55 protein-coding genes and 1 rRNA gene (1 of these 56 running past the window's edge) are annotated in these 56,669 nt (G+C 73.7%); 43 read left to right on the top strand and 13 right to left on the bottom strand.

All coding sequences use genetic code 11. The features are described 5' to 3' along the window. The 16 genes from ribD to pheT all read left to right on the top strand — a co-directional run. Positions 1–901: the 3' portion of a bifunctional diaminohydroxyphosphoribosylaminopyrimidine deaminase/5-amino-6-(5-phosphoribosylamino)uracil reductase RibD gene (gene ribD, locus SM450_RS29190; protein ID WP_474622995.1), read on the top strand. The gene continues 161 nt to the left of window position 1, outside the view; the window shows 901 of its 1,062 coding nt (coding positions 162–1,062); the start codon falls outside the window, past its left edge; it ends in the stop codon at positions 899–901. A 2-nt stretch (positions 902–903) separates the two neighbouring features. Continuing rightward, on the top strand, positions 904–1,500 hold the full coding sequence (locus SM450_RS29185) for a riboflavin synthase (protein ID WP_474622994.1): 597 nt from the start codon (positions 904–906) through the stop codon (positions 1,498–1,500). Then, positions 1,497–2,189: a nicotinamide riboside transporter PnuC gene (pnuC, locus tag SM450_RS29180; RefSeq protein WP_474622993.1), complete on the top strand. Its 693-nt coding sequence runs from the start codon at positions 1,497–1,499 to the stop codon at positions 2,187–2,189. Before SM450_RS29185 ends, pnuC begins: the two co-directional genes overlap by 4 nt. Then, on the top strand, positions 2,186–3,460 hold the full coding sequence (locus SM450_RS29175) for a bifunctional 3,4-dihydroxy-2-butanone-4-phosphate synthase/GTP cyclohydrolase II (RefSeq protein WP_474622992.1): 1,275 nt from the start codon (positions 2,186–2,188) through the stop codon (positions 3,458–3,460). The genes pnuC and SM450_RS29175 overlap by 4 nt, the downstream gene beginning before the upstream one ends. Before the next feature lie 4 nt (positions 3,461–3,464). Further along, positions 3,465–3,962 (top strand): 6,7-dimethyl-8-ribityllumazine synthase, encoded by a 498-nt coding sequence (ribH, locus tag SM450_RS29170; protein ID WP_474622991.1) that lies wholly within the window; start codon positions 3,465–3,467, stop codon positions 3,960–3,962. A gap of 339 nt (positions 3,963–4,301) precedes the next feature. Then, the gene (locus tag SM450_RS29165) at positions 4,302–5,006 is read left to right on the top strand and encodes an alpha/beta fold hydrolase (protein ID WP_474622990.1); all 705 of its coding nucleotides are present in this window, start codon (positions 4,302–4,304) and stop codon (positions 5,004–5,006) included. A gap of 64 nt (positions 5,007–5,070) precedes the next feature. Continuing rightward, a complete protein-coding gene (locus SM450_RS29160) occupies positions 5,071–5,334 on the top strand; it encodes a phosphoribosyl-ATP diphosphatase (RefSeq protein ID WP_281583702.1) in 264 nt (87 codons plus the stop codon). A 43-nt stretch (positions 5,335–5,377) separates the two neighbouring features. Beyond that, on the top strand, positions 5,378–6,223 hold the full coding sequence (hisG, locus tag SM450_RS29155) for an ATP phosphoribosyltransferase (RefSeq protein ID WP_474622989.1): 846 nt from the start codon (positions 5,378–5,380) through the stop codon (positions 6,221–6,223). Next, positions 6,220–7,182 carry a DMT family transporter gene (locus SM450_RS29150; protein WP_474622988.1) on the top strand — a complete coding sequence of 321 codons (963 nt, stop codon included), beginning with the start codon at positions 6,220–6,222 and terminating at the stop codon, positions 7,180–7,182. The genes hisG and SM450_RS29150 overlap by 4 nt, the downstream gene beginning before the upstream one ends. Next, positions 7,179–7,652, top strand: coding sequence for a PH domain-containing protein (locus SM450_RS29145; protein ID WP_474622987.1), 474 nt, complete (start codon positions 7,179–7,181; stop codon positions 7,650–7,652). The genes SM450_RS29150 and SM450_RS29145 overlap by 4 nt, the downstream gene beginning before the upstream one ends. A gap of 324 nt (positions 7,653–7,976) precedes the next feature. Further along, positions 7,977–8,627, top strand: coding sequence for a translation initiation factor IF-3 (gene infC / locus SM450_RS29140; protein ID WP_474622986.1), 651 nt, complete (start codon positions 7,977–7,979; stop codon positions 8,625–8,627). Positions 8,628–8,645: 18 nt separating this feature from the next. Further along, positions 8,646–8,840 carry a 50S ribosomal protein L35 gene (gene rpmI, locus SM450_RS29135; protein ID WP_281583697.1) on the top strand — a complete coding sequence of 65 codons (195 nt, stop codon included), beginning with the start codon at positions 8,646–8,648 and terminating at the stop codon, positions 8,838–8,840. 32 nt (positions 8,841–8,872) lie between these two features. After that, positions 8,873–9,265: a 50S ribosomal protein L20 gene (rplT, locus tag SM450_RS29130; protein WP_281583696.1), complete on the top strand. Its 393-nt coding sequence runs from the start codon at positions 8,873–8,875 to the stop codon at positions 9,263–9,265. 31 nt (positions 9,266–9,296) lie between these two features. After that, complete coding sequence (locus SM450_RS29125) at positions 9,297–10,196, top strand: TrmH family RNA methyltransferase (RefSeq protein ID WP_474622985.1); 900 nt, start codon at positions 9,297–9,299, stop codon at positions 10,194–10,196. Between the two features lie 174 nt (positions 10,197–10,370). Further along, positions 10,371–11,432 (top strand): phenylalanine--tRNA ligase subunit alpha, encoded by a 1,062-nt coding sequence (gene pheS / locus SM450_RS29120; RefSeq protein ID WP_474622984.1) that lies wholly within the window; start codon positions 10,371–10,373, stop codon positions 11,430–11,432. 26 nt (positions 11,433–11,458) lie between these two features. Then, positions 11,459–14,008 carry a phenylalanine--tRNA ligase subunit beta gene (gene pheT / locus SM450_RS29115; protein ID WP_474622983.1) on the top strand — a complete coding sequence of 850 codons (2,550 nt, stop codon included), beginning with the start codon at positions 11,459–11,461 and terminating at the stop codon, positions 14,006–14,008. Positions 14,009–14,069: 61 nt separating this feature from the next. Here the strand turns inward: pheT and SM450_RS29110 are convergent, their stop codons facing one another. Further along, positions 14,070–15,041 (bottom strand): helix-turn-helix domain-containing protein, encoded by a 972-nt coding sequence (locus SM450_RS29110; protein WP_474622982.1) that lies wholly within the window; start codon positions 15,039–15,041, stop codon positions 14,070–14,072. Positions 15,042–15,392: 351 nt separating this feature from the next. Between SM450_RS29110 and SM450_RS29105 the strand changes: the two genes are divergently transcribed. The 11 genes from SM450_RS29105 to SM450_RS29055 are packed head-to-tail and all read left to right on the top strand — an operon-like array spanning position 15,393 to position 31,794. After that, positions 15,393–15,653, top strand: coding sequence for a hypothetical protein (locus SM450_RS29105; protein WP_474622981.1), 261 nt, complete (start codon positions 15,393–15,395; stop codon positions 15,651–15,653). A 33-nt stretch (positions 15,654–15,686) separates the two neighbouring features. Continuing rightward, positions 15,687–17,453, top strand: coding sequence for an AfsR/SARP family transcriptional regulator (locus SM450_RS29100; protein ID WP_474622980.1), 1,767 nt, complete (start codon positions 15,687–15,689; stop codon positions 17,451–17,453). Then, entirely contained in the window at positions 17,450–19,615 is a 2,166-nt protein-coding gene (locus tag SM450_RS29095) for a TOMM precursor leader peptide-binding protein (RefSeq protein WP_474622979.1), read from the top strand. Before SM450_RS29100 ends, SM450_RS29095 begins: the two co-directional genes overlap by 4 nt. Continuing rightward, positions 19,612–21,489: a TOMM precursor leader peptide-binding protein gene (locus tag SM450_RS29090; protein WP_474622978.1), complete on the top strand. Its 1,878-nt coding sequence runs from the start codon at positions 19,612–19,614 to the stop codon at positions 21,487–21,489. The genes SM450_RS29095 and SM450_RS29090 overlap by 4 nt, the downstream gene beginning before the upstream one ends. Positions 21,490–21,498: 9 nt before the next feature. Then, positions 21,499–23,157 carry a nitroreductase family protein gene (locus SM450_RS29085; RefSeq protein ID WP_474622977.1) on the top strand — a complete coding sequence of 553 codons (1,659 nt, stop codon included), beginning with the start codon at positions 21,499–21,501 and terminating at the stop codon, positions 23,155–23,157. Next, positions 23,154–25,952, top strand: a complete 2,799-nt coding sequence (locus tag SM450_RS29080; RefSeq protein WP_474622976.1) for a lantibiotic dehydratase — start codon at positions 23,154–23,156, stop codon at positions 25,950–25,952. The genes SM450_RS29085 and SM450_RS29080 overlap by 4 nt, the downstream gene beginning before the upstream one ends. Then, positions 25,949–27,019 (top strand): lantibiotic dehydratase C-terminal domain-containing protein, encoded by a 1,071-nt coding sequence (locus SM450_RS29075; RefSeq protein WP_474622975.1) that lies wholly within the window; start codon positions 25,949–25,951, stop codon positions 27,017–27,019. Before SM450_RS29080 ends, SM450_RS29075 begins: the two co-directional genes overlap by 4 nt. Then, positions 27,016–28,200 carry a metalloprotease gene (locus SM450_RS29070; protein WP_474622974.1) on the top strand — a complete coding sequence of 395 codons (1,185 nt, stop codon included), beginning with the start codon at positions 27,016–27,018 and terminating at the stop codon, positions 28,198–28,200. The genes SM450_RS29075 and SM450_RS29070 overlap by 4 nt, the downstream gene beginning before the upstream one ends. A 2-nt stretch (positions 28,201–28,202) precedes the next feature. Next, entirely contained in the window at positions 28,203–29,114 is a 912-nt protein-coding gene (locus SM450_RS29065; RefSeq protein ID WP_474622973.1) for an ABC transporter ATP-binding protein, read from the top strand. After that, the gene (locus tag SM450_RS29060; protein WP_474622972.1) at positions 29,111–29,866 is read left to right on the top strand and encodes an ABC transporter permease; all 756 of its coding nucleotides are present in this window, start codon (positions 29,111–29,113) and stop codon (positions 29,864–29,866) included. Before SM450_RS29065 ends, SM450_RS29060 begins: the two co-directional genes overlap by 4 nt. Then, on the top strand, positions 29,863–31,794 hold the full coding sequence (locus SM450_RS29055; protein ID WP_474622971.1) for a TOMM precursor leader peptide-binding protein: 1,932 nt from the start codon (positions 29,863–29,865) through the stop codon (positions 31,792–31,794). Before SM450_RS29060 ends, SM450_RS29055 begins: the two co-directional genes overlap by 4 nt. 78 nt (positions 31,795–31,872) lie before the next feature. On the opposite strand, the gene SM450_RS29050 is transcribed toward SM450_RS29055, so the two are convergent. Then, positions 31,873–32,049 (bottom strand): thiazolylpeptide-type bacteriocin, encoded by a 177-nt coding sequence (locus SM450_RS29050; protein ID WP_073827725.1) that lies wholly within the window; start codon positions 32,047–32,049, stop codon positions 31,873–31,875. A 148-nt stretch (positions 32,050–32,197) separates the two neighbouring features. Here SM450_RS29050 and SM450_RS29045 point away from each other — a divergent pair, with 148 nt between their 5' ends. The 9 genes from SM450_RS29045 to SM450_RS29005 all read left to right on the top strand — a co-directional run bounded on the left by SM450_RS29045 (position 32,198) and on the right by SM450_RS29005 (position 41,584). Next, the gene (locus SM450_RS29045; RefSeq protein ID WP_474622970.1) at positions 32,198–33,481 is read left to right on the top strand and encodes an amidohydrolase; all 1,284 of its coding nucleotides are present in this window, start codon (positions 32,198–32,200) and stop codon (positions 33,479–33,481) included. A gap of 90 nt (positions 33,482–33,571) precedes the next feature. Then, the gene (gene argC, locus SM450_RS29040) at positions 33,572–34,573 is read left to right on the top strand and encodes an N-acetyl-gamma-glutamyl-phosphate reductase (protein WP_474622969.1); all 1,002 of its coding nucleotides are present in this window, start codon (positions 33,572–33,574) and stop codon (positions 34,571–34,573) included. Next, positions 34,570–35,742: a bifunctional glutamate N-acetyltransferase/amino-acid acetyltransferase ArgJ gene (gene argJ / locus SM450_RS29035; RefSeq protein ID WP_474622968.1), complete on the top strand. Its 1,173-nt coding sequence runs from the start codon at positions 34,570–34,572 to the stop codon at positions 35,740–35,742. Before argC ends, argJ begins: the two co-directional genes overlap by 4 nt. Then, positions 35,739–36,623 carry an acetylglutamate kinase gene (argB, locus tag SM450_RS29030; RefSeq protein WP_474622967.1) on the top strand — a complete coding sequence of 295 codons (885 nt, stop codon included), beginning with the start codon at positions 35,739–35,741 and terminating at the stop codon, positions 36,621–36,623. The genes argJ and argB overlap by 4 nt, the downstream gene beginning before the upstream one ends. After that, positions 36,620–37,819: an acetylornithine transaminase gene (locus SM450_RS29025; RefSeq protein WP_474622966.1), complete on the top strand. Its 1,200-nt coding sequence runs from the start codon at positions 36,620–36,622 to the stop codon at positions 37,817–37,819. Before argB ends, SM450_RS29025 begins: the two co-directional genes overlap by 4 nt. Further along, positions 37,816–38,742: an ornithine carbamoyltransferase gene (gene argF, locus SM450_RS29020; protein ID WP_474622965.1), complete on the top strand. Its 927-nt coding sequence runs from the start codon at positions 37,816–37,818 to the stop codon at positions 38,740–38,742. The genes SM450_RS29025 and argF overlap by 4 nt, the downstream gene beginning before the upstream one ends. Next, a complete protein-coding gene (locus SM450_RS29015) occupies positions 38,739–39,254 on the top strand; it encodes an arginine repressor (RefSeq protein ID WP_474622964.1) in 516 nt (171 codons plus the stop codon). The genes argF and SM450_RS29015 overlap by 4 nt, the downstream gene beginning before the upstream one ends. Positions 39,255–39,309: 55 nt before the next feature. Next, positions 39,310–40,773 (top strand): argininosuccinate lyase, encoded by a 1,464-nt coding sequence (gene argH, locus SM450_RS29010; RefSeq protein WP_281590362.1) that lies wholly within the window; start codon positions 39,310–39,312, stop codon positions 40,771–40,773. A 580-nt stretch (positions 40,774–41,353) separates the two neighbouring features. Next, positions 41,354–41,584: a GntR family transcriptional regulator gene (locus SM450_RS29005; protein WP_474622963.1), complete on the top strand. Its 231-nt coding sequence runs from the start codon at positions 41,354–41,356 to the stop codon at positions 41,582–41,584. An 88-nt stretch (positions 41,585–41,672) separates the two neighbouring features. Here the strand turns inward: SM450_RS29005 and SM450_RS29000 are convergent, their stop codons facing one another. The 3 genes from SM450_RS29000 to SM450_RS28990 form a co-directional block, all read right to left on the bottom strand. After that, positions 41,673–42,026 (bottom strand): MmcQ/YjbR family DNA-binding protein, encoded by a 354-nt coding sequence (locus SM450_RS29000; protein WP_282281567.1) that lies wholly within the window; start codon positions 42,024–42,026, stop codon positions 41,673–41,675. Between the two features lie 64 nt (positions 42,027–42,090). After that, positions 42,091–42,516 (bottom strand): DNA-binding protein, encoded by a 426-nt coding sequence (locus tag SM450_RS28995; RefSeq protein ID WP_474622962.1) that lies wholly within the window; start codon positions 42,514–42,516, stop codon positions 42,091–42,093. 363 nt (positions 42,517–42,879) lie between these two features. Further along, a complete protein-coding gene (locus tag SM450_RS28990) occupies positions 42,880–43,500 on the bottom strand; it encodes a DNA-3-methyladenine glycosylase (protein ID WP_474622961.1) in 621 nt (206 codons plus the stop codon). 217 nt (positions 43,501–43,717) lie between these two features. Between SM450_RS28990 and SM450_RS28985 the strand changes: the two genes are divergently transcribed. Beyond that, positions 43,718–44,839 carry an LLM class flavin-dependent oxidoreductase gene (locus SM450_RS28985; RefSeq protein WP_474622960.1) on the top strand — a complete coding sequence of 374 codons (1,122 nt, stop codon included), beginning with the start codon at positions 43,718–43,720 and terminating at the stop codon, positions 44,837–44,839. Continuing rightward, positions 44,836–45,462, top strand: a complete 627-nt coding sequence (locus tag SM450_RS28980; protein WP_474622959.1) for a CE1759 family FMN reductase — start codon at positions 44,836–44,838, stop codon at positions 45,460–45,462. The genes SM450_RS28985 and SM450_RS28980 overlap by 4 nt, the downstream gene beginning before the upstream one ends. 33 nt (positions 45,463–45,495) lie before the next feature. On the opposite strand, the gene SM450_RS28975 is transcribed toward SM450_RS28980, so the two are convergent. Then, a complete protein-coding gene (locus tag SM450_RS28975) occupies positions 45,496–46,380 on the bottom strand; it encodes a universal stress protein (protein ID WP_474622958.1) in 885 nt (294 codons plus the stop codon). Between the two features lie 49 nt (positions 46,381–46,429). Beyond that, positions 46,430–46,597, bottom strand: coding sequence for a hypothetical protein (locus tag SM450_RS28970; protein WP_474622957.1), 168 nt, complete (start codon positions 46,595–46,597; stop codon positions 46,430–46,432). A gap of 445 nt (positions 46,598–47,042) precedes the next feature. Between SM450_RS28970 and SM450_RS28965 the strand changes: the two genes are divergently transcribed. Next, the gene (locus tag SM450_RS28965; protein WP_474622956.1) at positions 47,043–47,546 is read left to right on the top strand and encodes a GNAT family N-acetyltransferase; all 504 of its coding nucleotides are present in this window, start codon (positions 47,043–47,045) and stop codon (positions 47,544–47,546) included. Positions 47,547–47,556: 10 nt separating this feature from the next. Next, positions 47,557–48,183, top strand: coding sequence for a hypothetical protein (locus SM450_RS28960; RefSeq protein ID WP_474622955.1), 627 nt, complete (start codon positions 47,557–47,559; stop codon positions 48,181–48,183). Positions 48,184–48,334: 151 nt separating this feature from the next. On the opposite strand, the gene SM450_RS28955 is transcribed toward SM450_RS28960, so the two are convergent. Beyond that, positions 48,335–49,870 (bottom strand): FAD-dependent monooxygenase, encoded by a 1,536-nt coding sequence (locus SM450_RS28955; RefSeq protein WP_474622954.1) that lies wholly within the window; start codon positions 49,868–49,870, stop codon positions 48,335–48,337. Positions 49,871–49,944: 74 nt separating this feature from the next. Next, entirely contained in the window at positions 49,945–50,559 is a 615-nt protein-coding gene (locus SM450_RS28950) for a TetR/AcrR family transcriptional regulator (RefSeq protein WP_474622953.1), read from the bottom strand. A gap of 186 nt (positions 50,560–50,745) precedes the next feature. Here SM450_RS28950 and SM450_RS28945 point away from each other — a divergent pair, with 186 nt between their 5' ends. Further along, a complete protein-coding gene (locus SM450_RS28945) occupies positions 50,746–52,113 on the top strand; it encodes a hemolysin family protein (RefSeq protein WP_474622952.1) in 1,368 nt (455 codons plus the stop codon). Positions 52,114–52,206: 93 nt separating this feature from the next. Here the strand turns inward: SM450_RS28945 and SM450_RS28940 are convergent, their stop codons facing one another. From SM450_RS28940 to SM450_RS28925, 4 genes are all read right to left on the bottom strand, one after another. Further along, positions 52,207–52,524 carry a PRC-barrel domain containing protein gene (locus SM450_RS28940; RefSeq protein ID WP_474622951.1) on the bottom strand — a complete coding sequence of 106 codons (318 nt, stop codon included), beginning with the start codon at positions 52,522–52,524 and terminating at the stop codon, positions 52,207–52,209. Next, complete coding sequence (locus tag SM450_RS28935; RefSeq protein ID WP_474622950.1) at positions 52,511–52,891, bottom strand: hypothetical protein; 381 nt, start codon at positions 52,889–52,891, stop codon at positions 52,511–52,513. Before SM450_RS28935 ends, SM450_RS28940 begins: the two co-directional genes overlap by 14 nt. Then, entirely contained in the window at positions 52,888–54,114 is a 1,227-nt protein-coding gene (locus SM450_RS28930; protein WP_474622949.1) for an NRAMP family divalent metal transporter, read from the bottom strand. The genes SM450_RS28935 and SM450_RS28930 overlap by 4 nt, the downstream gene beginning before the upstream one ends. Positions 54,115–54,185: 71 nt before the next feature. Next, positions 54,186–54,569: a PaaI family thioesterase gene (locus tag SM450_RS28925; protein WP_474623001.1), complete on the bottom strand. Its 384-nt coding sequence runs from the start codon at positions 54,567–54,569 to the stop codon at positions 54,186–54,188. Positions 54,570–54,677: 108 nt separating this feature from the next. Here SM450_RS28925 and tyrS point away from each other — a divergent pair, with 108 nt between their 5' ends. Further along, on the top strand, positions 54,678–55,961 hold the full coding sequence (tyrS, locus tag SM450_RS28920) for a tyrosine--tRNA ligase (RefSeq protein ID WP_474623000.1): 1,284 nt from the start codon (positions 54,678–54,680) through the stop codon (positions 55,959–55,961). Positions 55,962–56,574: 613 nt separating this feature from the next. Next, positions 56,575–56,669 (top strand): 16S ribosomal RNA (locus SM450_RS28915); the annotation flags it as partial.

Below are 56,669 nucleotides of genomic sequence, written 5' to 3'. Positions count from 1 at the left end.
CGCCGAGATCGTCGCGCTGGCGCAGGCCGGCACGCGCGCCCGCGGCGGCACCGCGGTGGTCACGCTTGAACCCTGTGACCACACCGGTCGCACCGGCCCGTGCAGCCACGCGCTCATCGCCGCCGGTGTCGCCCGCGTGGTGATCGCCGTGCCCGACCCCAACCCGGTGGCCTCCGGCGGCGCGGCCACGCTGCGCGCCGCCGGGATCCAGGTCACCCTCGGGGTACGCGCCGAGGAGGCCGGGGCCGGCAACGTCGCCTGGCTCACCTCGATGCGCCGCGGCTGGCCGTACGTCATCTGGAAGTACGCGGCCACGCTCGACGGGCGCTCCGCCGCCGCCGACGGCACCAGCATGTGGATCACCTCGGAGGCGGCCCGCACCGACGTGCATGCGCTACGCGGCACCGTCGACGCGGTGCTGGCCGGGGTGGGCACCGTGCTCGCCGACGATCCCCGGCTCACCGCGCGCAACCTGCGCGACGGCACGCTCGCCATCCGGCAGCCGCTGCGGGTCGTGGTGGACAGCTCGGGGCGTACCCCGGCCGACGCCCGGGTCCGCGACGGCGCCGCGCGCACCTGGGTGGCGACCGCCGCGGAGGTCGGCGCCGGCCCGGACGGCCGGGTCGACCTGGCGGCGCTCCTCGCCGAGCTGCACCACCGCGGCGTGCGGGCCGCGCTGCTGGAGGGCGGCCCCACGCTTGCCGGCGCGTTCCTCGCCGCCGGCCTGGTCGACCGGATCGTCGGCTACGTCGCGCCGAAGCTGCTCGGCGCCGGCCCCACCGCGCTCGCGGACGCGGGCGTGACGACAATCGCCGATGCCATCGACCTGGAGATCACCGACGTTACGCCCGTCGGTCCCGACCTGCGGATCACCGCGCTGCCCCGGAAGAGGGAGGCCTGAACATGTTCACCGGCATCGTCGAGGAGCTGGGCGAGATCGTCCGGAGCACCGAGACCGGGGACGACTCGGCGCTCGTCGCCATCCGCGGCCCGCTCGTCACCTCCGACGCCAGGCACGGCGACTCCATCGCGGTCAACGGGGTGTGCCTGACCGTGGTCGACGTCGACGCGGGCGTCTTCACCGCCGACGTGATGGGCGAGACGCTGCGCCGCACCGCGCTCGGGGCGCTGCGCCCCGGCGACCCGGTCAACCTGGAACGGGCCGCCGCGCTGAACAGCCGGCTCGGCGGGCACCTGGTGCAGGGGCACGTCGACGGCGTCGGCGAGGTGACCGCCCGGGAACCGGCCGCGCAGTGGGAGACGGTCCGGTTCCGGCTGCCGGCCGGGCTGGCCCGCTACGTGGTGGAGAAGGGCTCGATCACCGTCGACGGCGTGTCGCTCACCGTCGCGGAGGTGGGCGACGACTGGTTCACCGTCGGGTTGATCCCGACCACCCTGAAACTCACCACGCTCGGCGCCAAAGCGCCCGGCGACCCGGTCAACCTGGAGGTGGACGTGCTGGCCAAGTACGTCGAGCGGCTGATGGGGGGTGCCAGGTGACAGGCCCGATCGCCTGGCTGCTGGACGCCCAGGTGCACGTGGCCGGTTCGCCGGTGCTGGTCCGGGAGGTCGTGGGCAACGTGTTCGGGCTGGTCTCGGCGCTGCTCGGGCTGCGCCGGGTGGTGTGGGCCTGGCCGGTCGGCATGATCGGCAACGGGCTGCTGTTCACCGTGTTCCTCGGCGGCGCCTTCGCCACCCCGCAGGCGCACGACCTCTACGGTCAGGCCGGCCGCCAGGTCTTCTTCTTCGCGGTGAGCGTCTACGGCTGGTGGCGCTGGTCGCGGAACCGCCGGGCCGGAAGCGGCGCGGAACCGGCCGTGGTGCCCCGCTGGGCCACCTGGCGGGAGCGGCTCGGCCTGCTCGTCGCCGCGGCCGTCGGCACCGCCGCCGCGTACCCGGTGCTTGCCGCGCTCGGCTCGTGGGGGCCGCTGCCGGACGCCTGGATCCTGGTCGGCAGCCTGCTTGCCACCTACGGCATGGCCCGCGGCTGGGTGGAGTTCTGGCTGGTCTGGATCGCCGTCGACGCGGTAGGCGTGCCGCTGCTGCTGCGCGGCGGTTTCTACCCGTCGGCGGCCATGTACCTGGTCTACGGCGCGTTCTGCGCGGCCGGCTTCCACACCTGGTGGCGTACCTCGCGGACCGTCGTGCGCACCCCGATCCCGGCGACGTACTCGGAGGTCGTGGCGTGACAAGCTTCGGTTCGATCGAACAGGCGGTGGCGGACATCGCCGCCGGCCGGCCCGTGGTCGTGGTCGACGACGAGAGCCGGGAGAACGAGGGCGACCTGATCTTCGCGGCCGAGCTGGCCACGCCCGAACTGCTCGCGTTCATGGTCCGCCACACCTCCGGCTACGTCTGTGTGCCGCTTACCGAGTCCGAGTGCGACCGGCTGGACCTGCCGCCGATGCACCACACCAACCAGGACCGGCGCGGCACCGCGTACACGGTGACCGTGGACGCCCGGGAGGGGGTCAGCACCGGCATCTCGGCCGCCGACCGGTCGCACACCATCCGGCTGCTCGCCGACGCCGGCACCGACCCGACCAACCTGGCCCGTCCGGGGCACGTGGTGCCGCTGCGGGCCCGGGCGGGCGGGGTGCTGCGCCGCCCCGGGCACACCGAGGCGGCGGTGGACCTGACCCGGCTGGCCGGGCTGCGCCCGGCCGGGGTGCTCTGCGAGCTGGTCAACGACGACGGCACCATGATGCGCCTGCCGGACCTGGAGAAGTTCTGCGCCGAGCACGGGCTGACGCTCGTCACCATCGCCGACCTGATCGCGCACCGGCGGCGCACCGAGAAGCAGGTCGAGCTGGCCGCCGAGGCGCGGATGCCCACCCCGTACGGCGTGTTCCGGGCGCTCGGCTACCGCGCCGAGCACGACCCGTCCGAGCACGTCGCGCTTGTCTTCGGCGACCTCGGCGACGGCCGGGACGTGCTGGTCCGGGTGCACTCCGAGTGCCTCACCGGGGACGTGTTCGGCTCGCTGCGCTGCGACTGCGGGCCACAGTTGCAGGCCGCACTGGCCCGGGTCGCCCAGGAGGGGCGCGGGGTGGTGCTCTACATGCGCGGGCACGAGGGCCGCGGCATCGGCCTGCTGCACAAGCTCCAGGCGTACCAGTTGCAGGACCAGGGACGTGACACCGTGGACGCGAACCTCGACCTGGGGCTGCCGGCCGACGCGCGGGACTACGGCACCGGCGCGCAGATCCTGTACGACCTCGGCGTCCGCTCGATGCGGCTGCTGACGAACAACCCGGCCAAGCGGGCCGGCCTGGAGGGGTACGGCCTCACCGTCACCGGCCGGGAGGGGCTGCCGGTGCGGTCCAACCCGGAGAACGTGCGCTACCTGCGCACCAAGCGGGACCGGATGGGCCACCTGCTGGACGGGTTGGACGAGGTGGGCGAGGTGACCGAGGCACCGATGGGGCGTCCGGTCGCCGGTGACGAGAGGGGAGCGTAGGACGATGGCGGGTTTCGGGGAGCCGGGCGTGACCGAGGTGGACGCCGCCGGGATGACCGTCGGCGTGGTGGCCGCGCGCTGGCACGGTGAGCTGACCGACCACATGGCCGACCGGGCGGTGGCCGCCGCGCAGGCGTGCGGCGCGCGGGCCGTGGTGGCCCGGGTGGCCGGTTCGGTGGAGCTGCCGGTGGTGGCCCAGGCGATGGCCCGGCGCTTCGACGTGGTGGTCGCGCTCGGCGTCGTGGTGCGCGGCGCGACCGCCCACTTCGACTACGTCTGCCAGTCGGTCACCGAGGGGCTGACCCGGGTGGCGCTCGACGAGGGCAAGCCGGTGGCGCACGGCGTGCTCACGGTGGACACCATCGAGCAGGCCCGGGACCGGGCCGGGCTGCCCGGCTCGGCCGAGGACAAGGGCTGGGCGGCCACCGTAGCCGCCCTGGACGCCGCCCTCGCCGTCCGCGCCCTCGACGCCGCAACCGCCCACCGCGTCGGCTTCGCCTAACTGTCCCACCCCCCACCCGCCGCCGCCGCGGTGATCATGAAGTTGGCGGCGACAAAACGGACGCGGGCTGACGTCAACTTCATGATCACCCGCTTGGCCTCCGCAGGGGCGGGTTGGGTTCGTCGATCTTGGGCTTGTGGTGCCAGGGTATGTCGGTTCTGGGCTGGTATCGGAGGTGCCGCAAGTCCAAGATCGACGTCATTGCGCGAGGTCTTGGCGGGCGATGGACTCGGGGGAGGGGCTTTCCTTCGAGATCCGGCTCAGGGGTGTGCGGGAGGGATGTCCGTTAGGTGGTCCGGGGCGTTTCGCGGCGCGGGGCGGGCGTGGTTGACTGCCCCGGTGGCCGAGATCGCGTACGCGGAGCTGCGGGGGCTGCGGGTGGGCTATCGGAGGTGGGGTCCGGGCAGCGGCCGGCCGCTTGTCGCGCTGCACGGCGGCGCCGGTTCGGGAGAGAGCTGGGCCGCGCTGGCCGCCGCGCTCGGCGACACCACCCGCACGTACGCGCCCGACCTGCGCGGCTACGGCGCGACCGGGCCCGCTGAGGCGTACTCGCTGGAGCTGGTCCGGGACGACGTGCTGGGGCTGCTCGACGCGCTGGCGCTGCCCCGGGTCGCCCTGCTGGGCCACTCCTCGGGCGCGGTCGCGGCCCACCTGGTCGCCCGGGCCCACCCGGACCGGGTGGCGGCGCTGGTGCTCGTCGAACCGCCCCCGCCGGTGCCGCTCGGCCTGCGGCTGCCGCCCCGGCCGGACGGGCCGCTGCCCTACGACTGGGCCGCCCGGCAGGCGGTGGTCGCCGAACTCAACGCCCCGCCTCCCACGTGGTGGGCGGGGTTGGCGGAGATCACCGCGCCGACCCTGGTGGTGGCCGGCGGCCCGACGAGTCACCTCCCGCAGCGCGAGCTGGCCCGGATGGCCGCCCGGATCCCCGCCGCGCGCCTGGTCACCGTCGACGCCGGCCACGCGGTGCCCACCGCGCGCCCGGCCGAGTTCGCCGCCGCCGTCCGCTCCTTCCTCGCCGGACTGCCCGGCGGGCCGCAGTGGTGAGGTGGGCGACGCGGGTGGACCCGGTGGACGCGCTCGTCCGGGCCGGCTGGAAGAATCGGCTTCCGTGAAGACGTTCGAGGAGTTGTTCGCCGAGCTGCAGGCCAAGGCCGCCGCCGGCACCCCGGGCTCGGGCACGGTCGACGCGCTCGCCAAGGGCGTGCACTTCATCGGCAAGAAGGTCGTCGAGGAGGCGGCCGAGTCGTGGATGGCGGCCGAGCACGAGGGCCCGGAACGGACCGCGGAGGAGATCTCCCAGCTGCTCTACCAGGCGCAGGTGCTGATGCTTGCGACAGGTCTGGAGCTGAAGGACGTCTACCGACATCTCTGAGTGCCCGTCCGCTGATCATCCGATCGAACGAAGGAGCACTCCCATGCTGCGTGTCGCCGTACCCAACAAGGGCGCCCTGGCCGAGAAGTCCGCCCAGATGCTGCGCGAGGCGGGCTACCGCCAGCGCACCGACCCGAAGGACCTGGTCTGCCGGGACGAGCCAAACGACATCGAGTTCTTCTACCTGCGCCCCAAGGACATCGCCACCTACGTCGGCTCCGGTGACCTGGACGTCGGCATCACCGGCCGGGACCTGCTGATCGACTCCGGCGCGCCGGCCGAGGAGGTGGTGGACCTCGCCTTCGGCCGGGCCACCTTCCGGTTCGCCGCCCGCCCGCAGGACGTGGACGACGTACGGGAGCTGGGCGGCCACCGGATCGCCACCGCGTACCCGGGTCTGGTCGAGCGGCACCTGGCCGAGCTGGACGTCAAGGCCGAGGTGATCCGGCTCGACGGCGCGGTGGAGAACGCCATCCGCCTCGGCGTGGCCGACGTGGTCGCCGACGTGGTGGAGACCGGCGCCACCCTGCGCCAGGCCGGGCTTGTGGTCTTCGGCGAGCCGCTGCTGCGCTCCTCGGCGGTGCTTGTCCGCCGGGCCGGCGCGCCCGGCGCCGCCCAGCAGGAGCAACTGGAACGCCGGCTGCACGGGGTGCTCGTCGCCCGCCGTTACGTGATGCTCGCCTACGACGTGCCGGCCGGGCTGCTCGACCGGGCCAGCGCGCTCACCCCCGGCATCGAGTCGCCCACGGTCTCGCCGCTGCACCGGGAGGGCTGGGTCGCGGTGCAGGCGATGGTGCTCCGCGACGACGTGCACCGGATCATGGACGAGCTGTACGAGCTGGGCGCCCGGGCGATCCTGGTCACCAACATCCACGCCTGTCGGCTGTGAGGCCGCTGCCGCTCCCGGCCGCGCTGACCGTCGTCGTCCTGGGTGGCATGGCGTCCGCCGCCCAGGGCGTGATCAACGCCGAGTTGGGGGAGCGGGCCGGTGACCCGGTGCTCGGCGCCGTGGTCAACAACGTGGGCGGCTGCCTGATCGTGCTTGTCGGGCTGGCCGTGGTGCCGTCGATGCGGACCGGGCTGGCCGGGCTGCGCCGGGCCCGCCTGCCCTGGTGGTCCTACCTCGGCGGGGTCGGCGGCGCGGTGATCGTGCTGACCGCGCCGGTGGTGGTGCCGGTGCTCGGGGTGGCGGTGTTCACGATCGCCCAGGTGGCCGGCGGGAGCCTCGGCGGCCTGACCGTCGACCGGGCCGGGCTGGCCGCCGTCGGGCGGCTGCCGTTCACCGTGCCCCGGGTGGCCGGGGCGGCGCTCGGCGTCGGCGCGGTGGCGCTCGCGCAGCTCGGCCGGCCGGTCGGCGACCTGGCGGTCGGGATGGTGCTGCTCTCGGTCGTCGGCGGGCTGGCGGTGTCGCTCCAGTCCGCGCTCAACGGCCGGGTCGCGGCCGGGATCGGGCCGGCCGCCGGGCTGGCGGTGAACTTCGTGGTCAGCTCGTCGCTGATCGGCGCGGTGGCGGTGCTGGCCGGCGCGTTCGGCGACCACGCGGCCTGGCCGACGCAGTGGTGGCTCTACGTCGGCGGCGTGTTCGGCGTCGGCATCGTGCTCGCCCTGCTTGTCGGCGTCCGCGCCGCGGGGGTGCTGCGGACCGGGCTGGCGCTTGTGGCGGGGCAGCTCGGCGGCGCGCTGCTGCTGGATCTGGCGCTGCCCGGCGGGCCTGGCGTCCGGCTCCCGGTGCTCGCCGGCGCCGTGCTCACGCTGCTGGCGGTGCTGGTGGCAGGCGTCCGGCGGCGGGTGCCGGCCCGTGTGGCGGCCGAACGCGAGCGCGAGCCGGATGGCAGACTGGTCGGGTGAGCGATTCCGTGGTGACCGTGCGGCCCCGCCGCGTCCGGGTGGTCTGCTGGGCGGCGGCGATCACGCTGCTCGTGGTGTTCAGCCTGGTCGCGACCTCGCTTACCGGCGCCACCGGCGACGGCTACGGCTCGTTCCAGCGCGGCGACCAGTTCGCCATGGTCGGGCTTGGCGTCTTCGGCGCGCTCGGGTTCCTGCTGTTCACCCGCCCCCGCGTGGTGGCGGACGCGAACGGCGTGCGGGTGCGCAACGTGATCGGCTCGTACGAGCTGCCCTGGGAGGTGATCCGCGGGGTCCGGTTCGACCGGGGCGCCCCGTGGGCCAGCCTGGAGCTGCACGACGACGACCTGCTGCCGATGGTCGCGTTGCAGGCCGCCGACAAGGAGAGCGCGGTCGAGGCGGTCCGCGCGTTGCGTCGCCTGCACCAGGCGCACCTGGCCGGGCTCGCCGCCGGCCACTCGGCACCCCGCTGACCTGCGGCCCGGTTTGGGTGCGCCTGGGTCGGGGGTGTAGTGTTGCGGAGTCGACCAGACTGCCCCCGTCCCTGACGAGCGGGCGGTCGCGAAGCGGAGCGCCCGCTCCCACCCGAGTCGCCGCCCAGGCGTCCGGGTCCGGTCCCCGGTTTCGGGCACGTCCCGATCCCGGATGCGCGATCCTGTGATCGTGCCGACCGGTCGAGTGGGCCCTGGCATACGCCGGGGCCTTCTGCTTTCCGGGTCGGCTCCCGCCCGGGAGCCCGCGGAGTCGGCACCGTAGGACACTCGACTCGAGGAGGCCCCATCAGCGTCGAACCACGCGTGAACGAGCAGATCCGGGCACGTGAGGTCCGACTGGTCGGTCCTGAGGGTGAGCAGGTGGGCATCGTCCCGCTGGAGCGCGCCCTGCAGCTGGCCGCGGACGTCGACCTGGACCTGGTCGAGGTTGCGCCGATGGCGCGCCCGCCGGTGTGCAAGCTCATGGACTTCGGCAAGTTCAAATACGAGAGCGCACTCAAGGCGCGCGAAGCGCGGCGTAACCAGCAGCAGACCGTCATCAAGGAGATGAAGCTCCGGCCGAAGATCGACCCGCACGACTACGAGACCAAGAAGGGTCACGTGGTGCGGTTCCTCAAGGCGGGCGACAAGGTCAAGGTGACGATCATGTTCCGCGGTCGCGAGCAGAGCCGCCCGGAGCTGGGTTACCGGCTCCTGCGCCGGCTCGAGTCCGAGATCACGGACCTGGGATACGTCGAGGCCGCTCCGAAGCAGGACGGTCGAAACATGATCATGGTGCTCGCTCCGCACCGGGCCGTGAAGGCCTCCGCGGTCGCCGCCACGGCGTCCCGCGGCGGACCTCGGGACCGTGCCGTGGAGGAGTCCGTAGCCCCGGCAGGTGGCGAGGCCCCGACGGCCGGCGACACCGCCGCAGCCGGCGAGACCGGCCCGACCGCTGACACCAGCGGCCAGTAACAGGGAGAGACGTTCCACATGCCGAAGATGAAGAGCCACACGGGTATGGGCAAGCGGGTCAAGGTGACCGGCAAGGGCAAGATCGTTGCCCAGCAGGCCGGCCTCCGCCACAACCTGGAGAAGAAGGCCAGCACCCGGACCCGTCGGCTGACCGGCACGGTCGAGCTGGCCAAGGCCGACACCAAGCGCATCAAGAAGCTGCTCGGCCGCTGACGCGCGCCACCTGAACCGAAGAAGGAGTTGAGATGGCACGCGTCAAGCGGGCTGTTAACGCCCAGAAGAAGCGTCGTACCCTGCTGGAGTCCGCGAGCGGTTACCGCGGTCAGCGCTCCCGGCTCTACCGCAAGGCCAAGGAGCAGGTGCTGCACTCGATGCAGTACGCCTACCGGGACCGTCGCGACCGCAAGGGCGACTTCCGGCAGCTCTGGATCCAGCGGATCAACGCCGGGGCCCGGGCCAACGGCATGACCTACAACCGCCTGATCCAGGGCCTGCGCCTGGCCGGCATCGAGGTCGACCGTAAGATCCTGGCCGACCTGGCCGTCAACGACGCCGCCGCCTTCGCGGCGATCGTCGAGCTGGCCCGCGCCGCCGTGGCGGCCGAGGGCACCGGTGGCGCCGCGGCCCAGGCCGCCTGACCCACCCGTACGGCAGATCGAGGCGTCTCCCATGCACTCACCGTCGCAGGGGAGACGCCTCGACGCCGTCTCCGGCCCGTTCACCCCGCGTACCCCCAGGGTCGCGGCGGCCCGCCGGCTGCACCGTCGGCGCGACCGCGACCAGGCCGGCCGGTTCCTGGCCGAGGGGCCGCAGGCCGTCCGCGAGGCGCTCGCGCACGGTGGCACGGCGGTCGAGCTGTTCGGCACGCCGGCCGCGCTGGACCGGTACGCCGACCTCGCCGCCACCGCCGCCCGGGCCGACGTGCCGGTCTCCGAGGTCACCGACGACGCCCTCGCGGCGCTCACCGAGACCGTGGCCCCGCAGGGCCTGGTGGCGGTCTGCCGGCATCTCGACGTCCCCCTGGACGACGCCCTGGCGCGCCGGCCGCGCCTGGTCGCGGTGCTGGCCGGGATCCGTGATCCGGGCAACGCCGGGACGGTGCTGCGCACCGCCGACGCGGCAGGCGCCGGCGCGGTGGTCTTCGCCGGTGAGGCCGTCGACCCGTACAACGGCAAGTGCGTGCGGGCCTCCGCCGGCAGCCTGTTCCACGTCGACGTGGTCCGCGCCGACGACCCGGTCGGGGTGGTCGAGGCGCTGCGGGCCGCCGGGTTGTCCATCTTCGCCACCACCGGGTACGGCGACAGCGACCTCGACGACCTCGCCGACGCCGGCCGGCTCGCCGCGCCCACCGGGTGGCTGTTCGGCTCGGAGGCGCACGGCCTGCCCGAGGAGCTGACCGCGGTCGCCGACGCCCGCGTCCGGGTGCCGCTGCACGGTCGGGCGGAGAGCCTGAACCTGGCTGCGGCGGCGGCCGTCTGCCTGTATTCTTCCGCGAGAGCACTGCGTCGGCCGACAGCCACGGGTAGGCCGACAGCCGCGCCGCACACAGCAGGGGAGTCCGCCTCGTGATGAACGCGCCACGGCGTTCGTTTAGCCAGCCCGCCGGTGTCGGCGGGCGGCGGGCCTGACCCTTCCCCCTGCACGACTCCCCACCGGCGGGCTGCGGCGGAGCCGCGCGTCCGTAGACTCGCCTCGCCGACCTGTGGAAGGGCCGGCGCCGCCGTGAGGGAGTGCCCGTTCACCATGACCTACCGCAACGATCCGTACGACCCGAAGCAGGTTGCCCTGCTCGACCCGGACGCCCTGGCCGGGGCCGTGGCCGACGCCGAGAAGGCGTTCGCCGCCGCCGCCGACCCGGACGCGCTCACCGCGCTGCGCCCGGCGCACCTGGGGGACCGGTCCCCGGTGTCCCTCGCGCGCCGGGAGATCGGCGCGCTGCCGCCGGCCGCGAAGTCCGACGCCGGCAAGCGGGTGAACGAGGCCCGCCGCGCGATCGAGTCCGCGTACGCCGCCCGGCAGGAGATCCTGGACCGCGAGCAGGCCGAGCGGGTGCTTGTCGAGGAACGCGTCGACGTCACCCTGCCGTACGACCGCCGGCCGCGCGGCGCCCGCCACCCGCTGACCGTGCTGATGGAGCAGATCAGCGACCTGTTCATCGGCATGGGCTACGAGGTGGCCGAGGGCCCCGAGGTCGAGCTGGAGTGGACCAACTTCGACGCGCTCAACATTCCGGCCGACCACCCGGCGCGCGGGCTGATGGACACGTTCCACATCGCACCCGAGGGCAGTGGCCTGGTGCTGCGCACGCACACGTCGCCGGTGCAGGCGCGCACCATGCTCACCCGTAAGCCGCCGATCTACGTGGTGGTGCCCGGCCGGGTCTACCGCACCGACGAGCTGGACGCCACCCACGCGCCGGTCTTCCACCAGGTCGAGGGCCTGGTGGTGGACCGGGGCATCACCATGGCGCACCTGCGGGGCACGCTCGACCACTTCGCCCGGGCCATGTTCGGCGAGGGCGCGAAGACCCGCTGGCGTCCGCACTACTTCCCGTTCACCGAGCCGTCGGCGGAGTTCGACGTCTGGTTCCCGGAGCACCGGGACGGGCCGCAGTGGGTCGAGTGGGGCGGCTGCGGCATGGTCAACCCGCGGGTGCTGCGCGCCTGCGGCATCGACCCGGAGGTCTACTCCGGATTCGCGTTCGGCATGGGCATCGACCGGACCGTGATGGTCCGGCACGGGGTCAGCGACATGCGGGACATGGCCGAGGGCGACGTGCGGTTCACCCGCGCGTTCGGCGCCTGAGCAACGGAAACGGTGGTCTAACACTCATGCGAGTTTCTGTCAGTTGGCTTGGGGAGTACGTGGACCTCCCCGCCGACCTGCCCGTCGGCGACCTGGAGCAGGCGCTTGTCGACCTCGGCATCGAGGTCGAGTCGATCGTGGACCTGCGGGCGACCGTCACCGGTCCGCTTGTCGTGGGCGAGGTCCTGGAGATCGAGGAGCTGACCGGTTTCAAGAAGCCGATCCGCTTCTGCCGGGTGGACGTCGGGGCCGCGAACGGCACCGGCGAGCCGCAGGGGATCGTCTGCGGGGCGCGCAACTTCGCCCCGGGCGACAAGGTCGTGGTGATCCTCCCGGGCGGCGTGCTGCCGGGCGACTTCGCCATCGGCGCGCGCAAGACGTACGGGCGCAACTCCCACGGCATGATCTGCTCCGCGAAGGAGCTGGGTCTGGGTGACGACCACACGGGCATCATCGTGCTGCCCGCGGACGTGAAGGCCCAGCCCGGCGATGACGCGCGGCCGGTCGTCGGCCTCGACGACGTCGTGGTCGAGATGGAGATCACCCCGGACCGGGGGTACGCGCTGAGCGTGCGCGGCATCGCCCGGGAGCTGTCGCACGCGCTCGGCGTGCCGTTCCGCGACCCGGCCGACGCGCCGGCCGCCGGCGGGACCGCCGAGCCGGCGTACCCGGTGGAGGTCCGGGACACGGTCGGCTGTGACCGGTTCGCCGCCCGGATGGTGCGCGGCGTCGACCCGACCGTCGCCACGCCCGAGTGGATGCGGCAGCGGCTCACCGTGGCCGGCGTCCGCAGCATCTCGCTGCCTGTCGACATCACCAACTACCTGATGCTCGAACTCGGCCAGCCGATGCACGCCTTCGACGCGGACCGGATCGCCGGGCCGCTCGTGGTCCGCCGCGCCGAGCCGGGGGAGAAGCTGACCACGCTCGACGGGGTGAGCCGTGCGCTCGCACCGGAGGACATGGTCATCTGCGACGACAGTGGACCCGTCTCGCTTGCCGCGGTGATGGGCGGCGAGACGAGCGAGGTGCTCGCCTCCACCACGGACGTGCTGTTCGAGGCGGCGCACTGGGACCCGGCCATGGTCGGCCGTACCGCCCGGCGGCACAAGCTGTTCAGCGAGGCCGCGAAGCGCTGGGAGCGGGGCGTCGACCCGGCGTTGCCGCTCGTCGCGCTGGAGAAGGCGGTCCGGCTGCTCACCGACCTGGCCGGCGGCACGGCCGGCGCCGAGGTGCTCGACCTCGACCACGTCCGCCCGCCGGCGCCGGTCACCCTGCCGGTGGACCTGCCGTCGCGCCGGATCGGCGTGTCCTACCCGGCCGACCGGGTGGTGGAGCTGCTGGAGCAGGTCGGGTGCGCGGTAACCCGGGGCGGCGACCGGCTCGGTGAGGATCCCGGCGCGGTCGGGGTGGCCGCCGACGGCGCCGGCGAGGTGCTGACCGTGACGCCGCCGAGCTGGCGGCCCGACCTGACCGACCCGGCCGACCTGGTGGAGGAGGTGGTCCGCCTCGACGGGTACGACCGGGTGCCGTCGGTGCTGCCCACCGCCCGCCCCGGCCGCGGTCTCACCGCGGCGCAGCAGCGCCGCCGCGCGGTGGCCCGCTCGCTCGCCGAGCGTGGCCTGGTCGAGGTGCTGGCGCAGCCGTTCGTCGCGTCGGAGCTGGCCGACCAGCTCGGCCTGCCCGCCGACGACCCGCGCCGGCCCGCGGTGCGGGTGGCGAACCCGCTGTCCGAGGAGGAGCCGCTGCTGCGCACCACGCTGCTCGGCCCGCTGCTCGGCATCGTCAGGCGCAACGTCGGCCGGGGCCAGCGGGACGTCGCGATCTACGAGATCGGCGCGGTCTTCCATCCGCGTCCGGGCGCCGGCGCGCCGCCGGCCATGGGCGTGGACCGGCGGCCCACCGACGAGGAGTTCGCCGCCGCCGACGCGGTGGTGCCGACGCAGCCGCGGCACGTCGCGGTGGCGCTGTGCGGCGAGGTCGAGCCGGCCGGCTGGTGGGGCGCGGGCCGCGCGGCCGGCTGGGCGGACGCCGTCGAGGCCGGCCGGGCGGTGCTCGACGCCGCCGGCATCCCCGCCGACCGGGTCACCGTCCGGGCCGGCGAGCGCGCGCCCTGGCACCCGGGCCGCTGCGCCGAGCTGCTCGTCGACGACGCCGTCGTCGGTCACGCCGGCGAACTGCACCCGGCCGTGGTGGCGGCGCTGGAGCTGCCCCGGCGCACAAGCGCCATGGAGCTGGACCTGGACGCGCTGCCCGCCGCGCCGCTGGTGGCCGGGCCGGCCATCTCCACGTTCCCGCCGGCCCTGATCGACGTAGCGCTCGTGGTCGATGAGGCGGTGCCGGCGGCCGAGGTGCAGCGGGCCCTGGTGGAGGGGGCCGGCGCGCTGCTCGAAGACGTCCGACTCTTCGACGTCTACGCCTCGGCGCAGCTCGGCGCGGGTCGGAAGTCGCTCGCGTACAAGCTGACGTTCCGGGCGCCCGACCGGACGCTCGCCGGCGAGGAGGCGGTGGCCGCCCGGGACGCGGCGGTCGCCCTCGCCGCGGAACGCTACGGGGCCACCCTCCGCGGGGCCTGAGGGGTAAGGAGGGGCCCCCGCTTAACGCATTCGGTAGAGGCGGGGGCCCTTCTTAACACCGTCAGATCCAGCCGCGGAGAGCCGCCTCCACACCGGCCTGGAAGCGGCTGTCGGCGTCGAGTCGCCTCATCAGGTCGGCGACCGTACGGCGCACGGTGCGCTCGGACAGGCCGAGCTGGCGGCCGATCGCCTCGTCGGTGCGTCCACAGCGCAGCAGCCGCAGGATGGCGCTCGCCTGCTCGGTCAACCCGCCGGTGGTGCCGGCGGCCGGCCGGGACAACGGGACGCTCTTCTCCCACAGCAGGTCGAACAGCAGGCAGAGCGCGGAGACCAGGCGGACGCTGCGGATCTCCACCGCGCCTCGGTGGGCGCGCGACGCACTCGGCAGGAGTGCGATTCTGCGGTCTACGAGCGTCATTCGCATTGGCGCGCCCGGCATGACCCGACTTTCCTCCCCGTATTCGGCCATGGCCTCCGCATAGGCGCAGGAGGCCGGATCGTTCAGCAGGGTTTCCTGGTAGATGTGACGAATCGTCACCCCACGGGCCAGCGCCATCCGGCTCAGGGCCCCGCCGGTTTCCCTGATCTGTGGCGGAATCGCGTGGCCCACGGTCAGCATCATGACACTCTCGGCGACGGTTCGGGCGTGTTCGGAGAGCCGGTCGCGAACCTCGTCGACGCCCTTCAGGCGGACGATTTCCTCCCGTTCACGGTTGCCGTCCCGGCTTGCCGCACGTGCCAGCACCGAAGCGCGGGTCGCCTGGATCCCGGCCTGTTCGGCCACCGTCCGCTGCTCCGCCTGGTCCAGCAGGACGAGCAGGCCGAGCTGCGGACTCACCGCGCGGAGCTCGCCCGGCCGGCTCGACGAGGGCAGGATCATCGCGCGGTCGGCAAGCGCGGCGAGGGCGTCGTGGACCGCCGTCTCCGGCATGTCGAGACCACTGATGAGGTCGTCGACGTCCCACGTCGGATGGTCAAGCATGGCCCAGTAGACGGCTTCGTCGGCCGCCGACAGTCCCAACCGTTCGAGCACGTTCTCCTCCCCCCGGATTTGATGATCAGAATAAGGGAGAGGCGACCTCGGACTAGATAACGGATTGGTGTACCTGGCGATAAGAGCCAGTGACATTCGCCAATTGGACATGTGTATCCACGGGGGCGAAACAGAAGATGCCGCTTTTATGCACCGGCGCGTGCGGCGGAACCGGCCACGGCCGGTTCCGCCGGTACGCGAAGGCGTGACGGAATCCGGTCCGAGGCACCACCCTCGATGCCACACCCGCAACCGGCGGGCCGATGCGGAGGGGACGGGCGATGCGGACACGCCGACGATCAGTGGCACCGAGGCGCGAACCAGGGCGGTCCGGCTCAGCGGAGGCTCGCCGTGCTGCTCACCCGGCTCGTGCTGGCGCCGCCGGACGATGACCGCAGCCTGTCCGCCGGCGAACTGACGGACCTGCTGTGGCTCAACGCCGCCGTGGCGGACGGCATCCGCCACATCCACGCTCGCTCGGTCGCCGGGCGGCTGACCGTCGTGGTCTTCACGGTCGCCTCCGAACAGGCGATCTCCGACTACATCGTGCAGCGCGTCTGCGAGCGCGCGATCCGGCGGGTGCCGGCGCTGCGCGGCTGGACGGTCACCTGACCGGCGCTCGTCCGAGGAGAAGGGAGGATCACCGTGGACTCTCACGTGGCGAGCCTGCCCGCGCGGTCTGATCCGGCGCTGGTGGCACCCACGCCGACCGCCGCCTTCCGCGTACTCGGCCCGCTGACGCTCACCACGGGCGCCGATGCGCTCGTGTTGCCGCCGTCGAAGGTGACCTGCCTGCTGGCGGCGCTGCTGCTGCACCCCGACGAGGTGGTGTCGGTCGCCACGCTGCAACAGGCGATCTGGGGCGACGACCCGCCGGTCTCGGCCCGCGCCGCGTTGCAGACCTGCGCGCTGCGGCTGCGCCAGTTGTTCCAGCGGCACGGGCTGACCGCGAACGTGATCCAGACCGTGCCCGGCGGCTACCGGATCACCGCCGGTCCGCAGACCGTCGACCTGATGCGGTTCCGCGAGTTGGCCGGCCGGACGCGCGCCGAACCGGAGCCGGAGACCGAGCTGGCGACGCTTGAGGAGGCGCTCGCGCTGTGGAGCGAGCCGATGCTCGCCAACGTGCCGTCGGAGGCGCTGCACCGGGACGTCGTGCCCCGGGTGGGCGAGGAGCGCGTCCGGGTCATCGAACGGCTCTGCGATCTCAAGATCGGGTTGGGTCGCGACCGGTCGGTGCTTGTGGACCTCTGGGCCGCGACCCGCGTCTATCCGGCGAACGAGCGCTTCGCCGCGAAGCTCGTCGAGGTGCTGTACCGCACCGGGCGGCAGGCCGACGCGCTCGCCGAGCTGCGCCGGATCAAGGGGCACCTCGGCAACGAACTGGGCGTCGGTCCGGGCGCCGGGCTGCGGCGGCTGGAGCTGGCCATCCTGCGCGGCGAGGCGCCGACGCCGGTGGTGATGGCGACGCCCCGGCCCGCGTCGGCGACACCCGTCCGACCGCCGGCCGCCGGCTTCGTCGGCCGGGCGGCGCTCTGCCGCGCCCTCACCGACCGGCTGCGCGGGGGCACCCGCATCGTGGTGCTCAGCGGGCTGCCGGGCGTCGGCAAGACCGCCCTCGCCCAGCACGTCGCCGGACTCGTCGCCGACGACTTCCCCGGCGGCGTGTGGCCCGTCGCGCCGGAGGACGCCGACTCCGCGTCACCCCACTCCGCGCCCGCCCCCGCCGGCCGTCGCCTGCTGCTGGCCGACGACGTCGCCGACGCGACGCTGGCCCGGCGGCTGCCGGCGCTGCTGTCCCCGGGTGACGTCCTGCTGCTGACCAGCCGGCCGAGCCTGTCCGCCCTGGTCGCCCGGCTCGGCGGCTGGCTGCACCGGGTCGAGCCGCTCGACCGGGACGAGGCCCTGGACCTGCTCGGGGTGGCCCTGGGCCCGGATCGGGTACGGGCCGAGCCGCGTGCCGCGGCCGATCTCGCCGCACTGTGTGAACACCTGCCGCTGGCGCTCCGGATCGCCGCCACCCGCGTCCTGCTGCGCGCCCGGATGACCCTCGACGAGGCCGTCGAGTGGCTGAGCGTCGATCCGATCGGACGCCTGAGTCTGCCCGGCGACCCGGAGATGTCCCTCGCCGGCCGGCTCGACGGGACGCTGACCCGGCTCGGCGACGCGCTCGCCGACGCCTTCCTCCGGCTGGCCGCCGGTGCGCCGAAGACGATCACCGTGCCCGGCGCCGCCGAACTGCTCGGCGTGGACCGGGCCCGCGCTCGCGAACTGCTCGACGACCTCGTCGATCAAAGCCTGATGGAAGAGGCCGCGGATCAGTACCGGATCCGTGGCCTGCTGCGGCGGCACGCGCACGGCGTCGCCGGCCGACGACCGAACCCCGATCGAGTGAAGGGAACCCTCGGATGAGCGCTGCCTACGAGACGGTGGCTCAGACCCGGCCGCGGATGCGACACGACGTGCTGTTCACCCGCACCGAGGACGGAGTGCTGTTCCACAACGCCAGTAGCGGCTTCCGGCTGTCCTCCGGCGCGGCCTACCGGCTGGCGACGCTGCTCGTGCCGCACCTGAACGGACGCAACCGGGTCGCCGACATCTGCCGGTCGCTGCCCGCGCCGCAGCGCGCCATGATCGGCGAGCTGGTCGGGGCGCTCTACGCGCGCGGCTTCGCCCGGGACGTGCCGGCCGAGGAGGAGCCGGAGACGGTTCTCGACCCCGCCGTGGCCGGGTGGTTCGCCAGCCAGATCGCCTACGTCGACCACTACGCCGACCGGCCGGCGCACCGCTTCGCGGCCTTCCGTGACACCCGGGTGGCCGTGCTCGGCGCCGGTCCCGTCGCCCGGGCCTGCGCCACCGCCCTGCTCCGCAACGGCGCCGCCGGGGTGACGGTGGCGGCCGGGGTCGCGCCCGGCCTCGCCGCCGAGGTGGACGCGCTGACCGGGGCGGGGTGTCCGGCCACTGTCGACGAGATGCCCGACGCCGACGTCGGCTGGGCCGACCTCGACGCGGACCTCGTCGTGGTGGCGGCCGGTGACCGCGCGCCCCGCGACACGCTGCGGTTGCTCGCGGCGGGCATCCCGGCCGGCCGGCTGCTCCTGCCGGCGTGGGTCTGCGGGGAGCGGATGCTCGTCGGCCCGGTGCAGGGGGCCGGACGCCGGGGCTGCTGGTGCTGCGCGATGAACCGGCTCACCGACAACGACGACACCGGCGCGGCGGGGCCGGTGTGGCGGGCCGCCGCCCTGCCCGCCGGGACCGGGCCGGCCGCCGCCGAGCCGGACGGGCCGTTGGCCGCCATGGTCGGCAACCTGCTGGCGTACGAGGTCTTCCGGCTCACCACCGGCGCGCTGCCGGCGGAGACCGACGGCGCGGTGATCGTCCAGCACCTGGCCTCGCTCGACGTGCTGACCGAGCCGTTGCTGACCCACCCCAGGTGCGCCTTCTGCCCGCCGGAGCCGCCGGAGCCGCCGGAGCCGGCCGAGGTGGACCTCGTGCTTGACGAGTCGCCCGCCGAGGAGGACGAGTCGGCGCGGGCCGAAGCGGCCGTGGCGCGGCTCGTCGTCCACCAGCCGCTGCTCCAGCCGCACCTGGGCGTGTTCCGCCGCTACGACGACGAACGCTGGGACCAGAGCCCGATCAAGATCGGCGCGGTCGACCTCACCGATCCGCGTGGCCGCCGCCGTACCGTCCACGCCTTCGACGTGCACCACGTCGCAGACGCGCGGCTGCGGGCGCTGCGGGTCGCCGCCGTGACCGTCACCGGCCAGGCGGCGGTCCTCCGGCCGCCCACCGCCGACGCGCCACGGCTCGACGCCGCCCGGCTCGGCCTCGACTCCGGTTGGGGTGAGCCGGCCGTGGGTGACTGGGCGGCGGCGCGTTCGCTGCTCACCGGCGCGGCGGCGGCGGTGCCGGCCGCGGTGCTGGAGCCGTTCGGGGCGGCCAACCGCGCCCGTGGCGCGGAGCCGACCCGGGCCGGCGGGGGCGCCGGCGGCGATCTGGCCGAGGCGGTGCGGTCCGGGCTGGCCTCGGCGCTCGCGTACCGCGCGCTGCGCGCGGTCGTCGAGGGCCGGGCCGCCGCGCGGCAGGTACGCCTGGAAACCCGCGGAGCGGATCCGGAACTGCTCTTCCTGACCAAGTCGGCGGCGAATCTCGGGATCGCGGTGGAACTGCTCGACCTCACCGGCGCGCCGGAGGCCGGGCTGAGCGTGTTGCTGGCCCGCTACCTCGACCAGACGGCCGGCCGGTGGCGGTACGCCGTGGCGGGCGACCCGGTCCACACGGTGGCGGCCCGCGCGGCGCTGCGGGACGTGCTGGGCCAGGCGGCGCTGCACGCGCAGGATCCGGCGGTGACGCCGGACACCGGCGACCCGCTGCTTGCGGAGTTCGACGCGGGCACCCTGGCGGTGGGGGACACGACGCCTGCCGCCGTGGCCGCCCACCGCTGGTCGGAGGTGCGGGAGCGACTGCGGGAGCGGGGACACGACGTGCTTGTGGCGCCGGTCGGCGGTGCGGACCTGGCCGCCGGCGGCCTGGTCGCGGTCAAGGTGCTGCTGACCGCGGGGGACGGCAGGTGAGGCAGGTCGCCGCGACCGACGAGCTGGTCTGCGCCGGCCTGGCACGGCTGCTCGCCGAACGCGGCTGCGCCGCCGAGGTGGTCGCGCTCGGGGTACGGGACGAGTTGGCCGCGCCGGCCCGCCCGGCCGGTGGACCCCGGGTGTTCGTCTACGGGCACCTGGTCCTGCTCGGCCCGGTGGCGTCGGCTGGCGCCTGCGGGACCTGCCTGGCCCGGCGTTGGCAGGCGGTGCGGCACCGCGACCTGCGGGACGCGGTCGAGTTGGGCGGCGACACGCGGGCGGCCGGGCCGTGGCCGTACGCGATCCCGCTCGTCGCGGACTTCCTGGCCGCCCTGATCACCGCGCAGCACGGCGGCGTCCCGGCCGACGGCCGCGCCTCAACCGTGGCGCGCCAGGTCGACCTGCACACCCTGCGGGTGCACCCGGTTCCGGTGGTGGCGGACCCGGAGTGCCCGGCCTGCGGCGGCGCCCTCGCGGACGCGCGGGACCTCGCCCCGATCGAGCTGACGCCCACGCCCAAAAGCGACCCGCGCGGCTTCCGGGGCCGGGACCTCGACGCGTACCCGCTTGACGTGGAGGGCTTCGCGAACCCGGTGTGCGGAGCCCTCGGCTCGACCCTGTGGCAGGACCTGACCTCGCTGTCGACCGCGCCGGCGATCGGCTCGTTCACCCTGCGCAGCGGCCCCTACCTGCGGGAGACGCTCTACGGCGGACACGCCGACGGCTACCGGCGCAGCGCCCGCATCGCCGTGCTGGAGGGGCTGGAACGCGCCGCCGGGCTGCGCCCCCGACGCAAACGCACGGTGGTCACCGGCAGCCTGCGGGAGTTGGGCGGCGACGCCCTCGACCCGCGCGAGTGCGGGCTCTACCCCGACGGCTTCTACCAGGCCAACCCGTACGTGCACCGCTTCGACCCGGACCGGCCGATCACCTGGGTCTGGGGTTGGTCGCTGCGCGACGAGCGGCCGGTCCTGGTCCCCGAGGTCCTGGTGTACTACCACGCGGCGAGCGTCGAGGAACGCTTCGTCCAGGAGACCTCGAACGGGTGCGCGTCGGGCGGTTCGCTGGTGGAGGCCGTCTACCACGGCCTGATGGAGGCGATCGAACGGGACGCGTTCCTGCTGGCCTGGTACGGCGGCCGGGCCCTGCCGGAGATCGATCCGGCCACCGTGGACCGGCGGCAGACCCGGATGATGATCGATCGGCTGGCCATGTACGGCTACCGGGCCCGGTTCTTCGACGCCCGGATGACCTTCGACATCCCGGTGGTGACCGCGGTCGCGGTGCGGGAGGACGGCGGCCTCGGCGCGTTGGCGTTCGGCGGCGGCGCGAGCCTCGACCCGCAGGCCGCCATCACCGCGGCGCTGTGCGAGATCGCCACCGACTCGGTGATGGTGCGGCTCCGCGCCGCCGCCGACGAGCCACGGCTGCGGACCATGGTGACCGACTTCTCCCAGGTGCGCGGCCTGCACGACCATCCGTTGCTGTACGGGCTGCCGGAGATGGCGCGGCACGCCGCGTTCCTGCTGGAGAACGGTCCCCGGCCGGCGGCGATGGCCGAACTGTACGGGCCGGACCGCCCGGCCCCGCCGGTCTCCACCGACCTCCGGGACGACCTGGAGTACTGCCTCAAGGCGGTCACCGGGCACGGGTTCGACGTGATCGCCGTCGACCAGACCAGCCCCGAGCAGCACGATCTGGGCCTGGCCACGGCGAGCGTGCTGGTGCCCGGCCTGCTGCCCATCGACTTCGGCTGGATGCGCCAGCGCGCGCCGCACGCGCCGCGGCTGCGTACCGCCTTCCGGGCCGCCGGCCTCCTCGACCGCGACCTGCGCGACGACGAGATCCACTCCGTTCCCCACCCGTTCCCGTGAGGTGCCGCCATGACGTCTGAACCCGCCGGCTACGCCCACGCGTACGCCACGGCGATCCTGCGCCGCGGCCGGGAGCCCATGCCCCCGGCCGACTTCACCCCGAACTGGGCGGACGCCCCCCGCCGGGGCAAGTTCTATCCGGCCGCGCCCGCCTTCCCGCTGCCGGACCCGCCACCTGCCGACGTCGCGCTGGACACGGCGCTGCGGCGGGACGACGACGCCGACGAGCCGTTCACCACCCGCCTGCTCGGCGGCATGCTGCGCGACTCCTACGGGCTGCTCGGCCGGCGGCTGGGTGTCCAGGCCAACACCGACCTGGCCGCGCTCCCCTCGTACGCGCACGCCAACTGGCACCGGGGCACCGCCTCCGGTGGCGGTCTCTATCCGTGCAGTGTCTACTGGATCGCCGGACCGGGCGCGGGGGTCGTCCCGGGCGTCTACTACTACGCCCACGCCCGGCAGGCCATGCAGCGGCTGCTGGCCGGCGACGTCACCGACCGGCTCGACGCGGCGCTCGGCCGGCCCGGACCGGCCACCCAGTTCCTGGTGATCGGCGTCAAGTTCTGGCAGAACGCCTTCAAGTACAACAACTTCTCCTACCACGCGGTGTCGATGGACGTGGGCACCCTGCTGCAGACCTGGCGGTTGTGGGCCGGCGGCCGGGGCCGGCGGATCCGACCGGTCCTCTGGTTCGACCAGGCCGCCGTCGCCGACCTGCTCGGCCTCGACCCGGACGCCGAGGCGCTCTTCGCCGTCGTGCCCCTCACCTGGGCCGACGCGGACCGCGCCGGGCCCGCCGCCGGGACGCCGCCGAACGGTGTCGGGCCCGTCGACGGGGCGCCGCCGGACCGCGTCGGGCCCGTCGACGGGACGCCGCCGGGCCCGGTCCGGGTCCGGCACGCCGACCGGGACCGCTCCCGTACCCGACTCGACTTCGACCTCCTGCGGCGCATCAACCGCAGCACCGCCGCCGCGGTGCGACGGCCGCCGGTCGGCGCGCTCGCCGGGGCGGGCGCGCATCCGGCACCCACCCGCGCCGGGCGCGTCCCGCTGCCGGCCGCCGATCCGATGGACATGCCCGTCGGCACGGCCCTGGCGCGCCGCCGCAGCAGCTTCGGGCGGTTCCTGGCCCGCCGGCCGATCACCCCCGGACAGCTCGCCGCGCTCCTGTGCGCGACCGCCGCGACCGGGGTGCCGAGCGAGATCGACGGCCCCGCGGACCGGCCGCTGGCCAAGCTCTACGCGTTCGTCAACCACGTCGACGGCGTGCCCGCCGGCGGCTACGAGTACGACCCGGTCGACCACGCCCTGGTCCCGGCCACCGCAGGGCCGCCGGGTGAGTTCCTGCAACGCAACTACTTCCTGGCCAACTACAACCTGGAGCAGGCCGCGGTAGTCCTGGTGCCGACCGTCCGCACGCACGCGGTGCTCGACGCCACCGGCGACCGCGGCTACAACCTGGTCAACGCCACAGTCGGGGCGATCTCGCAGACCTTCTACACGGTGGCCGCCGCGCTGCGCCTCGGCGCCGGGGTGGCGTTGGGCTTCGACAGCGTCTCCTACGTGGAGGAACTGGCGCTCGCCGACACCGGCGAGTTTCCGCTGCTGATCATGTTGGCCGGTCACGACCGGCCGCAGCTCGGCGACTACCGCTACGAGCTGTCATGACGGCGACCGTACCCGCGCCGAGCGCGCCGCCGGCCGCCCCGACCGGCGGTTGGCGGACGGGCGACTGGTTCACCGCCCGGATCGCCGGGCTGCCGCTGTCCACTGTCGACGGGCTGCGGTGCCCGCGTGCGACCGACTGGGCCGAGGCGGTGCTCGCGCTGCGGGGGCGGCTCGCCGCCGACGGAGTCCGGGCCGGCGACCTGGTGCACGACCTGATCGGGGGCAACGAGGACGAGGACGCCCGGCGGCGGCTGCTGGCCCTGCGCCGGCAGATCCACAACAACGTGTTGCCCGCCGACCCGGAGCCGGCGCTCGCCGAGGCCGAGCGGATCCGGCCGTCGTCCGGGCCGGAGCTGCGGCGGTGGCTGGCCGCGCGGACCCGGCTGGCCCGGCTGGAGGACGAGGGCGAGGCCGTGTTCGCCGCCGACGTCGCCCGGTCCCGCCGGCGGCTGTGGGAGCTGGCCGACGAGCCCCGGCTGCGCGGTGGGCTCCAGCTCGCCTCACCCACCCTCGACCGGCAGCTCGCCACCGGCGCCCGACCGGATCCGGCCCGGCCGGCGAACAAGCGCACCCGTCGCGTCGAGCGCTCGCTGCTGTCCTACCTCTACCGCACCGCCTGCAAGACCAGCCCGTTCAGCACGTTCACCGGCGTCGCCCTCGGCCGGTTCGACGACGACGCGGCGGGCCTCGGCGTGGCCGTCGGGCAGCGGTGGCAGCGGCACGTCCGGCTCAACGTCGTGCTCGTCAGCCGGATCGCCGACCTGGTAAGCGCCGACCCGGCACGGCGCGGCGACCTGCCGGTGGCGCTGAGCCCGGGTTGGCGGCGCGACGCCGAGCGGATCCGCTACGTGCGGCACTGGGTGACCGCCGGCGACGACCGCGCCGCGGTCAGCTTCGACTCGGTCCGGGACGGGCTGTTCTTCCTCCGCCGCAGCGGCGTCCTCGACGAGTTGACCTCGCTGTTGCGGGAGCGCGGGACGATCCGCGGGGCCGAGCTTGTGGACCGGCTGTGCGAGCGGACCGGGGCGGACCGCGACGACGGGCAGGCGTACCTGTCCACCCTGCTGCGGCTCGGCATGCTGCGCCTGCCCGGGCTGGACGTCGACGTGCACCGCCCCGACCCGGTCCGGGCGTTGGCCGGCGCGTTGTCCGACCTGGACCGCCCGTGGGCGCTCCGGACCGCCCACGACCTCACCGCGATCGCCGAGCTTGTCGACGCCTACCGGGACGGGGACCTGGCCCGGCGCCGGGCGGTGGCGGAGGAGTTGCGGGCGGCGGTACGGGCGACCATGACGGTCCTCGGCGAACCGGAGCCGGCCCTGCCGCAGACGCTGCTCTACGAGGACAGCCGGATCGACGGCGGCCCCGTCCCGGTGAGCGCGCCCGCCTGGCGACGGCTGGCCGGCGGCGGCGCAGCCGGCGGTGACTCGGCCGGCGGCGACCTGGCCGGCGGTAGCGACCTGGCCGGTGCGGGCGGGCTGGCCGCGGTGGAGCGGGTACTGCCCGCCTTCGACCAGAACCTGCCGCACCGGATCATGTTCCACGGCTTCTTCCTGGCCCGCTTCGGCGTCGGGGGCCGCTGCGACGACCTGCTGCGTCTGGTCGAGGACTTCCATGACGACCTCTACGACCAGTACTCCTCCTACGTCGCCGGCCGCCAGTCGTTCGCCGAGGACGGCAGCTACACACCTGAGGAGAACTGGCTCGGCCGGCCCGAGATGACCGCGCTCGACGCGGCCCGGCAGACCTTCGCCGACCGGTTGCGCCGGCTGGCCGAGGCGGACGCCGGGCAGGACGAGCTGCTGCTGCCGGACGCGATCTTCGACGAGGTGGGCGACCTGCTCGGCGGCGTCACCGGCGGGTTCCGCCCGCAGGGGCACTTCGTGCAGGTGGCGCTGCGCGAGCCGGAGCCGCTGCTGGTGCTCAACCAGTCCTTCGGCGGGCTGTCCTTCCCGTTCAGCCGGTTCACCCACTGCTTCGCCGGCGACACGCCGAGCCTCGCCGAGCGGCTGCGCGAGCAGGCCCGTGCGGTCGCCCCGCCGGGCGCGGTCTTCGCCGAGCTGACCGGCGGCGCGGCCACCACAAACCTGAACCTGCACGACCGGCTCACCGACCACGTCATCGTCTGCCCGGGGGAGACGAGCGACGTCGCGCCCCGGCGGCAGCTCACCCTCGACGACCTGCACCTGGCGCACGACCCGGACACCGACCGGGTGGTGCTGCGCTCCACCCGCCTCGACCGCGAGGTGATCCCCGTCTACCTCGGCTACCTGGTGCCGATGGCGCTGCCGCAGATCCCGCGTACCCTGCTGCTGCTCTCGCCGGCGTCGATGGTGCGTCTGGACCCGTGGCAAGGCGTGCCCGCCGGGCCGGCGGTCGACGGGGTGACGACCCGGCCCCGGCTGCGCGTCGGCAACGTGGTGCTCAGCCGCCGGAGCTGGTCGGCGCGCGCCGGCGACCTGCCGGACACCGACGACCCGGGCGCCGACGCCGGCGCCTTCCTGCGCTGGCGCCGGTGGCGCGCCGAGCACGACGTGCCGACGCGGGTCTTCGCCACCATCTATCCGGCCGCCGCCGGCCGGGCCGGGGCCAACCCGAAACCGCAGTACGTCGACTTCGACAGCCCGCTGTCGCTCCAGGCGCTGCGGGCCTCGCTCGGCGCCCCCGACGACCGGATCGTGCTGCGCGAGATGCTGCCGGCCGCAGACGGGTTGGCGGCGCGCGGCGAACACGGCGACCACGTCTGCGAGCTGGCCGTGGAAACCTTCCGCACCGACCCTGGGGGGACCCGATGACCGTGCCAGCAGCCGTCCCCACCGACCCCGGCGCCGCCGCCGACCCGCGCGGCCGGTGGCTGTCGCTGCACGTGTTCTACGCCGCCAACCCGCAGCCGCTGCTCGTGGAGTGTGTGGCGCCGCTGATCCGTGAGCTGACCGAGCGGGACCTGCTCGCTGGTCACTTCTTCATCAACTACTGGTTGGAGGGGCCGCACGTGCGGCTGCGGCTGCGACCCCGTACCCCGTCGGACGAGCCGGAGGTCCGGGCACGGGCCGAGGCGGCGATCGGCCGGTTCCTCGCCACCCGCCCCGCGCTGTACGCGATGGGCACCGGCTACCTGCGCGAGCTGTACGACATCCTGTTCGCCCTGGAGTTCCCGGCCGGGCGGCCGGCGGAGCTCGTCGACGCGAACGGGCAGATGCTGTTGCAGCCCAACAACTCGGTCAGTTACCGGCCCTACGAGCCGGAGTACGGCAAGTACGGCGGGCCGGACGGGATCGAGGTCGCCGAGTGGCACTTCCGGCACTCCAGCGACCTCGTGCTGCGGGCCGTCGCGTCGATGAACCTGCACCTGCGACCGGTGCTGCTGGGCACCGCCGCCCAGCTGATGACGGTGCTGGCCGGGACGTTCCTGCCCGACCGGGCGGAGCTTGTCGACTTCCTCGACCGCTACCACCACTTCTGGCACCGCGCGTTCGCCGGCACCGAGCTGATCGGCGCCGAGGAGTACAGCCGGATGTACGACGGGGTCGCGCCGGAGCTGGGGCCACGTGTCGAACGGATCCTCGACCTGGTGGCGCGCGGGGACGTCCAGCGACTGTCCGGGTTCCTGCGCGGCTGGGCCGAGCACGCCGTCGAGCTGCGGGAGCGGGTGCTCGGGCTGGCCGCGTCCGGCCGGCTGACCCTGCGGTCGTGGGGCGACGGCGGGGACCGGGTGGTCACCGACCCGGGTGAGGCGCTGGCCGCGCTGCTCTCGCCGTACCTGCACATGACGAACAACCGGCTGCACGCCACCATCCGGGACGAGGCGTACCTGTCGTACCTGCTCGCCCGGGTGCTGCGGGAGCCGGCGGTGGCCGCATGACCGGTCCGGCCCTTCTCGGCAAGCGTCCCCGGCTCCGCGACGACCTGCTCTTCTCCCGGCCGTTGCACCGCGGCCCCGCCACCGTCCACCTGGTCAAGGACCGCCGCAGCGGCCGGGCGTTCGAGATGTCGGGCAAGGAGCGGTTCCTGGTCGGCCGGCTCGACGGGGTCCGCTCCCTGGGCGAGGTCGGCGCGGAGTACGCGGCCACGTACGGCCGCCGGCTCGGGGACGACCACTGGGTCCGGCTGTTGTGGCTGCTGCACGAGCGGGGTCTGCTCGTCGACGGGGCCGGCGAGCCGCCCGTGGTGCCGGCGACGCGGCACGACGTCGTCGACAGGTGGGCCCGGCGGCTGCGGCAGGTGCTGCGGCCCGGCCCGGTCGCCGTGCTGGGCCTGCTGGTGACCGCGCTGCTGGCGGCCGTCGCGTGGTACTCCGGCCCACTCTGGCAGGCGGCCCGTCCGGCGTTCACCGACCCGCTCAGCCTGCTCCTGCTCGGGTTGCTGGCCTGGGCGGGCGCGGCCACGCACGAGTTCGCCCACGCGCTTGCGGCGGTCCGTCTCGGCGCGACAGTCGAGCGGATCAACCTGGTCACGCTCACCTGCCGGATCGAGGACTACGCCTTCCTGGCGAGGCGGCGGGACCAGGTGGTGATCGCCGCCGCCGGGGGACTGGCCAACGGGCTGGTGCTGCTGGTCGCCGGTTCGGTGCTCGCCGTTCTGCCGGGTGCCTTCGCCGACCGGCTGTGCAGCGCGTATGTGCTTGTCGCCGCCGCGCAGACCCTCGTCAACTTCGTGCCGGTCCCGCCGTTGGACGGCTACAAGATGGTCAGCCACCTGCTGGACACGCTGGACCTGGCGCCGGAGAGCCGCCGCTACCTCCGCACCGCCCTCGTCCGGTGGCCCCGCCGCGGCGGCGAGCGTTACCCGGGGCCGGTCGCGATCCGCCTCGGCCTGTACGGCGTCTGGTGGCTCTTCGTCGCGGTCGGGGGAGCCGCCTGGGTGGTCTACTTCGTCGGCGCGCTCCTGGCGCCCACACTTGGCGTGCTCGGCCATGTCCTGCCCGCCGCGGTCGTCGGCCTGACGCTCGCCGGCTGGTCGGCCCGACCCCGACGGGCCCGACCCGCGGGTGGTGCGTCCCCGCCGCAGCAGCAGCACATCCAAGCCCATCAGCGAAAGGTATGAGCATGTCAGCCACCGACGGTCCGGCCATCGTGCTGGAATCCGTGAGCAAGTCCTACGGCGAGGTGAGAGCGGTGGAAGACGTCTCCATCTCGATCGGCCGGGGTGAGTTCTTCGGCATGCTCGGGCCCAACGGCGCGGGCAAGACGACTCTCATCGAGATGATCGAGGGCCTGCGGACCCCGGACACCGGGTCCGTACGGGTGCTCGGCATGTCGCCGACGCCGCGCAACCTCGACCTGCTGCCGCTGATCGGCGTGCAGACCCAGCGGTCCGCGTTCTTCACCCGGCTGACCGCCCGCGAACACCTGGTGACCGTCGCCGCGCTCTACGGCCTGCCCGCCGCCGCCGCGGACCGGGCGTTGAAGCTTGTCGGCCTGACCGGTTCGGCCGACGTCCGGGTCACGAACGTCTCCGGCGGACAGCGCCAGCGTCTCGCCATCGCCTCGGCGATCGTGCACGACCCGCAGGTGATCTTCCTGGACGAGCCGACCGCCGCCCTGGACCCGCAGGCCCGCCGCGATCTCGGGCACCTGCTGCGGGAACTGAAGGCGGCCGGCAAGACCATCGTCTACACCACCCATCACCTCGACGAGGCGCAGGGGCTGTGCGACCGCGTCGCCATCCTCGCCGACGGGCGCGTCCTGGCCCTCGACAGCCCACGGGAGCTGATCGCGCGATCCGGCGTCGGCACCCGCCTCGTCGTGCCGGCCGGCCGGCTGAGCCCCGAGCGGGCCGGCCAGCTCGACGGCGTCGACGGGATCGACGTCGAGGACGGCACGATCGTCCTGCGTACCACCCACACGGCCCGGGTGCTGGCCGCCCTCGGGGCCGAGGGCGGCCTCGACGAGGTGGAGACCCGCCCGGCCACCCTGGAAGACGTCTACCTGCAACTGATGGGAGCGCCGCAGGCATGAGCGCATACACCGCACTGGCCCGCGCCAGCTACAAGGCAAGCGTCCGGGACGCCACGACGCTCTTCTTCACGTTCGCGTTCCCGCTTGTCTTCCTTGTCATCTTCGGGTTGATCTTCCGCAACCAGGAGGTCGCCGAGACCGGCCACGGCTACATCGACTTCATCGCGCCGGGCGTGCTGTCCTGGGGCCTGGCCAGCGCCGCGCTGTTCGGGGTGTCGTTCACGCTGATGCAGTGGCGCCACGACGACCTGCTGCGCATCATCCGGCTCGCGCCGACGAGCATCTGGTCCGTGGTCGGCGCCCGCTACATGGTCGCGCTCGCCATCGGCGTCGCGCAGAGCCTGCTCTTCGTCGGCGTCGCCATGCTGCCCTTCCTCGGCATGCGTCCCGACTCGAACTGGCCGCTGTTCCTGCCGATGATGCTGCTGGCGGTGACCACGTTCCTGGCGTTGGGCCTGATCGTCGGCTCGCGGGCGGACACCGCCGAGGCGGTGGCCGCGATCGCCAACTGCATCGTGGTGCCGATGGCCTTCCTCTCCGGGTCGTTCTATCCGCTGGAGCTGATGCCCGGCTGGTTGCAGGGCATCTCCCGGGCGCTGCCGCTGCGCTACGTCAACGACGGCATGGCCTACGCCTTCACCGGGTTCGGCACGATGACCGACTATCTGGTGGCATGCGCCGCACTCGTCGGCTTCGCGGTGGTGTTCGCGGTCGTCGGCGTGCGGACCTTCCGGTGGAGCCGCGACTCATGACCGGTTCCGCGGCGGTGGCGCCCCCGGCCCCGTTGTCCGCCGCCGCGGCCCGGCTCGACGAGCACCTGTCCCGGAGCTGGGCGGCACGGTCGGTGGGCCGGGCGCCCCGGGTGGTCACGCTCGGCGCCGCCGACGCGCTCGCCGGGACGACGCCGCACCGCCGGGACGCCACCGTGCACCTGAGCGCGGACGCGGTCCTGATCGGCCCGGTCCCCGGCGACACGACGGGGGCCGCGTGCGGGCACTGCCTGGCGATCAGGTGGCAGCGGCTGCGTGGTCGCAGCGAACGCGACGCGCTGGAGACCGGCGCGCGGACGACCGCGGTCGGGCCGTGGCCTCCGATGACCGCCTACCAGCTCGACGCCGTCTGGGAGTTGTACCGCGCGGTGTACGCCACGGCGCCCCGACCCGCGCCGCCGACGTGGGACGAACCCAGCCGGCGCCTCGCCCGGGTCAGCCGTCTGGAACTGGACACGCTGCGGGTGCGGACCTACCCGGTGCTGGCCGAGCCGCGCTGCCCGGCGTGCTCGGTGGCGCGTCCCGACTCGCCGGCCGAGGCGCCGGAGATCGACCGGCCGGCGCCGAAGCCGGCCGCCGACACCTATCGGCTGCGCGCACCCGGGGACTATCCGTTGCCGCGGGCGGCCCTGGTCAATCCGGTCTGCGGGGCGCTCGGGGCCGGCACCCGGCTCACCATCACCTCGCCCACCACCGCCCCGGTCACCGGCAGCGTCTTCATCCGGGGCTACGGCGGGCTGCTCGACGTCTCCTGGAGCGGCCAGTCCACCGGCTACGACGCCAGCCACGCGCTCGCGTACCTGGAGGGGCTGGAGCGGCACGCGGGCACCCACCGGCGACGCAACCTCGTGCCCGTCGTCGCCGCGTACGCGGACGTCGCCGACCACGCGCTGAACCCGGACGAGTGCGGCAGCTACCCGGACGAGGTGTACGACCGGGACCCGATCCTGCGCCGCTTCGACCCGGACCGTCCGATCCCGTGGGTGTGGGGGCGGAACCTGCACACCGGCCGGCCGGTGCTGGTGCCCCGGCGGCTCTGCTTCTACAGCTCCCCGGCGGCCGACGACACCTTCGTGCTCTCGTCCTCAAGCGGCTGCGCGACCGGCAGTTGCCTGGCCGAGGCCGCCCTGTTCGGTCTGCTGGAACTGATCGAGCGGGACGCCTTCCTGCTCGCCTGGTACGGCAACCTGACGCTGCCCCGGATCGATCTGGCGAGCTGCTCGCCGACGGTGCGGGCGATGGCCGACCGGGCCGAGCTGCAGGGCTACGCGCTGCACGCCTTCGACAACCGGATCGACCTCGACGTGCCGGTGGTGACAAGCCTGGCGGTCCGCCACGACGGCGGTCCGGGACTTCTCTCCTTCGCCGCCGCCGCGCACGTCGATCCGGAGCAGGCGGTGGCCGGCGCGGTCGCCGAGGCGCTCACCTACATCCCGCACCAACCGGCCGCGGTGCGTCGCCGGCGCGGTGAGCTGGAGCGGATGGCCGACGATTACCACCTGGTCCGCCGGCTGCCGGACCACTCGGCCCTCTTCGGTCTGCCCCGGATGGCCCGGCACGCCGCGACGTACCTGCACGACGGGGCGGCGCGGGACGTCGCGCGGGTCTTCGGCGACCACCGCGCGCCCGGCGGCCGGGATCTCGTCGACGACCTGCGTGGCGTCCTGGACACGCTGCGGCGGCGCGGTCACCAGGCGGTCCTGGTCGACCAGACCAGCCCGGAGCAGGAGGCGGCCGGGCTGCGCTCGGTGTGTGTGGTCGTGCCCGGCCTGCTGCCGATCGACTTCGGCTGGCTGCGCCAGCGGGCGTTGTACCTGCCGCGCCTGCGTACCGCCCCGCACGCGGCCGGGCTCACCGGTGCGGCGCTCACCGACGCCGACCTGCGCCGCGTTCCCCACCCGTTCCCCTGAGCCGGCCGCCGGGGCGGCGGTCCGGACACGCGCACGTCGGGCCGCCCACCGGGCGGCCCGACGTGGTGACCGATCCGCTCAGGCCGAGCAGCTGGTCGTCGAGGTGGTGCTGCTGCACGTCGAGGTGGTGCCCGACGAGGAGCACGAGGCCAGGATCGCCTCGGAGGCGTCGGCGTAGTCGGAGATCGCGAAGGTCTCGGACTCCAGTTCGAGGATTTCCTCGGCGAGGGCGTTGAGGTCGGTCTCGGGCGCCATGGTGACTCCAAACGATCGTGTCCGGCCGGTTACTCCGGCCCGGAACAAGCAGACCGCACGGCTCTCACCGATCGCCGTCGTCCGGACTAGCAGGTCGCTGTCACCTGATGTGAGCGGTGTGACAGCGACGTGCGGTTGGCTTTCCGCCATGGCGTCACCCGGCCCGCCCGCCACCGCCCGTGTCCCGGGCCCGTCCCCGGAGCCGGACGTCCTGGCCCGGGCCGGCTCGCTCTACCGCGACCTGCACGCCCATCCGGAGCTGTCGGGGATGGAGGAGCGCACCGCCGCGCGGTTCGCGTCCGCGCTGCGGGAGATCGGCTGCGAGGTGACGACCGGCCTCGGCGGGCACGGCGTGGTCGGTGTCCTCGCAAACGGGGCCGGGCCGGCGGTGATGCTCCGCGCCGAGCTGGACGCGCTGCCGGTCGCCGAGCGGACCGGGCTGCCGTACGCGAGCTCCGCGACCGCCCTCGACGGCGAGGGGCGCCGGACCCCTGTCATGCACGCCTGCGGGCACGATCTGCACCTGGCCGCGGCGGTGGGCGCGGCGGCTCACCTGGCCCGCCGGCGGGACGGGTGGCGGGGGACGCTGCTCGTGCTCGGGCAGCCCGCCGAGGAGACGCTCAGTGGCGCTGCCGCGCTCGTCGCGGACGGCCTCCACGAGCGGTTCGGCCGGCCCGACCTCCTGCTGGCGCAGCACGCCGCGCCCCTGCCCGCCGGCATGGTGGCGCACGGGGCCGGCCCGATGACGGCCGGCTGCGTCACGATCGAGGTGACCGTGACCGGGCGCGGTGGGCACGCCGCCACGCCGCACCTGTGTGTCGACCCGGTGGTGCTCGCCGCCACCATCGTGGTCCAGTTGCAGACCATCGTGGCCCGGCAGGTCGGGCCGGCGGAGCAGGTGTCGCTGACCGTGGGTTCCCTGCGGGCGGGTCACCATCCGGGCGTCATCCCGGAGGAGGCCACCCTGGGCGTCACGATCCGGGCGTTGTCCGACCGGACGCTCGACGACGTGCGGGACCGGGTGGCCCGGGTGGTCCGGTCCTGCTGCGAGGCCGCGGGCAGCCCGGTGGAGCCGGTGCTGCGGGTCGTCTCGCGTACCCCGGCGTATCAGGGCGATCCGGCGGTGGCCGCGCGGTTGCGCGCCGCGCACGAGCGGGTGTTCGGCGCCGAGCGGGTCGCCTGGTGGCCGCCGTCGCTTGCGGCCGAGGACTTCCCGCTGCTGGCCGCCGGTGGGATCCCCAGCGGATACTGGATGCTCGGCGTCGTCGGCCCGCGCCAGTGGCGGTCGGCGCCCGGCGGGAGCGCCGCCGAGAAGCTCGCCGGCCTGCCGGCCAATCACAGCCCGTCCTTCGCGCCCGATGCCGGCCTGGCGTTGCCGGCAGGCGTGGCGGCGCTCGCGGCCGGGGCGCTCACGGTGCTCGCTCCGGAGTGAGGGGCCGAAGCATCATGCGGTGCACCGTATAACCTTGCATGGTCACCGCCCGCGCTGCTAAAGTCACCGCATATTCATGCGGAGGTTAGTATGGGCATTCGAGTAGCGGTAGCCGGGGCGAGCGGATACGCCGGTGGCGAACTGCTGCGCCTGCTCGCCGGCCACCCCGAGTTCGAGCTTGTCGCCGCCACCGCGCACAGCCAGGCCGGCCAGCCCGTCACCGCCGTACACCCGCAGCTCGCCGGCCTGGACCTGGTGCTCGGGGCGACCGATCCGGCGGCGCTCGCCGACGCGGACCTGGTCTTCCTGGCCCTGCCGCACGGCCAGTCGGCGGCCCTCGCCGCGGCCCTCCCCGACCGCGTCGCGGTGGTCGACCTCGGCGCCGACCACCGGCTGCGCGACGCGGACGCCTGGTCCCGCTACTACGGCGGCGCGCACGCCGGCGCCTGGACCTACGGGCTGCCGGAGCTACCCGGCGCGCGCGGCGGGATCGCGGCGGCCCGGCGGGTGGCCAACACCGGCTGCTACGCGGTCGCGACCACGCTGGCGCTGGCCCCGCTGATCGCCGCCGGCGCGGTACGCCCCGACGACGTGGTGGTGGTCGCCGCCTCCGGCACCTCCGGCGCCGGCCGGGCCGCCAAGGCCCACCTGCTCGGCAGCGAGGTGATGGGCGACCTGTCCCCCTACAAGGTGGGCGCGCACCAGCACGTGCCCGAGATCAAGCAGGCCACCGGCGCGACCGGCCTGTCCTTCACGCCGGTGCTCGCCCCCATGCCCCGGGGCATCCTGGCCACCGTCACCGCGGTGCCGACCGGCGACGCCGACCCCCGTGCGGTGCTCGCCGCCACCTACGCCGACGAGCCCTTCGTGCACCTGCTGCCCGACGGGTCGTGGCCGCACACCGCCGCCACCGCAGGCTCGAACGCCTGCCACCTCCAGGCGACACTCGACGTCGACTCGGGGCGGGTGATCGTCGTCAGCGCCGTCGACAACCTGGGCAAGGGCGCGGCCGGTCAGGCCGTGCAGAACGCCAACCTGATGGCCGGCCTCCCCGAGACCACCGGCCTGTCCGCCTTCGGAGTCGCCCCATGACCGTCACCGCCCCCCGTGGATTCCGTGCCGCCGGCGTTGCCGCCGGCCTCAAGTCCTCCGGCGCCGCCGACGTCGCCCTGGTCGTCAACGACGGCCCGGACGCCGGTGTCGCCGGTGTCTTCACCGCCAACCGGGTGAAGGCCGCCCCGGTGCTCTGGACCCAGCGCGTCGTGCACGGCGGCGTGGTCCGCGCCGTGGTGCTCAACTCCGGCGGCGCGAACGCCTGCACCGGCCCGGCCGGCTTCCAGGACACCCACGCCACCGCCGAACACACCGCCGCCGTGCTCACCGCCGGCAGCGCCCGGCTGATCGTCGGGGCCGGCGAGGTCGCGGTCTGCTCCACCGGGCTGATCGGCGAGCGGCTGCCGATGCCGAAACTGCTGCCAGGCGTACGCGACGCGGTGCGCGGCCTGTCCCGCGACGGCGGCCTGCCGGCCGCCGAGGCGATCATGACCACGGACACCCGGCCCAAGACCACCGTGGCGCGCGGCGGCGGCTGGACCGTCGGCGGGATGGCGAAGGGCGCCGGGATGCTGGCGCCCGCCATGGCCACCATGCTCTGCGTGCTCACCACCGACGCGGTGGCCGGACCGGACGCGCTCGACGCCGCGCTGCGGGCCGCCACCCAGGTCACCTTCGACCGGGTCGACTCCGACGGGTGCATGTCCACGAACGACACCGTGCTGCTGCTGGCAAGCGGCGCCTCCGGCATCGAGCCGACCGCGGCCGAACTGGCCGCCGCGGTCACCGCCGCCTGCCACGACCTGACCCAGCAACTCCTCGCCGACGCGGAGGGGGCGACCAAGCAGGTCGCGATCGACGTGGTCGGCGCCGCGCGCGAGGACGACGCCGTCGAGGTGGGCCGCGCGGTCGCCCGCAACAACCTGGTCAAGACCGCGTTGTTCGGCAACGACCCGAACTGGGGCCGGATCCTCGCCGCCGTCGGCACCACCGCCGCCGCGTTCGAGCCGGACGAGGTCGACGTCGCGGTCAACGGCATCTGGGTGTGCCGGGGCGGCGCCGCCGCCGAGGACCGCGCCAAGGTGGACCTCGCCGGCCGCGACGTCACCATCCGGATCGACCTGCACGCCGGCGGCGAGGCCGCGACCATCTGGACCAACGACCTGTCGCACGGGTACGTGCACGAGAACTCGGCGTACTCCTCATGATGAGTGACGACCTCACCCGGGCCCAGGCCAAGGCCGCCACGCTCATCGAGGCGCTGCCCTGGCTGGCCCGCTTCTCCGGCGCCACCGTCGTGATCAAGTACGGCGGCAACGCGATGGTCGACCCCGAGCTGCGGCGGGCCTTCGCCGCGGACATGGTCTTCCTCAGGTACGCCGGCCTGAAGCCGGTCGTGGTGCACGGCGGCGGCCCGCAGATCTCCGCCATGCTGGGCCGGCTCGGCATCGCCAGCGAGTTCCGGGGCGGCCTGCGGGTCACCACTCCGGAGGCGATGGACGTGGTCCGGATGGTCCTGGTCGGGCAGGTCGGCCGGGAACTGGTAGGGCTGGTCAACGCGCACGGCCCGTTCGCGGTCGGCCTCTCCGGGGAGGACGCCGGGCTGTTCACCGCGGTGCGCCGCCCGGCGTACGTGGACGGGCAGCCGGTCGACGTGGGTCAGGTCGGCGACGTGGAGTCGGTGGACGTCTCGGCGGTCACCGACCTGATCGCGGCCGGCCGGATCCCGGTCATCTCCACCGTCGCGCCGGACGTCGACGGGGTGCTGCACAACCTCAACGCGGACACCGCCGCCGCCGCGCTCGCGGTCGCCCTCGACGCGCGCAAGCTGGTCGTGCTCACCGACGTGCCAGGCCTCTACGCCGACTGGCCGGACACGTCCAGCCTGGTCAGCGAGATCACCGCGGACGACCTGGCGAAGCTGCTGCCGTCCCTGGAGTCGGGGATGGTCCCGAAGATGGAGGCGTGCCTGCGGGCGGTGCGGCAGGGCGTGCCCGCCGCACACGTCGTCGACGGCCGGGTCGCCCACTCCACGCTGCTCGAAGTGTTCACGTCGGAAGGGTTCGGAACGATGGTGATCGGGTCATGAGCCTGCTGCGGCGCTGGAACGCCACCATGATGGACAACTACGGCACCCCGCCGCTGGCGCTCGTCGCGGGCCGCGGCGCCGTCGTGGTCGACGAGGCCGGCCGGGAGTACGTCGACCTGCTCGGCGGCATCGCCGTCAACGTGCTCGGCCACGCCCACCCGGCGGTGGTGGCCGCCGTGTCGAAACAGGTCGCCACGCTCGGGCACGTGTCGAACCTGTTCGTCGCCGAGCCGCCGGTCGCCCTCGCCGAGCTGCTGCTGGCCCTGGCCGGCCGCCCCGGCCGGGTCTTCCTCGCCAACTCCGGCGCGGAGGCGAACGAGGCCGCGTTCAAGCTCTCCCGGCTCACCGGGCGACGGCACGTGGTGGCCACCCACGGCGGCTTCCACGGCCGGACCATGGGCGCGCTGGCGCTCACCGGCCAGCCGGCCAAGGCCGACCCGTTCCGCCCGCTACCAGGCGACGTCACCCACGTGCCGTACGGCGACGTGGACGCCCTCGCCGAGGCGGTCACCGACGACACCGCCATGGTGATCGTGGAACCGATCCAGGGCGAGAACGGCGTGGTGGTCCCGCCGCCCGGCTACCTCACCGCGGCCCGGCGGATCACCGCCGCGCACGGCGCGCTGCTTGTGCTCGACGAGGTGCAGACCGGCGTCGGGCGCACCGGGCACTGGTTCGCCCACCAGGCCGAGGGCGTCGAACCGGACGTGGTGACGCTCGCCAAGGGGCTCGGCGGCGGCCTGCCGCTCGGCGCCTGCCTGGCCTTCGGCCCGGCCGCCGACCTGCTCACCCCGGGCTCGCACGGCACCACCTTCGGCGGCAACCCGGTCAGTTGCGCCGCCGCGCTCGCGGTGATCGCCACGATCGCGAACGAGGGCCTGCTCGACCACGTCAAGCGGGTCGGCGAGCGGCTGCGGCGCGGCGTCGAGGCGCTCGGGCACCCGCTGGTGCGCGAGGTGCGCGGCGCCGGCCTGCTGCTCGGCATCGCGCTCGACCGGCCGGTGGCCGGCGTGGTGGCGACCGCGCTGCGGGAGGCCGGCTTCCTGGTTAACCCGGTGCAGCCCGACGTGATCCGGCTCGCCCCGCCGCTGATCCTCACCCCGGCGCAGGTCGACGCGTTCCTCGCCGCGCTTCCCACCGCCCTCGACGCCGCGCCCGCGCCCACCCCCTCGACCCGCACGGAGGCCCCCGCATGATCCGCCACTTCCTGCGCGACGACGACCTCACGCCCGCCGAGCAGGCCGCCGTGCTCGACCTCGCCGCCCGGATGAAGGCCGACAGGTACGCGCACAAGCCGCTCGCCGGGCCGAGGTCGGTGGCGGTGCTGTTCGACAAGCAGAGCCTGCGCACCCGGATCTCGTTCGACGCCGGCATCGCCGAACTGGGCGGCCACCCGCTCGTGGTGGACACCCAGGTCACCCACTTCGGTCGCGGGGAGAGCCTCGGCGACGCCGGCCGGGTGTTGTCCCGCTACGTGGCCGCGATCGTGCTGCGCACCCACGGCGACGACCGGATCGCCGAGGTGGCCGCGCACGCGACAGTGCCCGTGGTCAACGCGCTCACCGACACCTACCACCCCTGCCAGTTGCTTGCCGACCTGCTCACCGTGCGGGAGCGGTTCGGGGACACCGCCGGGCGGATCCTCACCTACGTCGGCGACGCGGCGAACAACATGGCCCACTCGTACCTGCTGGCCGGCGCGACCGCCGGGATGCACGTCCGGATCGCCGGCCCGGCCGGCTTCGCGCCGGACCCGGCGATCGTGTCCCGGGCGGCGAAGATCGCCGCCGGTACCGGCGGCTCCGTCGACGTGGGCACCGACCCGGTCGAGGCGGTACGCGGCGCGCACGTGGTCGCCACCGACACCTGGACGTCGATGGGCCAGGAGGACGACGGACTGGACCGGATCACCCCGTTCCGGCCCTACCAGGTCAGCGACGCCCTGCTCGACCACGCCGCGGACGACGTGATCGTGCTGCACTGCCTGCCCGCCCACCGGGGCGAGGAGATCACCGGCGAGGTGCTCGACGGCCCGCGCAGCGCCGTGTTCGACCAGGCGGAGAATCGCCTGCACGCCCAGAAGGCGCTGCTGACGTTTCTCCTGGAGGCATCCACATGACCGCTCCGCTCACCCGCGCCGCGCGGCACGGCCGCATCGTCGAGCTGATCCGCGACGGCGTCGTCCACTCGCAGACCGAGCTGGCCGACCTGCTCGCCGCCGACGGCATCCAGGTCACCCAGGCCACCCTCTCCCGTGACCTCAAGGAGCTGGGGGCGGTGACCGCGCGCGGCGGCGACGGGCGCGGCGTCTACCTGATCCCCGAGGACGGCCGTCGGCCGCTGCGGGACGCCGAAGGGGCGCCGGCCCGGCTGGTCCGGCTGCTGCGTGAACTGCTCAACGGGGTCGACTCCAGCGGCAACATCGCCGTGTTGCGCACCCCGCCGGGCGCGGCCCACTACCTGGCCAGCGCGCTTGACCGGGCGGGCCTGTCGGAGATCGTCGGCACCATCGCCGGCGACGACACCATCCTCGTGGTGGCCCGCGAGGCCGACGGCGGCGCCGCGCTCGGCGACCGGCTCGCCGGGTGGGCCCGCCGGGAGGAACACATCGAAGGGAACACCACGACATGACCGAGCGGGTCGACGGGTACGCCCGGTGGACAGGGGTGCGGCCGTGACCACCACAATGGGTGGGGTGGACGACAAGAGCCTGACCGAGAACAGCGCCGCCACCAACCGGACGAGTCTCTGGGGAGGCCGGTTCGCCGGCGGTCCCGCCGAGGCGCTCGCGCGGCTGTCGGTGAGTGTCCAGTTCGACTGGCGCCTCGCCCCGTACGACATCGCCGGCTCCCGGGCGCACGCCCGGGTCCTCGCGGGCGCCGGCCTGCTCGACCCCGACGAACTGGGGCGGATGCTTGCCGCGCTCGACGACCTGGAGGCCGCCTGCGCCTCCGGGGCGTTCCGCCCCACCATCGACGACGAGGACGTGCACACCGCCCTGGAGCGCGGCCTGTTGGAACGGCTGGGCAGCCTCGGCGGCAAGCTGCGCGCTGGCCGCTCCCGCAACGACCAGGTCGCCACCGACTTGCGGCTCTATCTGCGCGACCACGCCCGTGGGGTGGCCGCCCGGCTGGTCGAGCTGGCCGAGGCGCTCGTCGAGCAGGCGGAGCGGCACGTCGACACCGCCGCCCCGGGCATGACCCACCTGCAACACGCCCAGCCGGTGACGTTCGGGCACTGGCTGCTCGCCCACGTGCAGCCGCTGCTGCGCGACCTGGAGCGGCTGCGCGACTGGGACGAGCGGACCGCGATCAGCCCGCTCGGCGCCGGCGCGCTTGCCGGCTCGGGGCTGCCGCTGGACCCGGTGGCGGTCGCCAAGGAGCTGGGCTTCCGCACCTCGTTCGCCAACTCGATGGACGCGGTGGCCGACCGGGACTTCGTGGCCGAGTTCCTCTTCGTCACCGCGATGACGGGTGTGCACCTGTCCCGCCTCGGCGAGGAGGTGGTGCTCTGGACGTCGCAGGAGTTCGGCTGGGTCGAGCTTGACGACTCGTTCGCCACCGGCTCGTCGATCATGCCGCAGAAGAAGAACGCGGACATCGCCGAGCTGGCCCGCGGCAAGTCCGGCCGGCTGGTTGGCGGCTTGATGAGCGTGCTCACCATGCTCAAGGGCCTGCCGATGACCTACGACCGGGACATGCAGGAGGACAAGGAGCCGGCGTTCGACGCGGTCGACACGCTTGAGCTGCTGCTCCCCGCGCTGGCCGGGATGATCTCCACGATGACGGTCCGGGTGGACCGCCTCGCGGCCACCGCCCCGTCGGGCTTCTCGCTCGCCACCGAGGTCGCTGACTGGCTGGTCCGCCGGCACGTGCCGTTCCGCGACGCGCACGAGATCACCGGCAAGCTTGTGGCGCTCTGCGCGGCCCGGGAGTGCGAGCTGGACGAGGTCTCCGACGCCGACCTGGCCGCGGTGAGCGAGCACCTGGACCCGTCGGTGCGTGACGTGCTCTCGGTGCGCTCCGCGCTGGCCGCGCGCATCACCCCCGGCTCCACCGGCCCCGGGCCGGTCGCCGACCAGCTCGCCGCCGCCGCGGACAAGCTGGCCGGCTGGCGGGACTGGGCCGCCGAGCAGGTCGTTCCCCGCTGACCCGTTTGTGTCCGGGGCGGGCGCCCGTCCGCCCCGGACCAGTTCCGTACGCGCGTCAGGTGTCAGTCGTCGGGTTCTCCGCGACTGATCGGCCGGAGCCTCTACTTGCAGTTCAGCGCCGCTTCGACTCCATGTCGGTGAACAGCTTCACGAACTCGGTTATGGCCCAGTCGAGTTGACCGCAGGTGTGCCAGTCCGCACAGCTCATGCACCCTAGCCGCCGTGGCGTGATGCTGGCCGCCATGAAGTGGTTGTGGAGAGTCCGCTTGACTTCGAAGAGCTTGCGCCATTCTGAGTCTTCAGACGGGTCATCCATTGGCACGGCGAACCATCCTCCCCAAGTGAGCATGATTGGTCCCCACCTGGGGGCAGAGTCCATGCGTCGTGCTCCCCAGGTGGGTACGCGAGCCGGAAGCCCGAAGTTTTGCCGAAACCAGGGAGCCGACTCAGCAACCAACCTATTCCAACTTGTAGGAGTAGGTAACAAGCCACACCTCCGTAGGTCTTGAAACTTGCTGGAGCAGGTTTGGCCGTGATCAGATTGGCCTGCCGAAGCCAGGGAACCGACGGAGATCAACTCATGCCGACTGAGAAGGTCGACTACCGGCGCATTGCAAACGAGATCACCGAGAAGATCAAATCCGGGGAGCTTGCCCCCGGCGCCAAGTTGCCCTCAACCCGCGAGCTGGCCGAGACGTACGGCGTACACATCTCGACCGTCGCCCGAGTGATGTCACTTCTCAAGGACCGAGGCGTGGTAGTGGGGCAGCCCGGAAAGGGCGTCTACGTAGCCGAACCGGAACAGGGCTGATCGCCCCGGCGATCATGAAGTTGGCGGCGACAGGACGAACTCCAGGCACCGCCAACTTCATGATCACCGGGGCCAGGGCCGGCGGACCTCAGCCCGTCGGCCGCTCGCGTTTCGGTAGCTTGGCCACCACCGCGTCGTACGACCCGTCGACCGCGTCGATCAGGTCGTCGTCCGGGATGCCGCCGGTCAGGCGCAGCGCGTTCCAGCCGGACCGGCCGATGTAAGGGGAGGGGCGGGCGTCGTCCGGGAACCGGTGCAGCCACTCGTCGGCCACCTCGCGTGACGGGCCGCACTTGACCCAGATCCGGGCCTCGCCGTCGGGAGCGCCGAGGAACGCGAAGATCCGGCTGCCCACCTTCGCCACCTCGTCGGCCTCCCACGGCCGGTCCAGCCAGGCCCCCGGTTTGGCCAGGCAGTAGGCAAGCATCTCCTCGCGCGTCATCGCGTCCTCCCGTGCCGTCGTCCGGCACAGTCTCACCCGCGGCTGTGACAGTTCGCCGGCCCGGTCAGTCGCCGGTGCCGGTGCGCACGGTGAGCCGCTCGTAGCGCTGCCGGGCCGCCTGGGCGCTGCCCAGCCCCAGCCCGAAGGCGATCGCCTGCCAGGTCATGCCCCGGCTGCGGGCCACCTGGAGCAGCCCGGCCTCCAGCACGTCGACCTCGGCCCGCACGTGCGGGATCAGGGTCAGCGCGGCCATCAGGTCGGCCTGGTCGACAGGTTGCTCGCCGGTGTCCAGCTCGGCGCCGCCCGCGAGGGCCATCACCAGCGTGGCCGCCTCGTAGGCGTCGGGCACGTCGGGGTGCGCGTAGCGCCGACGCCGGGAGTTGGTGCCGGCGTGCCGCTCGGCGATCCGCAGCAGCGCCGCGTAGTTGCGGTGGGCCCGGGCCTGGGCAGCATCCGGAGCGGTGAACGGGTCGTTGTCCACGGTGACCATGCCGTCCATCCCACACCCGAGAATGGCCTGTTGTCAACATCCTGTTGAAAGCCATTTGTGCTTAACCCCGTGCTCTCCCGTGAGTAAGACGCACCAGGAGTGCACAGGGGTTGCTGAGATCGCTTCGACACTGCCGCGCGCACGCTTGACGCTTCGGGAGCGCCGGTCGGGCGAGCTGGCTGCGTGGATGGCTTCGACAAGGGACCAGGCGCGGCCTCCCCGCCACCTGTAGCACCCAACCGCACAACCCGCTGGGGATCGTGAGAGAAAGGTGATCATGAAGTTGGCGGCGACGTTGATCTCTGTTGATGCCGTCAACCTCATGATCAGTGCGAGGAGGTGTGAGGCGCGGTGGTGGGGCCGCTACGGGGTCGCGGGTTGGCGGCGGCGCGGGGTGTGCCGGCGGTAGACGCTCACGCTCGGCTCGCCGATCAACCAGAACCGCCAGGGCAGGTCGTGCGCGGCGGCGACACCGACCCGGGGGCCGGCGGCGATCCGCGCGGAGTCGACCGGGTCCGCCGGCGGGGCCAGGAGCAGCGGTCCGGTGCCGTCGACCGCCGAGGTGCCGTTCGCGTCCCGGCCGAGGCCGAGCGCGGTGACCAGCCGGGCCGGCCCGCGTCCGAGATCCCGGTCGCTCGCGCGGGGACGGCGCTCCCGGGCGGTTTCGATCCCGTCCACCACATCGCCGGCGCGCAGCAGCACGGCCGCCGCCTCACCGTCGCGACCGCAGACGATGTTCGCGCACCAGTGCATGCCGAACACGAAGTACACGTAGACGTGTCCGGCCGGCCCGAACATCACCCGGTTGCGCGGCGTCGGCCCGCGGTGGGCGTGCGAGGCCGGATCCGCCCCGGTGCCGGCGTACGCCTCGACCTCGGTGAGCCGGACGCGGACGCCGTTCGCCGACACGGTCCAACCGAGCAGGGTCCGCGCGGTGGCCGCGATCTCCGCGGCCGGCGCGTCGAGCCAGGGGTACGACGTCATGGCGGGCAAGCGTATCCGGGGGCCCGATGTGTTCCCAGCGTCGGCTTGATCGACTCCACTACGCCGAGGTGGTGCCATTGCGAGGTGCCCGATGTCGCTATTACTCCGAGCTGGAGGTCGGGTGTCTGCCCTGGGCGGCGGAATAGTTGACTCGTCAAATAGGTTGTGCGGTGCGATGCCGGGCCGACCGGTCCGGATCTCACCCGAGGAGCTGGTCATGCAGTTCGGAATCTTCACCGTCGGTGACGTCACCGTCGACCCGACCACCGGGCGGCTGCCGTCCGAGCGTGACCGGATCAAGGCCATGACCACCATCGCGCTCAAGGCCGAAGAGGTCGGGCTGGACGTCTTCGCCACCGGCGAGCACCACAACCCGCCGTTCGTGCCGTCGTCGCCGACCACCATGCTCGGCTGGATCGCCGCCCGCACCGAGCGCCTGCTCCTGTCGACCTCGACCACGCTGATCACCACGAACGACCCGGTCAAGATCGCCGAGGACTACGCGATGCTCCAGCACCTGGCCGACGGCCGGGTGGACCTGATGATGGGGCGCGGCAACACCGGCCCGGTCTACCCGTGGTTCGGGCAGGACATCCGCAACGGCATCCCCCTCGCCATCGAGAACTACGACCTGCTGCACCGGCTGTGGCGGGAGGACGTGGTCGACTGGAAGGGCAGGTTCCGCACGCCGCTGCAGTCGTTCACCTCGACCCCGCGCCCGCTCGACGGCGTACCGCCGTTCGTGTGGCACGGCTCGATCCGCAGCCCGGAGATCGCCGAGCAGGCCGCCTACTACGGCGACGGCTTCTTCGCCAACCACATCTTCTGGCCCAAGGAGCACACCCAGCGGATGGTCGGCCTCTACCGCCAGCGCTGGACGCACTACGGCCACGGCACGCCCGAGCAGGCGATCGTCGGCCTCGGCGGGCAGGTCTTCATGCGCCGCAACTCGCAGGACGCGGTACGCGAGTTCCGGCCGTACTTCGACAATGCCCCGGTCTACGGGCACGGCCCGTCGCTTGAGGAGTTCACCCGGGAGACGCCGCTCACCGTCGGCAGCCCGCAGCAGGTCATCGACCGCACGCTCGGCTTCCGCGAGTACGTCGGCGACTACCAGCGGCAGCTCTTTCTGATGGACCACGCCGGCCTGCCGCTGAAGACCGTGTTGGAACAGCTCGACCTGCTCGGTGAGGAGGTGGTCCCGGTGCTGCGCAAGGAGTTCGACTCGATGCGTCCGGCAGACGTGCCCGAGGCGCCCACCCACGCCAGCCTGCTTGCCGCCCGCGACGCCGCGACGACCACCGTCGACGCCGCCACGACCGCGGGGGAGGGGCGATGACCCGGCGTACCCTCGCGGTCGTCTCGGCCGGTCTCGGCCAGCCCTCGTCCACCCGCCTGCTCGCCGACCAGCTCGCCGCGGCTGCCCGCGACGAGTTGGCCGGGCGCGGCGCGGCCGTGGAGCTGCGCCCGGTGGAGCTGCGCGAGCACGCCCACGACGTGGTCAACCACCTGCTCACCGGCTTCGCGCCGGCCGCGCTGCGACAGACGCTCGACGTCGTCGCGGCGGCGGACGGGTTGATCGCGGTGACGCCGATCTTCAACGCGTCCTACAACGGGTTGTTCAAGTCCTTCTTCGACGTGGTGGACTCCGACGCGCTGGCCGGCAAACCGGTGCTGCTCGGGGCCACCGGCGGCACCGCCCGACACTCGCTCGCGCTGGAACACGCGGTCCGGCCGATGTTCACGTACCTCCGGGCGGTGACGCTGCCGACTGCGGTCTTCGCCGCGCCCGAGGACTGGGCCGGCGACGACGGCGACAGCGCGCTGCGGGCCCGGATCCGCCGTGCGGCGGCCGAGCTGGCCGAGCAGGTGGACCGCCGGCCACAGGCGACCGGCCCGGCCGACCCGTTCGCCCTCACCACCGACTTCGCCGGCCTGATCGCCGGCCGCGATCCGGCCTGATCGCCGGCCGCGACCAACCTGATCCGGCCGGCGTCAGTCGCCGGCCGGCGACGGTGGGTGGGCCACCAGCACCGGGCAGTGGGCGTGCTGCACCAGGGCCTGGCTGACCGAGCCGAGCAGCAGCCCGGTGAAGCCGCCCCGTCCCCGCGAGCCGACCACCACCAGGGACGCCTCCCTGCTCGCCTCCCGCAGCGCCGTCTCCGGGGAGGCGGCGACGACGGCGCGTTCGGTGACCCGCAGCCCCGGGTGCGCCGTCCGGACCCGGCCGGCCGCCGCGCCCAGCAGCTCGGCCGCCTCGGCCCGGTCGGCTGCGCTCGCCTCGGCCGCGGCCTCCGGCGCTGTCGCGCCGCGCTCCGGCGCGTTGACGTGCACCAGTACCAGCTCGGCGTCCCGGCGGTCGGCCTCGGCCGCGGCAAGCTCGACGGCGTACCCGGCGGACTCGGAGCCGTCGACCCCGACCAGCACCGGACCGTCGACCCGGACGGGCCGATCCGCCGGGCGGACGACGAGCACCGGGCAGTGCCCGTGCTGTGCGAGCTGGCCGCCCACTGAGCCGAGCAGCAGCCCGGTGAAGCCGCCCACGCCCCGGCTGCCCACCACCACCAGCTCGGCCCGGCGCGACTCCTCCACAAGCGCCGCGCCCGGACCGCCGGCCACCTGGCGGACCTCCACCCGCAGCGCGGGGTGCCGATCGGCCAGGTCGGCGGCGACCCGTTCGAGCATCTTCTCCGACTCCGCGGTGGGCGCCGGCACCCCGAGGTCGTACGGGTTGAGCGGCACGCCGTACCCGAGTGGGTGCAGGTAGCCGTGCACCAGCAGCAGCGTCCGGGAGCGCGCCACCGCGGCGGCGGCGGCCTGGTCGGCGGCGGCCAGGCTGGACGGCGATCCGTCCACCCCCGCCACGACGGGTCGGTTCATCGGTGTCTCCCCTCCGGCCGTCCCGGGTTCGGCTGCTCGACCCGCACGGCTATTCCGTGTCGCTGGCGAGCTGATCCGGGTCGGACCGGCGGCGGACGACCAACTCGTCCACCTCGAGCCGGCCGATGCGCAGCTCGCGGATCACCGCGCGGCGTACGGCCAGCCGCCCGATCACCAGCACGCCCACCGACACGGCGCCCAGCGCCAGCGCACCCACCGCGAGCGCCCCGACGGACGTGGCGCCGGTGGCCCGCGCTCCTACAGCCCGCGCTCCCACAGCGTTCGCGACCGGTCCCCGCACGGGCGAATTCAGTCCACGGCACCGCCACACGCCCGACATACCCCCATCCTAAACCGGGCACCCCCCGCCCCAGGTCCCTCCCGGCCGATCATGAAGTTGGCGGCGATATTGATCTCGGATCGTGCCGTCAACCTCATGATCAGCCGCTCGCCTTGCGGAGGGTCGGCGGGTCGTGCGGATCTTGGCGGGGACCTGGGGCGGGGGCGCTTCCGCTTCGTCGCCGCCAACGTGATGCCCTCCTCGACAACCCCCACCCACAGCAGTTCGCGTCGACATTCGACCGACGACGCAAACCCCTTGATCACCCCGCCGCCGGTTCGCAGGTCGGTCGGGGAGAGGGGGGCGGGTATGGTTTTCGGCCGTGAGCTTCGAGGTGGAAATCCGTCCGGTGCGCGACGACGACCTGCCCGCGTTCTTCGCCCACGAGCAGGATCCGCAGGCCAACTGGATGGCCGCGTTCGGTCCGAAGGACCCGTCGGACCGGGCGGCGTTCGACGCGCACTGGGCGCGCATCCGCGCCGACGAGCGCATCGTCAACCGCACGATCGTCGCGGGCGGCGAGGTGGTCGGCCACGTGGCGGCGTTCCCGGTCGACGGGCAGACCGAGGTCAGCTACTGGATCGACCCGGCCCGCTGGGGGCGCGGCCACGCCACCGCCGGGCTCACCGCGCTGCTGCGGGAGTTGCCGCGGCGGCCGGTACGCGCCCGCGCCGCGAAGGACAACGCCGCCTCGCTCGCGGTGCTGCGCAAGTGCGGCTTCGTCGTGGTCGGCGAGGACTCCGGGTACGCTCCGGGCCGCGGCGCGGAGGTGCAGGAGTGGGTGCTTGAGCTGCCCGCCGAGGCGGCTGACCAGGGCAACCACTAGTCTCCCCGGGGTGAACTGGCTGGAACTCGTCGGCTGGGCCGGCTCCGCGCTGCTGGTCTGGTCCCTGCTGCAGACGCGCATCCTGCGGCTGCGCGCGCTCAACCTGGTCGGTTGCCTGATCCTGATCGGCTACAACGCCGCCGTGCACGTATGGCCGATGGTCGGGCTGAACGTGGTGCTCACCGTGATCAACCTGTGGTACCTGCGCAAGCTGCTGGCCACCCGGCACGACGAGCGGACCTACCAGGTGGTCGAGGTGGGCACCGGGGACGCGTTCCTGGCACACACGCTGCGGGTGCACGCCGCCGACATCGCCCGGTTCAACCCGACCTTCCGGTGGGACCCGGCCGCCGCCGACCGCTCGGCGTTCCTGGTGGTCCGCTCCGACGAGGTGGTCGGCGTGATGGTGTCGCACGCCGAGGCCGACGGGGTGGCCCAGATCGACCTGGACTACGTGACCCCGCCGTTCCGCGACTTCACCCCGGGCGAGTTCGTCTACCGGCGCAGCCGGCTCTTCACCGACCGGGGCTTCCGCCGGGTGGTCTCCCCGCCGGGCATGGTCGCCCCCTACTACCAACGGCTCGGCTTCCGCCCGGAGGGCGGGGCGTACGTGCTCGACCTGCCCGCCCCGGCCTGAGCCCGCCCGCCCGGGCCTGAGCCCGGCCTGAGCCCGGCCTGAGCCCGGCGGACCTGGCGCGAGCCCGCCGGGCCTGGCCCGGGCCCGGCCGTGAGCCAAGCTGGTCCGGCTGAGCCCGGCCCGAGTTCGGCCTGAGCCAGGCTGAGCCAGGTCAGGCCGGTGCCGTCGCGAGGTCGCGGGGCCGGCCGAACCAGCGGGCGAGCGCGGCGCGCAATCCGTCCCGGTCCGGGACCGCCGAGGTGGACGCCCAGGCCAGATAACAGTCCGGTCGCAGCAGCAGCGCGGTCGAGGTGGTCCCGGCGAGCCGGCCGGTGACCAGGTCGACCCGGTCCCGCCACGGCTCGACCGCCGCGTCGAGGGTCCCGGTGCCGTCGAGCAGCAGCGGGCGCGCGTCACGGGTCAGTTCGGCCAGCCGTACCGGCCCGGCGTCGCCGTGCACCACCAGGTCCGGCGCCCAGGTCCCGACCGGTGGCCCGTCCGGCGCCGGGTCGTAGCGGATGTCCGCGCCGGCCATCAGCGCGGCGACGTGGGCGGCGTTCTCCGGCCGGGCGAGCAGTTCGCCGACGAGTTCGCGCAGCGCGGTGACCTCGGGTCCGGGCGCGATCAACGCGGACTGGGCCTGGGTCGACACGGTGACCCGCAGGGCGGCCGGGCGGCGCTCGGCCTCGTAGGTGTCGAGCAGCCCGTCCGGGGCCCAGCCGCGCAGCCGGGCGGCCAGTTTCCAGCCGAGGTTCACCGCGTCCTGTAGACCCAGGTTCAACCCCGGCCCGCCGATCGCGGAGTGGACGTGGGCGGCGTCGCCGAGCAGCAGCACTCGGCCGTCGCGGTACCGCTCGGCGACGCGTGTGCTGCCGCCCACCAGGCGGCGCAGCAGGTGCGGCCCGTCGCCGGCCGGTGGATCGAGCGGCACCTCGGCGCCGAGCACCCGGGCCACGCTGGCCCGCATCTCGGCGAACGTGGGTGGCCCGTCCGCCTCCGGCTGGTCCGGCCACTCGATCGTGGTGACGCCGGGCTGCCGGCCGGGGAACGGCGCCCAGACGATCAGCCCGTGTGCGGTGCGGGTGTGCCGGAACGGCGGCACGATCCCGTACCCGGGCACCGCGAGGCCGCCGGTCGCCGGGTCGATCAGCTCCGGTGGCACGTCGACCTGGGCCGTCCGCGCGACCGGGAGGTCGGTGGTCACGCCGGGGAAGCCGATCCCGGCCAGCTTCCGCACCGTGCTGCGCCCGCCGTCCGCGCCGACCAGATAGCGGCAGGTGAGCGTCGTGCCGCCGGCGAAGTCGACCTCCACCGCGTCGGGCCGCTGCCGCAGCCCGGTCACCTCGGACCCACGACGTACCGGCACGTCAAGCTCGGTGGCCCGTTCGGCGAGCACCCGCTCGACCTCCCGCTGCGGCACCGCGAGCCCGTGCAGCGGGTTGTCGGCGACGTCGCGCAGGTCCAGCGGCAGCGCGCCGAAGACGAACCCGGGCGCGGGCCGTGGTGGCCCGGCGTCGCCACCGAGGCGCTGGTGCAGGCCACGCCGGTCGAGCATGCGGACCACCTGGCCGACCAGCCCGTTGGCCCGGTTCTCGGTGGTCGGCGCGGACAGTCGGTCGTACACCACCGGCCGGATCCCGGCCAGCGCCAGCTCGGCCGCGAGCATCAGGCCGTTCGGCCCGGCGCCGACGACAAGGACATCGATCATGACAAGATCCCTTTCAGGGTACGGCGAACCGGCCCGGCGGCCGTGACGGCGGGCCGGGCGGAGAGCGGGGTGGGTCAGCGCGGAGGTGGCAGGCCGGCGGCGAGCTGGGCCAGCGCGTCGGAGAGCAGCCGTTCCATCGACTCCGGCCGCTCGGCGCGGAGGAAGTGCCGCATGGCCGTGTTGCCGGCCGCGCCGACCGCGGCGGCCACCAGGTGCGGATAGAGGTCGTGGGCGGCGTCGGTGCCGGTGCGTTCGGCGACGGCCTCGGCCAACTCGGCCTCGGCGACCGCGCCGGCCCGCAGCATCTCGCCCTGCAACGCCGGCTCGGCGAGCATCACCCGCAACCCGGCGACCCACGCCTCGTGGGCGTCCGGCGGGGACTGTTCGACCTCCGGGCCGGATGCGAACTGCACCCGGGCCGCCGCGTCGATCGCCGTCCAGAGCGGCTCCTCGGCCGGCCGGGCCCGGAGCGCGTCCGCGACCCGGCGGTTGCGGTCCAGGTGTCGGGCCGCGATCGCCTCGGCCTTGCTGGCGAAGTAGTTGTTGAACGTGCGGGGGGACACCCCGGCGGCCTGGGCGATGTCCTCGACCAGCACCGCGTCGTAGCCGCGCGCCACGGTCAGCCGGATGGCCGCCCAGCTCAGCGCGGCCCTGGTCTCGGCCTTCTTGCGTTCCCGGAGTCCGCTCACCTCTCGACCGTAGCAAAGAATGCGTGCCACGCAAACTTTCGGGGGACGCAAAATTATTCTTCACCCGTGCCGACCCCAGGATTCAGGCGTGGGCCCATGGGGCACAGTGGGGCAACGCCGACCGGGCCTACCGGCCGGCGAGTCGGCCATCGCCGACGTGGATCGGGCCGAGGGAGAGAACCGCTCGTGCAGAGCTACTGGAGCCAACTGGCCCTGGTCGGTGTGCTGGTGATCGTCAACGCGGCCTTCGCCGGCAGCGAGATGGCACTGGTCTCGCTGCGGGACAGCCAGTTGCAACGGCTGGAGCGCAGCAGCCGCGCCGGCCGGACCCTCGCCCGGCTCGCCAAGGACCCCAACCGGTTCCTGGCCACCATCCAGATCGGCATCACCCTCGCCGGGTTCCTCGCCTCCGCCGCGGCGGCCGTGTCCCTGGCCCGACCGCTGGTGCCGCTGCTCGGCGTCTTCGGCAACGCCGCCGAGACGGTCGCCATCGTCGCGGTCACCCTGGTGCTCACGTTCGTCACGCTTGTCTTCGGCGAGCTGGCGCCCAAGCGCATCGCCATGCAGTCCGCCGAGCGGTGGGCGCTGCTCGTGGCCCGGCCGCTCGACATCCTGGCCAGCGTGACCAGGCCGGCGGTCTGGTTGCTCGGCGCCACAAGCGACACGGTGGTCCGCCTCGTCGGCCTCGACCCCAAGCACGAGCCGGACGAGATCGGCCCCGACGAGCTGCGCGACATCGTGGCCGGAAACCACGGCTTCACCAAGGAGCAGCGCACGATCATCGCCGGCGCCGTGGAGATCGCCGACCGGCAGTTGCGTGCCGTCCTCGTACCCCGGTTGCAGGTCTTCACGCTCGACAGCGGCACCACCGCGGACGCCGCGCGGCTCGTCCTCGCGGCGACCGGCCACTCCCGGGCGCCAGTGGTCCGCCACGGCGGCCTGGACGACGCGGTCGGCGTCATCCACCTGCGCGACCTGGTCGGCGTCCCCGACGACCGGCCGGTCGACGAGATCGCCCGCCCGCCGATGCTGCTGCCCGACTCGCTGCCCGTGGTCGACGCGCTGCGCCAGTTCAAGGCCGAACGCCAGCACATCGCCCTGGTGGTGGACGAGCGCGGCGCGGTCGACGGGATCGTCACGCTTGAGGACATCCTCGAGGAGATCGTCGGCGAGATCTACGACGAGACCGACCGCGATCTTCAGGCGGTCCGCACCGAGGCGGACGGCTCGCTGGTGCTGCCCGGCACCTTCCCGGTGCACGACCTGACCGACCTCGGGGTGGAGCTGCCCAACCGGCCGGCGGGCGACTACACCACAGTCGCCGGGCTGGTGCTGATCTGCCTCGGGCACATTCCGACGGTGGCGGGTGAGCAGGTCACCGTCGACGGCTGGGACCTGGCGGTGGCCGAGGTCGACCAGCGGGCCATCACCGAGGTGCACATCCGCCGCCGCCCCCGACGCGAGTCGGGCGAGGACAGCGACGGCGCCGACGACGACGCCCCGACCGCCGACCCGGCGGACGCCGCCGAGCAGCTCGACGGGGCGCGCCGCTGACGCAGCGGCCCCGGCGCCGGTGTGGCTCGCGCCGGTCGGCGTCGGTCGGGCTCAGCGCCGGTCGGCGTCGGTCGGGCTCAGCGCCGGTCGGGCTCAGCGCCGGTCGGCGGGCGGGCCGAACGGGAAGCCGGGCACCGGCGGGCGCAGTCGCACCGCGTCGGCGGGCACCTGCTGGGTGCTGCGCCCGACCAGCCGGGCGACCGCCCGCAGCAGCCACGGCCCGGCGGGATGCAGCTCCGGCCCGATCAGCCGGCTGGTCACCCGGGTCCACCAGTGACCGGCGACGATCACGTCGGTGATCCGCATCCGGTCCGGCGGCCAGCCACCGCGCACCACCACGTCCACCACCCGGCCGAGACGCCGCCCGCGCAGGTCGTACGCGGTGCGCCCGAGCAGCTCACCCGCTCGCACGGTACGCCCCCGGGATCCGCTCGATCACGTGCCGCCGCAGCCACGTCTCCACCGGCGAGGGCGGCAGCTCCGCCGCCCGGCACCGCAGCCGCACCGCACTGTCCACCCGGGCCACGGTCGCCAGCGGTACGCGTAGCGGCGGCACCGGCGGATCGTCGGTGAACCTGTCGGCGACCGCCACCAGCAGCCGCCCGATCGTGCCGCCGATCCGCTGACCGAGCGCCCGCTGCCCGGTGAGCAGGCAGTCCACGTACGGGTAGCCCTCGTCGTCCACCGCGAACGCGATGTCGTCGACCCGCCCGACGAGCCGGCCCTCCACGTCGACGATCTGCCGGTCGAGCAACTGCTTGGCGAGCTGGACCCTCATCGCCCCATCCCCGTCACGATCGCCAGTGGGATCGCCGCCACCGAGGCGGCGACGATGAGCAGCAGGAACACCGCGCCGAGCAGGTTCGCCCACCACCCGTTGACCCGGTCGCCGAGGTAGGTGCGGTCGTTGGCGACCACCAGGATCGGCAGGTAGGTCAGCGGCAGCACCACCGCGCTCAGCACCAGCATGTACTCGGTCAACCGCACCGGGTCCACGGTCGTCATCAGCATCACCACCGCGAGCAGCAGGCCGACCAGCAGGACGCTGTGGAACCGGGCCGCCTCGCGGGGGCTGACCCGCTTGCCCCACTGCCACCCGAAGTACTGCGCCGCCGCGTACGCGGCCGACAGCCCAGTCTCCAACGCCGCGCCGAAGGTGACCGCGAAGAACGCCAGCACGGCGGCGACCAGGCCGGCGCCGCCGAGCGCGGTCGCCACCGGCCGGGCCACCTGGTCGAGCGAGTCGAGCGAGGCCCCGGAGGGGTGGTAGGCCACCGTCGCCACGGCGATCAGCGACAACGCCAGGAAGCCGCCGATCGGAAAGCCGATCAACACGTTCGAGCGGGCGCGCGCCAGATCGGTCGCGCCCCACCGTTCCTCCACCCCGCCGGAGGAGAAGAAGAAGACCTCGTACGGGCTGACCGTCGAGGCGAACAACGACACCGCCACGAACCAGTACAGCGGCCAGTCGTGCCCGGCCGAGCTGATCTGCCACGTCCCACGCCCGAGGCCGGCCCAGTCGGTCGGCAACGCCACGAGCGCGACCGCGAAGACCAGCAGCGCCAGCCCGGCCAGGCCGAAGACCCGCTCCATCAGCTCGAAGCGCATCCGCCACAGCACCAGCCACACCGCAAGCGCGGCCAGCGGCACCCAGAGCAGGTGGCTCACGCCGCTCGCCAGTTGCAGCGCCAGCGCCACCCCGCCCAGCTCCGCGGCGAGCGTGACCACCGTGACCAGCCACGACGCGACCAGGTTGAGCAGCGCCACCCGCGGCCCGAGCCGCTCCCGGACCAGGTCGAACACCGCCCGCCCGCTCACCGCCGCGATCCGGCCGGACATGTCCGCGTACGCGCAGATGCCCACCACGCCGACCAGCAGCACCCAGGCGTGGGCCATGCCGAACAGCGCGCCGGCCTGGCTGGCCGCCACCAGGTCGCCGATGTCGACGAACCCGCCGATGGCCGACAGCACGCCCAGGGTGGCGGCGAGGAGCTTCCTCACGTCGGGTCGGGAGCGGCTGGTCTCATCGACGCGACGATATCGGCGTCAGCGCCCGGTTTCGGGCGAATACGTCAGTCGGCGGTGAGGTTCTGCAACCGCACCTGCCCACGGGCCACCAGCCGGGCGTCGTCGTCGGTGATCTCCACCAGCCACAGCTGCTGGCTGCGGCCCCGGTGCACAGGCGTACCGACCGCGGTCAGCTCACCGTCGCGGACCGCGCGCAGGAAGTCGGTCTGGTTCGACACCCCGACCACCCGGCCCCGCTCACCCAGCCACAGCGCGCCGCCCACGCTTGCCACCGTCTCCACCACCGAGCAGTAGACGCCGCCGTGCAGGATCCCGTACGGCTGCTGCAACTCCGGGCGGACCTGCCACCGGACCACCACCCGGTCGCCGTCGACCTCGTCGAACTTCAGGCCCAGCAGGGCCGCGAACCCCCCGGTCATGTCCAGCATCTCCACCGTGGTTCCTCCTCGTGCTCGGCGGCGCCGCCAGCCTAGTCGTCGTCGCCGCGAGCAATCCCGGTACGGCCCCGGGCCGGGGATGAGGGAGAATCGGTGACCGTGACCGACAGCAACCTCCCGCAGGGGCGGGACTCCCTGACCGAAGACCTGCTGTGGCGGGGCCTGATCCAGGACTCGACCGGCCCGGGCGAGCTGCGTGCGCTTCTCGACGGCCCGGGCGCCACGTTCTATGTGGGCTTCGACCCGACCGCCCCCAGCCTGCACGTCGGCAACCTCATGCAGGTCGTCACGGCCCGCCGGCTCCAACTCGCCGGGCACCGGCCGCTCCTGCTCGTCGGTGGCGCCACCGGCCAGATCGGTGACCCGAAGGAGAGCGCCGAACGAACGCTGAACCCGCCGGAGGTCATCGCCGGTTGGGTCCAGCGCATCCGGGACCAGCTCGCCCCGTTCGTCACGTACACCGGGGACAACGCGGCCCAGATGGTCAACAACCTGGACTGGACCGGCCAGATGTCGGTGGTGGAGTTCCTCCGCGACGTCGGCAAGCACTTCCCGGTGAACAAGATGCTCGCGCGGGAGGTGGTCAAGGCCCGGCTGGAGAGCGGCATCAGCTACACCGAGTTCAGCTACCAGTTGCTCCAGGCCAACGACTTCTTCGAGCTGCACCGCCGGCACGGCTGCCAGCTTCAGTACGGCGGCTCCGACCAGTGGGGCAACATCACCGCCGGCGTGGACTACGTGCGCCGTCGCGGCGCCGGCCCGGTGCAGGCGTTCACCACGCCCCTGGTCACCAAGTCCGACGGCACCAAGTTCGGCAAGAGCGAGACCGGCGCCATCTGGCTCGACCCGGAGATGACCAGCCCGTACGCCTTCTACCAGTTCTGGCTGAACGCCGACGACCGCGACGTCACCCGTTACCTGCGCTACTTCAGCTTCCGCTCCCGGGAGGAGCTGGAGGAGCTGGAGAAGGCCACCGCGGAACGCCCGCAGGCCCGGACCGCCCAGCGGGCCCTGGCCGAGGAGCTGACCGCGCTTGTGCACGGCGAGCGCGAGGTGACGCAGGCGGTGGCCGCCAGCCAGGCGCTGTTCGGCCGGGGCGCGCTCGACGAGCTGGCGCCGGAGACGCTGCGGGCCGCGCTCACCGAGGCCGGCCTGGTGCGCCTCGACGAGCTGCCGGACGTCGCCGGCCTGCTCAAGGAGTCGGGCCTGGTGCCGAGCATGAAGGAGGCCCGGCGGGTGATCGCCGAGGGCGGCGCCTACGTCAACAACACGAGGGTCACCGAGGTGGACGCGGCCGTCTCCCCGGCCGACCTGCTGCACGACCGTTACCTGGTGCTGCGCCGGGGAAAGCGCTCGTTCGCGGGGATTGAGCTGCGGAAATAGCCCGCGATCGACGGTGTGACGCGCGACGCGCCCGATGGATTTGACGATCAATCCATCGGGCGCGTAACTTTTCCTCTGCCAGCGCGGAACGGACGAAACAGGGCGAAAGTCCTGCAAGGCCGGAGCGCGGGACCTGGAACACGGGCGGTGCCCCGGATCCGCTGGGAGGCGGATTTGGTGAGGCGGAACCGACCGGGTAAGGTTATCGGCCGGCAGGGAAACGGACGGGCCAGCGGGAAACCGCCAACGGCCGTCCTGCCGAGAATCCTCGACGCGACCGACGCGAGTCGGCTGAATCGTGGTGACCGGCTAAAAGGGTGACGCACGACAAACTGGGAGACACCGGTTTGACACGGCAGAAACCACCGGGTAACGTAGTAAAAGTGCCCGGCGCGAGAGCGGTGGGTGTGGACGGAATGCCCCGGTTGTGGGTCCTCCTGGTGGAGGGTTTGCGGGCGGTGTGTGGTTGTTCTTTGAGAACTCAACAGGGTGCTTGATAAGCCAGTGCCAATTGTTTTATACCCCCGGCTGGTTGGGCCTTTTTGGTCTGTCTGGTGGGGATTCCTTTGGCAACATTTGTTTGTTGTCAGGACATTGTGTCCAGCGAATGTTTTTGTTGGAGAGTTTGATCCTGGCTCAGGACGAACGCTGGCGGCGTGCTTAACACATGCAAGTCGAGCGGAAAGGCCCTTCGGGGTACTCGAGCGG

It is taken from the genome of Micromonospora marincola, assembly GCF_056150385.1.
The sequence above is the reverse complement of the archived record's forward strand: the minus strand, read 5'-3'. Positions and strand labels throughout refer to the sequence as shown.

Excerpts from the sequence above, each read along its gene's own strand:
- pheT (WP_474622983.1), top strand. The coding sequence starts at position 11,459 with ATGCGAGTTTCTGTCAGTTGGCTTGGGGAGTACGTGGACCTCCCCGCC.
- rplT (WP_281583696.1), top strand. The coding sequence starts at position 8,873 with ATGGCACGCGTCAAGCGGGCTGTTAACGCCCAGAAGAAGCGTCGTACC.
- SM450_RS28925 (WP_474623001.1), bottom strand. The coding sequence starts at position 54,569 with ATGCTGGACATGACCGGGGGGTTCGCGGCCCTGCTGGGCCTGAAGTTC.
- argJ (WP_474622968.1), top strand. The coding sequence starts at position 34,570 with ATGACCGTCACCGCCCCCCGTGGATTCCGTGCCGCCGGCGTTGCCGCC.
- SM450_RS29070 (WP_474622974.1), top strand. The coding sequence starts at position 27,016 with ATGACCGGTCCGGCCCTTCTCGGCAAGCGTCCCCGGCTCCGCGACGAC.
- SM450_RS28995 (WP_474622962.1), bottom strand. The coding sequence starts at position 42,516 with ATGGTCACCGTGGACAACGACCCGTTCACCGCTCCGGATGCTGCCCAG.
- SM450_RS28980 (WP_474622959.1), top strand. The coding sequence starts at position 44,836 with ATGACCCGGCGTACCCTCGCGGTCGTCTCGGCCGGTCTCGGCCAGCCC.
- SM450_RS28935 (WP_474622950.1), bottom strand. The coding sequence starts at position 52,891 with ATGAGGGTCCAGCTCGCCAAGCAGTTGCTCGACCGGCAGATCGTCGAC.
- SM450_RS29000 (WP_282281567.1), bottom strand. The coding sequence starts at position 42,026 with ATGACGCGCGAGGAGATGCTTGCCTACTGCCTGGCCAAACCGGGGGCC.
- SM450_RS29065 (WP_474622973.1), top strand. The coding sequence starts at position 28,203 with ATGTCAGCCACCGACGGTCCGGCCATCGTGCTGGAATCCGTGAGCAAG.
- ribH (WP_474622991.1), top strand. The coding sequence starts at position 3,465 with ATGGCGGGTTTCGGGGAGCCGGGCGTGACCGAGGTGGACGCCGCCGGG.
- SM450_RS29045 (WP_474622970.1), top strand. The coding sequence starts at position 32,198 with ATGGCGTCACCCGGCCCGCCCGCCACCGCCCGTGTCCCGGGCCCGTCC.
- SM450_RS28990 (WP_474622961.1), bottom strand. The coding sequence starts at position 43,500 with ATGACGTCGTACCCCTGGCTCGACGCGCCGGCCGCGGAGATCGCGGCC.
- SM450_RS29015 (WP_474622964.1), top strand. The coding sequence starts at position 38,739 with ATGACCGCTCCGCTCACCCGCGCCGCGCGGCACGGCCGCATCGTCGAG.
- SM450_RS29055 (WP_474622971.1), top strand. The coding sequence starts at position 29,863 with ATGACCGGTTCCGCGGCGGTGGCGCCCCCGGCCCCGTTGTCCGCCGCC.
- SM450_RS29125 (WP_474622985.1), top strand. The coding sequence starts at position 9,297 with ATGCACTCACCGTCGCAGGGGAGACGCCTCGACGCCGTCTCCGGCCCG.
- argF (WP_474622965.1), top strand. The coding sequence starts at position 37,816 with ATGATCCGCCACTTCCTGCGCGACGACGACCTCACGCCCGCCGAGCAG.
- SM450_RS28955 (WP_474622954.1), bottom strand. The coding sequence starts at position 49,870 with ATGATCGATGTCCTTGTCGTCGGCGCCGGGCCGAACGGCCTGATGCTC.
- SM450_RS29075 (WP_474622975.1), top strand. The coding sequence starts at position 25,949 with ATGACCGTGCCAGCAGCCGTCCCCACCGACCCCGGCGCCGCCGCCGAC.
- pheS (WP_474622984.1), top strand. The coding sequence starts at position 10,371 with ATGACCTACCGCAACGATCCGTACGACCCGAAGCAGGTTGCCCTGCTC.
- SM450_RS29080 (WP_474622976.1), top strand. The coding sequence starts at position 23,154 with ATGACGGCGACCGTACCCGCGCCGAGCGCGCCGCCGGCCGCCCCGACC.
- SM450_RS29050 (WP_073827725.1), bottom strand. The coding sequence starts at position 32,049 with ATGGCGCCCGAGACCGACCTCAACGCCCTCGCCGAGGAAATCCTCGAA.
- SM450_RS29025 (WP_474622966.1), top strand. The coding sequence starts at position 36,620 with ATGAGCCTGCTGCGGCGCTGGAACGCCACCATGATGGACAACTACGGC.
- SM450_RS29060 (WP_474622972.1), top strand. The coding sequence starts at position 29,111 with ATGAGCGCATACACCGCACTGGCCCGCGCCAGCTACAAGGCAAGCGTC.
- argB (WP_474622967.1), top strand. The coding sequence starts at position 35,739 with ATGATGAGTGACGACCTCACCCGGGCCCAGGCCAAGGCCGCCACGCTC.
- SM450_RS29005 (WP_474622963.1), top strand. The coding sequence starts at position 41,354 with ATGCCGACTGAGAAGGTCGACTACCGGCGCATTGCAAACGAGATCACC.
- SM450_RS29085 (WP_474622977.1), top strand. The coding sequence starts at position 21,499 with ATGACGTCTGAACCCGCCGGCTACGCCCACGCGTACGCCACGGCGATC.
- rpmI (WP_281583697.1), top strand. The coding sequence starts at position 8,646 with ATGCCGAAGATGAAGAGCCACACGGGTATGGGCAAGCGGGTCAAGGTG.
- SM450_RS28985 (WP_474622960.1), top strand. The coding sequence starts at position 43,718 with ATGCAGTTCGGAATCTTCACCGTCGGTGACGTCACCGTCGACCCGACC.
- hisG (WP_474622989.1), top strand. The coding sequence starts at position 5,378 with ATGCTGCGTGTCGCCGTACCCAACAAGGGCGCCCTGGCCGAGAAGTCC.
- SM450_RS28975 (WP_474622958.1), bottom strand. The coding sequence starts at position 46,380 with ATGAACCGACCCGTCGTGGCGGGGGTGGACGGATCGCCGTCCAGCCTG.
- SM450_RS29185 (WP_474622994.1), top strand. The coding sequence starts at position 904 with ATGTTCACCGGCATCGTCGAGGAGCTGGGCGAGATCGTCCGGAGCACC.
- argC (WP_474622969.1), top strand. The coding sequence starts at position 33,572 with ATGGGCATTCGAGTAGCGGTAGCCGGGGCGAGCGGATACGCCGGTGGC.
- SM450_RS29095 (WP_474622979.1), top strand. The coding sequence starts at position 17,450 with ATGAGCGCTGCCTACGAGACGGTGGCTCAGACCCGGCCGCGGATGCGA.
- argH (WP_281590362.1), top strand. The coding sequence starts at position 39,310 with ATGGGTGGGGTGGACGACAAGAGCCTGACCGAGAACAGCGCCGCCACC.